This is a genomic window from Rheinheimera nanhaiensis E407-8, assembly GCF_000296695.1.
In the GTDB taxonomy this organism is placed as follows: domain Bacteria; phylum Pseudomonadota; class Gammaproteobacteria; order Enterobacterales; family Alteromonadaceae; genus Alishewanella; species Alishewanella nanhaiensis.
In genome coordinates this window covers 57373-113115 of sequence record NZ_BAFK01000008.1, presented here as the reverse complement: position 1 = coordinate 113115, position 55743 = coordinate 57373, and the positions used below count along the sequence as shown (strand labels likewise).

Genomic DNA, 55743 nt, shown 5'->3' with positions numbered 1-55743 from the left:
ATGGTAAGTTTTTGGAAAAGCCGGCCAAGTGGACCGGTAATGGTTCACGCGCTGCCCAGCCCGCCTTTGATGACTGGTATGAAACGGTAAAAATAAATTACGGCGTGCGGCCAGACGGCAGTTATGATTTTGACCGCCTGCCCGGTGACTATGCCGAAAAAGACTGGCCGGCGCATTATGCCTTCTGGCAAGGCAAGGACGTGCCGGACTCCTGGCTAAAATTCCGCGATATTACCCAGTACTGGCTGGCCAAAGGTGTGGATGGCTTTCGTTACGATATGGCCGAGATGGTGCCGGTCGAGTTTTGGAGCTACTTAAACTCACATATTAAACACACTAACCCCAATGCCTTTTTACTGGCCGAGGTGTATCAGCCGCAGTTGTACCGCGACTATCTTAAGCTTGGCAAAATGGACTACCTGTACGACAAGGTAGAGTTTTACGACAGCTTAAAACTGGTGATGCAGGGCAAGGGGCCAACCTCAGCGCTGGTAGAAACCCAGCAGCGGATGGCCGATATTGAACACCATATGCTGCACTTTTTAGAAAACCATGACGAGCAGCGCATTGCTGCGCCACAGTTTGCCGGCGCGGCGAAAAAAGGCCTGCCGGCCATGGTAGTGTCGACCACCATCAGCACCTCGCCTACCATGCTGTATTTTGGCCAGCATGTTGGTGAGCCAGGCGCAGGGGATGCCGGCTTTGGTAAAGCCAGCCGCACCACTATCTTTGATTACTGGGGGGTGCCAGAGCATCAAAAATGGATGAACGGCGGCAAGTTTGATGGCGGCGCGCTAAGCGCTGAGGCCAAAGCGCTGCACGCTTATTACCAAAAGCTGCTCAGCTTTAGCGCCAGCGCGCCGGCGCTGCTCGGTGCTTACACTGAGCTGCACAGCGCTAATCTGGCAGCCGGCACGGCCTACAGCGAGCAGCAGCTGGCGTTTGCCCGCTACAACGATGCGCAAAAGCTGCTGATTGTCAGCCACTTTAATAGCGAAACCGCGGTCAGTTTTAACCTCACCGTACCCGCCACCCTTATCAGCCAATGGCAGCTGGCTGATGGCCAATACCGGCTAAGCGACAAACTAAACGGCGGTGAAAATACCTTAACGGTAACCAAAGGTGAAGGTAGCGTGGCGCTGACACTGGCGCCGCTGGCCTCGGTGATTCTGGAGCTGCAACCATGAAGTTAGTGTTTGCTTTCGTTACCCTCTGCTGTGCCTTTTTCAGTGCGGCGGCGCAATACCAGGCGCATCAGCTGGATGGCAATACGCTGCATATTGACACCGATGCCGGCCAAGTCAGCCTGACGTTTTACCGCAACGATGTGGTCGAAGCCTTTTATCAGCCCACCGGTGTAAAGCAGCTGCCGTCTTTTAGCATTAGCCAGCAGCCGCAACCGCTGACACTGCAAGTCGCTGAAAACAACGATAGCTTACGTATTAGCAGCGCCAGCCTGAGCGTGGCCATTAATAAGTCGCCGTTGCAGCTCAGCTATTATCGCGGCGATAAACTGCTGCTGGCCGAACAGCCAGGCTACTTTAATCAAGACGGCAACCACGGCTTTCGCTTTGCGCTAACCGCTGGCGAAAAGCTGCTGGGCGGTGGCCAGCGCGTGCTGGGTATGGACAGGCGCGGCCATAAATTCCCGCTGTATAACAAAGCGCACTATGGCTACAGCACAGCATCGAGCCAGATGTACTTTAGCCTGCCGGCCGTGCTGTCGAGCAATAACTATTTACTGCTGTTTGATAACAGCGCCAAGGGTGAAGCCGATTTAGGCGCGACCAACGCCGATGTGATGCAATTTAGCGCCGAAGGCGGCCGCAGCAGCTATGTGCTGGTAGCCGGCAACAACTACCCGGCCATTATCGACAACTACACCAGCTTAACCGGCAAACCGCCGCTACCGGCGCGCTGGACGTTGGGTAACTACGCCTCGCGCTTTGGCTATCGCAATGAGGCACAAGTGCGTGATGTGGTAAAACGCTTTGCCGACTTGCAGCTGCCGCTGGATGCTTTAGTGATCGATCTGTACTGGTTTGGCCCGGACATTCAGGGCCATATGGGCAACCTGGCCTGGGACAGCAACGCCTTCCCGCAGCCAGAGAAAATGCTGGCCGATCTTAAAGCCGATGGCATCAATACCATTTTAGTCACCGAGCCCTTTGTACTGACCAGCTCCAAACGCTGGCAGGAAGCGGTAGAGGCCGGCGCCATCGCGCCAGGGCTGGACGGTAAGCCAAAAACCTTCGATTTTTATTTTGGTAATACCGGCCTGATTGACGTATTTAACCTTAAGGCGCGCGACTGGTTCTGGCAAATCTATAAAGGCTTAGCCGAGCAGGGCGTGGCTGGTGTCTGGGGCGATTTAGGCGAGCCGGAAGTACACCCGGACGATACCGTGCATGCTATAGGTATGGCCAACGAAGTGCATAATGCCTTTGGCCATCAGTGGGCCGACATGGTGTACAGCGGTATGCGGCGCGATTTTCCTGAGCAGCGGCCCTTTATTATGATGCGGGCAGGCGCCCCCGGTAGCCAGCGCTTTGGTATGGTGCCCTGGACCGGTGATGTTGACCGCAGCTGGGGCGGCCTGAAACCACAGGTTGAACTGGCACTCAGTATGGGCCTGTTTGGTTTTGGCTATATTCACTCTGATCTGGGCGGCTTTGCCGGCGGTGAAAAGTTTGATAAAGAGCTGTATATCCGCTGGCTACAATATGGCGTGTTTCAGCCGGTATACCGGCCTCATGCGCAGGAGCATATCGCACCGGAAGTGGTGTTTCACGATCATGACACCATTGACACCCTGCGCCCCTGGCTAAACCTGCGCTATCAGCTACTGCCATACAATTACAGCCTGGCCTATCAGCACAGCCAAAGCGGCCTGCCGTTAATGCGACCGCTGTTTCTGCTGGATCAGCAAAACCCGGCCCTGATGGATGAAAACAACAGCTACCTGTGGGGCGACGCCTTTTTGGTAGCACCGGTTACCGAGCCAGGTGTTAAGAGCTGGCCGGTGCAGCTGCCGGGCGGCGTCTGGTTTGATTATTTCAGCGGCAAACGTTATGCCGGCAGCGGCAAAGTCGAGGTGCCGGTAACCCTTGATACCATACCGGTGCTGGTAAAAGCCGGCAGCTTTGTGCCAATGGTGGCGCCGATGGCCAATACCCGCGATTACAGCAGCCGTGAGCTGACACTGCATTTCTATGCCGACAGCAGTGTAGACTGCGCCAAAGGTGAAATGTTTGAGGACGATGGTAAAACACCGGACACCATCGCTAAAGGCCAGTTTGAACTGTTGAATTTCTACTATTTAAATCAGGATAACCAGCAGAAATTTGAACTGCGCCGCAGCGGCAGTTATCAAGGTATGCCGGCCAGCCGTGAGCTGACCCTGGTGGTACATAACCAGAACGCTAAACGTTCACATATCAGCGTCGATGGCCGTTATATCCAGCTGGTGCCGCAGCAAGCGCGGTTTAACCGCATGCAAAATGTCGCCTGGTACGATAAAGCCAGCCGTCAGCTAAAGGTGAAGCTGGATTGGCAGGCGGATAAGACACAGCTAACGATTAAATAGATAAAAATTGTCGTGGGTAAATTGGACATCCGATGTTAGGTGCCGACCGGTTTACCCACGCCAACACGCCGTAAATACGTCCTTGTAGGCTCGATTCGGCCATCCTGGCCTGCAACGGTTGGCTTAGAGTAAACCAATCTGCACCTGTTGCCGTTCCTTTGCTGCAATTTCTTAAGCGTAGTTTTTCTATTACAATGACTAAGTTATCTGACCAAGGATGCCATAAGTGTACACAGCCGATTTTAACCATAAGCGCAAATTTATCGTCAAGCTGGGCAAGATGCTGCACAAGTACGGCACACCAGCGTACCGGCTGGAAGCGCACTTAGCCGAGCTGACCACCCATTTGGGCTTAAAAGGCTCCTTTATTATCTCGCCTACCTCAATGACCTTTGTGCTGTGGACTGAAGGCCACGAGCAGGAATATACCCATGCCTCGCGGGTAAACCCCGGCGATCTGGATTTAGGCGCGCTGTCACGCACCGACGAACTGGTTGATCAGGTATTGCAGGGCAAGGTTAGCATTAACGAAGCCGATGCGCTGCTGGACGCCATAGATACCCGCCCCAGCTCTTACGGCAAACTGGCGACCGCTGTTGCTATGATGGCCTCGGGCGGCGCTTTTGCCATGCTAATGGCCACCAGCTGGAACGATGTGCTGTGGTCATCGCTGCTCTCGTTAGTGGTATACCTGTTTATGCTATGGGCCGCTTACTCGCCGCGTATCGCCAATATGCTCGAGCCGTTAGTGGCACTGGCCGCCGGCATTGTTGCTTGTGCCATCAGTGCTTACATTGACCCTGGCATTAATATCCGTTTAGCGGTGCTGTCGGCCATTATTGCCTTTATTCCCGGTTTAGCACTGACCATCGGCTTTGCCGAGCTGGCGGCCCGGCACCTGGTGTCAGGCAATGCCCGCATTATGGATGCGTTAATGCTGCTGTTTAAGCTGTACTTTGGTGCGCTGTTAGGCATTGAAATCGGCTTTGCCCTGTTTGGCGTGGTCGACTTTGTCAAACCGCCACCTATTTCCCACCACTTTGCCTGGCTGGCCGTCGGTATACTGGTTAGTGCGCTGATTGTGCTGTTTAAAAGCCGCGGTAAATACACGCTATGGTCGCTGGCCGCCGGCTTTATTGCCTACGGCGTCAGCTTTAGCGGCGCCACCTTATTTGATGCCACTATCGGCGCCTTTTTAGGCGCCTTTGCCGTTGGCCTGTACAGCAACCTGTTTACCCGGCTGGCTAACGCGCCGGCCGTTATCGTCGCCATGCACGGCCTGATCGTGCTGGTACCGGGCAGCAAAACCTATATCGGGCTAAACTCGCTGATCTCCGGTCAGGATTTTGTCGTGTCAGACCGGGTGGGCCAGCAAACCTTTTTAATTTTAATGGCATTAGTGGCGGGGCTTATTTTTGCCAATGTGGCCTTACCGCCGAAAAAGAGTTTGTAAAAAAAATACTGCGGCCTGTCGAATTGGCTGCTGCTGATGCGACTAACTATGCTTATTCAACCAACAGGAGCATAGTGATGAGCAATAACAGCAAAGCCGGACAACAAATTCATGATCTGATAAACCAATATGTCAGCGCCGTCCGCAAAAAAGATCTGACGCGGATTGCGTCGCTGTACAGCGAAGATGTGCGCGCTTTTGATGCTATTCTGGCACTGCAGTTTAACGGCAAAGCCGCTTATATGGCGCATTGGCAACACTGCATGCAATTTGCCCCCGGCGATATGCACTTTGAGGTGCATCAGTTGCAAGTTGAAGCCACTGAGCAGTTAGCCTTTAGCCACAGTGTGAACCTGTGCGGCTGCACCGATGACCACGGCAAACAGCAAAGCAGCTGGATGCGGTCAACCCAATGTTGGCGCCGCGATACCGATGGCTGGAAAATTGTGCATGAGCATTTTTCTGCGCCGTTCGATATAGAAAGCAATCAGGCGATGTTTAACCTGCAACCTTAAGGAGCCGCAGCATGAAATATCTGTGTCTGGTGTACAGCGACGAAAACAGCCTGCATAACCTGCCCGACAGCCCGCATGACAGCGAGTGCCAGGCCTATGCCGAAAAAGTACAGGGCAGTGGCCGGATGCTGGCGGCCGAAGCGCTGCAGCCGGTGAGCACCGCCACTACTATCCGGGTGCGCAGCGGCAAAGTCAGCATTACCGATGGCCCTTTTGCTGAAACCAAAGAGCAACTGGCCGGCTTTTATCTGGTAGAAGCACACGACTTAAATGAAGCCATCCAAATTGCCAGCGGCATACCAGCAGCGCGGGTGGGCTCGGTTGAAGTGCGGCCGGTACGTCAGTTGGCTGTTTGAGCCAGGCGTTTAAACACCAATGCCGGTTAATCCCGCCCACCACAGCCAGTTACAGGCCCGGCTTAGCAGCTTATATAAGCAAGAGTCGCGTAAGGTATTGGCCACGCTGATCCGCCTGCTGGGTGATTTTGATTTAGCCGAAGAAGCGCTGCATGAGGCCTTTCATGCCGCGCTGCAACAATGGCCAAAAGATGGCATGCCGGCCAACCCAACTGCCTGGCTGGTGTCGGCCGGGCGCTTTAAAGCCATCGATCAGCTGCGTAAAACCGCCCGTTTACGCCAATTGCCGGATGAGCTGTTAGCGCAGCTAAGCGCGGAGCAGGCGCCGGACACTGAGCCGATAAGCGATGACCAGCTAAGACTAATCTTTACCTGCTGTCACCCCGGGTTAGCCGCCGATGCGCAGCTGGCATTAACCCTGCGCGAGGTGTGCGGCCTGACTACCGAGCAAATTGCCAGTGCCTTTTTAACCAGCCCGACTACAGTAGCGCAGCGCATAGTGCGCGCCAAAGGTAAAATCCGCGACGCGCGCATTCCGTACGAAGTACCGCCGCTTGGCGAGCTGCCGCAGCGGCTGGATAACGTGTTACAGGTGATCTATCTGCTGTTTAATGAAGGTTATTCGGCATCGACGGGCGAGCAGCTGCTGGATATCAGCCTCAGTGATGAAGCAATACGGCTGGGCCGGCTAATGCTGCAACTGCTGCCCGATGCGGAAACGGCCGGCTTGCTGGCGCTGATGTTGCTGCAGCATGCCCGCCGCGCCGCCCGCATTTCCGCCCAAGGCGAGCTGGTATTGCTGCCACAACAGGATCGCAGCTTATGGCAGCAGGATGAAATCCGCGAAGGCAGTGCATTAGTGCAATGGGCGCTACGCACCCGCCGTATCGGCCCTTATACCTTGCAGGCTGCGATAGCGGCCATCCATAGTGAAGCGGTGTCGGCAGACGACACCGACTGGCATGAAATCAGCGGCTTATACACTTTATTGCAGCAGGCAGCCCCGTCGCCGGTGGTGGCGCTAAATCGCGCGGTAGCCATAGCCATGCGTGACGGCCCGGCCGCCGGTTTGGCGCTGATTCGTGAGCTGGAACAACAAGGCGAGTTGAGCCAATATCATTTTCTGTACGCCGTCAAAGCGGATTTACTGCGCCAGCTTGGCCGTAACAGCGAGGCGCTTCAAGCTTATCAATATGCACTAAGCCTGTGCAAACAGGCGCCGGAACAGCGCTTTTTACAGCAGCAAATTGCCGCGCTGCAAAGCTGATTCAGGCCGGCACTGCACTGGTCAGGTCAGTGGCTGAATACGTATGCAATAACCGCCTATACCTTGCTGCAAACTGCTGCAATGCTCTAGGGTAAAGCTTTGTCATTGTACCGGAAATACTAATGCGCCTGTTTTATACTCTGTGCCCATTGTTCGCCGTTATCACCTCGTTATCACTGTCGGCTGCCACGCTTAGCGTGACATCACCCGATGGTAATATTGCGCTAACCCTGGATGACAGCAACCTAACCTATCAGGTGCAGTTTCATGGCCAGCCGGTTATTGCGCCTTCAAAACTCGGCTTTCGTTTTCTGCAGCTACCTGCAATAGCCAGCGGCTATAAAATTACTCAGCATAGCCGCAGCAGCGTAAACCAAAGCTGGCAGCAGCCGTGGGGCGAGCGCGAAACCGTGGTCGATCAGCATAACGAGCTCACCGTAACGCTTAAACACCCACAGCGCAAAGCGCCTTTTACGCTGCGCTTTAAGCTATTTAATGACGGCCTCGGCTTTCGTTACGAAGTACCACAGCAGGGCGTGGCGAAGCTGGATATTATTGACGAGCTGACTGAGTTTCGCCTCAGCGACAGCAAGCAAACTACCGCCTGGTGGATCCCGGGCCGCGGCTGGAACCGCTATGAAATGCTGTACCGCACTACAGCATTAAACGAAGTTGACCGCGCCCATACGCCTTTTACCTTTAAACTGCCAAGCGGCGTGCATTTAAGTATTCATGAAGCGGCACTGGTCGATTTCGCCGCTATGGTGCTGGATCAGCAGCGCGATGGCGTATTAAAAAGTGACTTAACGCCCTGGTCAGACGGCATTAGGGTGAAAACCAACGGCAGCTTTACCACGCCATGGCGCACTATCCAAATTGCCGACAGTGCGGTTGGCCTGTTAAATTCCGATTTAATTTTAAACCTGAACGAGCCCAATAAACTTGGCGATGTGTCCTGGGTAAAGCCGGGCAAATACGCCGGTATCTGGTGGGGCATGCATCTGGGCAGCCAAACCTGGGGCAGCGGGCCTAAGCACGGCGCCACTACGGCAAATACCAAAGCCTATATCGACTTTGCCGCCCAAAATGGCTTTGATGGCGTCTTGGTAGAAGGCTGGAATACCGGCTGGGACGGTGAATGGTTTTTAAATGGCGAAGTATTTAACTTTACCACACCCTACCCGGACTTTGATTTAGCTGCCGTTACCGCTTACGGTGCCACCAAAGGCGTCAAACTCGTCGGCCACCATGAAACCTCCGGCCATATTAGCAATTACGAAGCGCAAATGGCCGCTGCGTACGATTTATATGCCAAACATGGCGTCAGCCAGATTAAAACCGGTTATGTCGCCGACGGCGGCCAGGCTACCCGCATTGATGAAAACGGTATAGAACGCAAAGAGTGGCACGACGGCCAGCTGATGGTAAACCACTATCTGTATTCGGTAACAGAAGCGGCGAAACGGCAGATCAGCATTAATACCCATGAGCCAATTAAAGACACCGGCCTGCGCCGTACTTACCCGAACTGGATCAGCCGCGAAGGTGCCCGTGGCCAGGAATACAACGCCTGGGGCTCGCCACCCAACCCGCCGGAGCATACGGCGATGCTGCCGTTTACCCGCATGTTATCCGGCCCGATGGACTATACCCCCGGCATCTTTAATCTGGCCTATAACGGGCTGGATGCGGAAAACCGCGTGCAAACCACCCTGGCCAAAGAGCTGGCGTTATATGTGGTGCTGTACAGCCCAATCCAGATGGTGGCCGATTTACCCGAGCATTACGACGCCCACCCCAAAGCCTTTCAGTTTATTAAAGATGTACCGACCGACTGGGCACAAAGCCAGGCGCTGCAAGGCGAAGTCGGCGATTTTGTCGTGTTTGCCCGCCAGGATAAGCACAGCAATGACTGGTACTTAGGCGCGCTAACCGACGAGCAAGCGCGCACGCTAACGGTGAAACTGGACTTTTTGCCGGCCGGTAAACGCTTTACTGCACAAATTTATCGCGATGGTAAAAACGCCGACTGGCGCACTCAGCCGTATGACATCATCATTGAACAGCAAAGCGTCACCGCCAATGACAGCTTAACGTTGCCGCTGGCCAGCAGTGGCGGTACCGCCATTCGTTTTAAGGCACTATAAACTATGTACGCTAAAACCTTACTGGCGCTTGGCGCCGCCGGCGCCCTGCTCAGCAGCAATGCTGTGGCACAAAGTTTCCAAATAGAACGGTTAGAGCCGGCTAACTGGTGGGCCGGCATGCAGCACCCGCAGCTGCAATTGATGCTATACGGCGATAAGCTGGCCGATTGCCGCGTTAGCCTTAACTATCCCGGCGCGGTGCTTAGCGGCACCAACACCACCGCTAACCCGAATTACCTGTTTATCAACCTGACGCTGGCTGCGGATATTGCCCCCGGCGAACTGCCTATTACACTGACATGCGGCGCTGACACGCAAACCCTGGCGTATCCGCTGTTAGCACGGCGCCCCGGCTCAGCGCAGCGCCAAGGCTTTCAACCCTCTGATGTGATTTACCTGCTAACACCTGACCGCTTTGCCAACGGCGACCCGACAAACGACACCCTGCCCGGGATGCTGGAGCGCGCTAATCGTGCTGATGACAGCGGCCGCCACGGCGGCGATTTAGCCGGTATGGCACAGGCGCTGCCCTATTTGGCGGAGATGGGTTTTACTGCTATGTGGCCCACACCGCTGACCGAAAACAACCAAAGTGCCTATTCCTACCACGGCTATGCCGCGACCGACTTATACAAAGTAGATGCGCGCTTTGGCAGCAATGCGCAGTACCGCGAGCTGGTGGCCAGCGCCAATCAGCTGGGTATTAAGGTGATCCAGGATATTATTGTGAACCATATTGGCCATCAGCACTGGTGGCTAAGCGACCTGCCAGACACCAACTGGCTGAATAACCAAGCCTTTTTAACCGGCGGCGCCTTTGTCGGCACTAACCATAACCGCAGTACTATTCAGGATCCATACGCCAGTAAAGTCGATACCGCGCAGTTTACCGATGGCTGGTTTGTCGACACCATGCCGGATTTAAACCAGCGCCATCCGCTTTTGGCAACCTATCTGATTCAAAACAGTATCTGGTGGGTGGAGTACGCTAATTTATCCGGCATCCGCGAAGATACCTACAGCTATGCCGACAAAGCCTTTTTAACCGAGTGGGCTCGCCGGCTGATGCTGGAGTACCCCAATTTTAATATTGTCGGCGAAGAGTGGAGCCCCAACCCGCTTATCGTATCGTACTGGCAGCGCGGCAAGCAAAATAAAGATGGCTATGTGTCGCACACGCCCAGCATGCTGGATTTTCCGCTGTACGACGCCCTGCTAAAAGCCTTAACTACAGAGGAGAGCTGGAACGGCGGCTGGATTGGCTTATATGAGATGCTCAGCAACGACCATGTCTATGCCGACCCGTTTAACCTGGTGATTTTTGAAGGTAACCACGACACCGCGCGCATTTTCTCCTTATTAAATGAAGATATGGATTTATACCGCATGGCCATCAGCTACCTGGCCACCATGCGCGGTATACCACAGCTGTTTTACGGCACTGAAATTGCCATGCAAAGCCCCAAAGTGCGCGACGACGGCAAAGTACGCGCCGATTTCCCCGGCGGCTGGGCTGGCGATAAGGTAAACGCCTTTACCGGCCAGGGCTTAAACGCCACCCAGCAAAGCGCCCAGCAACTGGTAAAAACCCTGCTGAACTGGCGCAAAAGCGCCAGCGCCATTCACAGCGGTAAGCTAATGCACTTCGCCCCCGATAACGGCACCTACACCTACTTTCGTTACAATAACCAGCAAACGGTGATGGTGGTAATGAATAAACAACCCCAGCCGGTAACGCTGAATTTGGCGCGTTTTAACGAGGTGCTACCACAAGGTAAAACCGCCACTGAGGTGATTAGCGGTAAAACAATAAAGCTGGATAAGCAGCTTACCGTACCAGCCCGCGGCACCTTAGTGCTGGATATTCGTTAGCCCCCACGAAACGCAGCGGCGCAAGCCGCTGGTGTTTTTTTTACTCGCCCCCCTTTCACCCACGCACGCTGGCCCAGCACAGAACATGTAGTTGATTTAGGGCTAAATGTTGGCTAGTTTAGCGGAATGTAAATGCTAGATAGAAAGGATCGCACGCAGCATGAAAGCGTGCACGTCCCAAACTACTAAGCGTTAGGGCCCCGAGTATTAAAAACTAAACAAGCTGGAGAGTAGTTTGATTCAAGAAAAAAGAGAGCAGATTAAAGAGATATTGTCTCAATGTGTTAAAGGCGCAATTGATAGAACCAAAAAGAAAATTGAGGCTGAAAAGTCACATAAACCGTTTCACCAAGCCCTTTTGACGGAGGATATTGTTCGTATTTCTTCGTTCGAGAGATCATTTTCTACATCCTTTGGTCAAGGGCCAATTGAGAAAATTTCCGAATTGGTTGCTATTGAAAATGGGTTTGAGGCGAAAAGGCAAAAAGAAACGCTTCTTAATTTATACAAAGGCGCTGTAGATGAGGTGGAAAGAATTTCATCTGCGCTACGGGCTGGCAACCAGAGGCCAAATTGGTCAAAGGAAATTCAAACCTTGTCGGCCTTTAACAAAGGTGATACGGTTATTAGAAGAGTAATTTCTGATCTTTGGCTAAAGAAAGGAGATAAAGAGTACTTCTTTTCTATTAAAACCGTTACACCTAATTTGGATCAGTCAGAAATAGCCAAAAAAGATATGCTACTTCTTAAAGCTGAGAATACTAACTACAATACCTTTTTTGCGCTTTACTATAATCCCAACGGAAAAAATAGAGCAGACTATAATCATTCCTTCCCCATGAAGATGTTTGATATGCACCAAGATGAGTGTGTGCTTATTGGCGAAGATTATTGGAACTTCATCGGTGGAGAAGGTGCTTATGAAGATCTGCTAGACATTTTTTCAGAGGTTGGAGAGCAAACAAAAAAAACGCTTCTAAATTTTTAAAAAAGGCTTTATAAAGCCTTTCTTTTATTTGAGTTCGAAGATTTTCTGGAGTTTGAAAGGTTTTGTGAAAATTCCGCTCTCCACGCGATATCATCTGTATTCTTGTAGCGTGAGTATTTAAAGTTTACTGGCTGTATCACTTGAATGCCTCTTAAAAGCCGAAATATTAAGCTGCCAACGGCGTAGCCAAGGCCTACAGGCACTGCATTACCAATTTGTTTGTATTGTTGGATTAATGGCCCGGCTAGTTGCCATTTGTCTGGGAATTCTTGAATTCGTTTGTATTCTTGCACTGAAAGTGGCCTATCTTCTTCAGGGTGAGCTAAATCTGTTGCAGGCATAGCAGGGTGAGTTACTAAAGTAGGCGATGGCTTATTCCATGCTAATCGACGAAGAAAACCTGTTTTACCACCACCAGAATAAAAAGATTTACCCATAGCCTCCTTTTGCAAATCTATTGGTAGACTTTTCCAATTTTCACCTGCTTTGAGCAATTTGTAGTACTTAAGTCTTTTTTCTGGAAAATTCAAATGGTCATGCTTATCCAGCTTAGAAATACAGCGTTTCACAGTGTTCCATTTTGGTAACCCATGCTCACCATGCTCAGAATGAGTAGGAACAAGATATGGAGGTCTTTTTCTATCTCGCGAACATATGATAATCACACGCTCCCTAATCTGAGGGGTGCCAAAGTTAGCAGCGTTATATAGATTAAACGAGAACCCATATCCCGAGCTTTCCAGTCGCTTTAATATGAAATTTAGAGCACCACCCTTCAGCTCATCTTCGTCTAGTTCAGTATACCCTTCACCTCTTTTATAATGTGGCCTATGCTCCAATGGACAAGAAAGAAGGCCGCGAACATTTTCTATCACAAAATATTTAGGTTTAAGTTGCAAGCAGAGATCTAAAAATTTAAGAAAAACGTTTCCTCTATCGTCATTAAAACCCTTCCGTTTGCCAGCGGTACTGAAAGCCTGACAGGGAGGACCTCCAACGATCAAATCAATATCGTCTTTTTCAGTTAAACCTGCCGCTTGACGAATGTCGCCTGCGTCGTAGTGATTAATATCACTAAGCAATGCGGCGTTTGGTTTATTGAGTGCGATTGTTTGTCTACAATATTTATCAATTTCACATGCTAAGCGTATTTCAAAACCTGCTTTTTCAATGCCAAGATCAAGGCCCATTGCGCCAGAGAAGAAACTAAGGGCGATAGGCTTCTGCTTGTTTACATTATAGGCGGGGTGATCCTCGGCAATTTTATGAGCAGTTTTCAAGCCATATGAGTTTAAGCTATCCTTATCAATAATCCATGAATTTCCCACTTTACGAGCATCTAGTTCAGATGTTCGGCATAGTGTGCGAACTCGTTGAACGCTAATATTTAATTGTTTTGCGGCATCTTTGATGGTGATTTCGGTACTCATTACTAGTTTCCTTTGCGAAACCTTAAACACGTACCATGATAGCTGTACATATATACATGTCAAGCCCTAACAAACGCATTTTGTCGGACTGGGTTTCCGCTGCGATCCAAACCCGCCGCAAATGCAAGCGTTAACTGTATCGAGATCGGTATCGTGGAATCAAATATTGTCTACGCTGAATTCAGCTATTTGAGAGGCTTTGGAAGGCCAAGTGTGGGTAATACCTAAAGGTAGCAAAATTCCGGGTGATCTAGTGTTTAACAAGAAAAAGGGGTCGAGAAAAAGGGGGCGTAGCTAATTAACGTTGATAAAGCTAAGCCACTGCTGCACATCAGCTTCGTTAAAGTTACCAATTAAGCGGTAAACGTTGTTGCTACCATCAATGATAATAAAAACTGTATTGTCAGCAGCGCCTTCGTTTACCCGCACATAAGCTGTCACATTGCCATTGGTAAACTGCATTAGCTGGGTTTCAGTCTCGATACCAAACACCTGCAGTAAGGCTTGCTGTTGAGGCGTCAGATTTGAACTGTCACGCCAGTAAAACAAAGCATCTAATGCCTGGCGGGCATTTTCGGCTTCTAAGCGCGCTGGCAAACCAGACAATGCTTTTTCCGCTGACTCATAACTTAGCGCATCAAAGCGCTTATCGCCTTGTTCAAACACGATGGTTGGGGTTGCGCCCGCCAGCACTTCAACCTTGCTGTAAGTTGCGGCGCTGGTACAAATACGCAGCTCCACAAAAGTGATAACCACAGCATTACTGTTGCAGTTAAATGCAGGCCAGGCTGTAACTGTTGGCTGCGCGTGTGAATTACAGGCAGACAGGGTAAACAACGAAAGCAATCGCAGTTGCTTAGTCCAACCAGTGTTACTCCACCTCAACAAATTCATCTGGCTTAAAGTTATCTTTGTTGGCTTCGTACTGAGCTTTAAAAGCCGCATCTGCTTTTTGATCTGATACCGGCCAGTTGATATCCAGATTTTTCAGAAAATCATCAAACGCTATCCAGCCAACCACGCGGACTGACGCATCTAACTGCCACTGCTCGCCATCCCATGCGATAACTTCATAAGCGCCAAAGCCGGTTTGATAGCGCACAGCAGCGAAATACGTGCCTTGCTGTACAGGCTGTTTATCTTCAATCCAATTAACGGCAAGTTTAGTTTTTTGCATCACATCTTATTCCTGAAAGCTTCGGCGGTATTGATAAGCCAGCTCATGTACTCTGCCTTGTTGGCTTCGGCATGGGCACCGGACGGGATAAAGTCTATCAGATAATAGGTATTGATGCTGGTAGCACCTTCGGTGTATATCAACGCAGCATCACTGGTGTTGCCAGCACCAAACCTTACTACTTTCACCCGGTCCAAAATATGAACATGCCGTAAACCGGCATTTTCAGCATAGGGCCTGGGCTCATGATACGGCACATCTTTACCAAAATAATTTACCCGCTCACCCTCTTTGTAGCGTTTAAAATCCCGGATCAGTAGGTCAAGATCCTGATTGTGCTTTCGCTCATTATTCAGTACATCACGTACAAAGACGCGCACTTTCTTCGGAGTAATCACTGAGCAGCCCCCTACTTAACTTCAACAAAAACCGGTGCTTTGTCATTCGGAGTCTGTTTAACACGCTCGAAGCTGTCTTTAACTCTCTTTTCAGACACCGGACTGGGAATAAATTTGCGGCTTGCAGCAGGCTTTTGTTTTGCGGATTTTGTGCTCATAAGGACTTTCCTGTCGTTTAAAGCACCAAATAATACACTTATTTTAAACATTAAATAAACAAAATAATGCTAAGCTTTAAGGCTGGCAACTTATATAACCCGTTGCATCGGAGCTGAGCATTCATCAGCAATGCGGAGTTATCGATTGCCGGAATAGATTTAATGAACTAGATTAACCGCTTAACACATGTATAAGCACGCTGGCGACTGAGTAACTATGGAAAATTTAGTACGAATATTTGAAGTTCTGGCGTGGCCAATCACAACCATCGTTATAGTGATTATGTTGCGATCTCCTGTACTGGAACTGATATCCACGCTGAAAAAGCTCAAATATAAAGACTTAGAGTTAGAATTTGAAAAGGAAGCGCAGAATATCTTAGCCGCAGCGGAACGAGATTTGCCTGATCCAATAAAATCAGAGCAGACTGAAATTGAAGACACCGATATACGCTTCTCTCATACTCGTTTACGCTTAGACCCATCGGCCGAAATACTTGGGTCTTGGCGTGATTTAGAGTTAAAGCTGCGAGAACTGTCAAGTGGGCAGCGAGGCAACCTCAGCACGGGACACATCGTAAGAGAACTTGCTAAATCAGGAAAAATATCGTCAGAAATAGCAAACGTTATTTTGGAGCTATCATATTTAAGAAACAAAATAGCTCATTCTGATGAAGAGCTGATATCTCACAATACCTCGTCCTCATTTATGGAATCAGTTGCTCGTGTCTTACCACTGTTGGAAGACGTTGACAGGACTCACGGCCAAAATGTTATGCGCCACTCCAACACATGAAAATCTTAAGAGATCCTCTGTAAAGCTGCTCTGGAAATATTAGCTTACGCAGCAAAACCAAGCTACAAACCCAATGGCAGTTGTATTGTCTAGTGCATAATTTGGAGAAGGTAAGCCGGTAAGGCCAAGTACGCTAAAGCGAGGTGGAGAGCCTGTTAAACTTGTTAATAGCTCGACTATATAAGCAAATTAACATCAGAATGAATCCTGTCTTGAAATTCCCAGCAGAAACCTGCAGAGTTGATAACAAATAATACACAGAATGGCCCGGGGTAGAAATGCAGTGTGCTCAGCAGGTTTTTCTACAGGCTCGTTATAGCGTATAAGGCATCAGCATGAGTGAGTTCTGGAAGTGTGTTGCATGCGGTGCCTCAAACACCGCTGATAAGTTAGAGTGTCAGAAATGTGGTGTTGCTGGTGAAAGATTATCGGCGAAACAGCAGGCTGAAAGAGCATTAAGCATGTCTGAAAAATCAGAATTCAAATTTGAATGCATGAAGTGTAATTGTCATGATTTTGAGGTGGGTCAGTTTCGTGGCAAAGGAGGCCTTTTCTCAGCCTTATTTAACTTCAACAACACTCGGTTTTATTACATAAGCTGTAAGTCATGTGGATTTACCGAGTTTTACAAGAGAGATCTCAGTGACGGCCAAAAAGCACTGGATTTGTTTACGGGGTGATATGCTATAACAAGCGCAGTCACAATCGGCCACTGCGTGGCCTCACAAGTTCGCGCGCATGCGAGGGGCGTTAGCTGCTAAATGAACACAAGAGAGCCTTAAGTTTGGAAAACATTGACTACTCAAAATATTCATTGAATGAATTGTACCAAGTTAGAGATGATGTCAATAAGGATGCTTATCCTGAACGGTTTGAAGCGATCTGTCGTGAAATCGACATTAAAGAATCAAACCTGCCTAGCGAAGCTGACATCGACAATCTTCCAGACGATACTGTTGCAGCCATAAATAAGTGGTTTGTTCGGTTTATATCAGTAGTGACGATAGGCGGGGCATTTACTGGTATAACCTTGTTCACTTCAAATTTTCAATCCATATCTGGCATTATTAACCATCTCATATATATAGCTTTTATTTGCGTTTATATTTGGGGGATTTGTACTTCCGTTAGACTTTTTGAAAATAAAACAGTAGGTACGCTCAGAGAAAACCTTCTCTTCTGGCAAATCCAGATTCCTATTTTTATGTCGCCGCTTTTAGGCTACCAATTTGCTAATGGTCTATTTCTAAATGTCTGGGTTTCGAGCAATTCAGGCTTCGAATATGCTGCTACTATAGGAAGTGTTTTTAATTTTGTAGTTTTTCAATATCACCAACCATGGGCAATTGGCGTTAATCTATTCGCTGTTGCTATATCGATTGCTATTTACAGACACATTAAAAACTGTGTTAAGTAAGCAGCTAACAAACGCGGGCTGCAGATACGCCTTTCGCGACTGCGTTAAGCGATAGCAGGTATCATGGAAACTTTAGTTCAGCTTGCAGTGCTGGTTTCTTTGCCAATTTATTTTGGTATAAGACATTACTGTGAGTATGAATCTTTTGATAGCGCCAAATGGGGACTGCCTGAAAAGCTTGCCGCTTTGTTCTTTATTCTTTATATCGGTTTTTTTCTGCTAGTTGGTAGGGAACATTTGTATTCTTTGCAAGAGTTTGGCGCGGATAATAGAAAATTCGGCTCCTTTTTTGTATTCCCCTCGATCGCTTTTGCAGTAGCGCTGTTTCCCAAAATAGCTGCAGAATATTCTGAGCACTACGCCGGGCTGGCAGCTACAGGTATGCAAAGGATAGTTGGCATTTTTGGATGGGCTTACTTGCTTGTTCTGTTTTTAACGTTGGTTTGTTAATTGTGTTTATGGTGTTTTAGATGCATAAATTAATTATCTTGATATTAATTTTCGTAGCGAATGACGCTTTAGCATGTAGCTGTATAAAAGCTGAACCTTCCGAGTACTTTGCTCAAGCTACTAACATAAATTATGGCCGGGTTATTGGGTTAGAAATACTTGTTGATGACAAAGGCAATGAGTTACAGCAAGTACTAATAGCTAATTCAGAAACATTAAAAGGGAGCAATACATCTCTGGTCTTTTCTCAATTAGATGATGGAACATGCAAAGGTAATAGCTTTATGCTTGGCTATCACTATGTGATCTTCACCACCAAAGATAATTGGACAACGGGTGTATGTGGTGGGACAGAAGTTATATTGCCAAAAGCGAACTTTTCCCAAGATTATTTAAATACATTACGTGAAATCAGCCTTAACGAGGCAATAAGCTCGGGTTCGTAGTAATTTGGCCAGTTTCTCGCAAAGCCCCGGAGGTATAAATGACCACTCGTATTTTAAACTACATTCTCGCGTTCATTTTCTTCGCCTCCGGCGCGGCGAAATTGCTATCGTTGCCATTTGAACTTGAAGCCTTTGCCCGTTGGGGCTACCCCATTGAATTTATGTATTTTATTGGCGTAGCTGAGTGCCTTGGCGCTATCGGGCTACTTATCCCTCGCTTGTCGTCCTGCGCGGCTTTATGCCTAACCGCGCTTATGCTTGGCGCTGTCGCAACGCACCTTATGCATAAAGAATGGCCAATGCTCACTGTTGCGTCGGCGATAACGCTGGCGACATGCTGGCGCGCCTGGGCTGGCCGCAGCGAGATACGTCAGTTATTAACAGCGCTCCTTGCCAAAAACTAGCCTAAACAAGCCGTTAAGAAGAACGGCTAACACTTTGTCTTCCCAGAACCTTTCAGCGAGCTATTCTCAATACCCCAAACTAGCGCTGGCTTAAATTGCTTTGCCCACAAAGTGACACTATAGTATCACTTACTGTTTAATCTAAGGTGAGCCTATGAAAGTTGAGCTAGTGACTAACCTAAAACGTCAGGCGACCAAAATTCTGGCCGATTTGCACGTGTCAAAAGAGCCGGTGCTTATTACAGAGCATGGCCAGCCGTCGGCCTACCTGGTTGACGTGCAGGACTATGAATTTATGCAGCGTCGCCTGGTGCTGCTTGAAGGGCTTGCCCGTGGCGAGCGTGCGGTACTTGAAGCCAAAACCTACAGCCAAACTGAAGCGCAAGAGAAAATGCGTAAATGGCTGAAGTAATCTGGACGGAGCCGGCGCTGCAACAACTGGACGCCATTGCGGAATACATTGCTTTGGATAATGCCGCTGCCGCACGTGATCTGGTGCAAGACGTTTTCAACAAGATAGAGCGTTTGGAATCTTTCCCTGCCTCGGGCCGCATACCGCCCGAGCTGCCTGATTCAGTATATCGGGAAGTAGTGGTGCCGCCCTGTCGCATTTTTTATCGTCAGGAAGCCCAGCAGGTGTTTGTGCTATTTGTTATGCGGGAGGAGCGCCAGCTTCGTAGCTTCATGCTGGAAAACCGCTAGCAACCTACCGAATGAAAAGATAAAGGAACAGCCATGATCGACTTTGATAACAAGACCGTGTTTAAGCTAAAACAAAACCCAGACTATGCCGACAAAGTGGCGGCGCTGTTACTGCCAAACGAGCAGGTTATCGACAGTTACAGCTCGCTACGTGATGGCGTGGTGTTTACCAGTAAGCGCATTATTGCACTGAACGTGCAAGGGCTGACCGGCAGCAAAAAAGACTTCACCTCTATGCCGTATAAAAACATTGTCGCTTACTCGGTAGAAACCTCCGGCACCTTTGATCTCGACTCAGAGCTGGAGCTGTACTTTTCATCACTGGGCAAAGTGCGCTTTGAGTTCAGCGGTAAAACCGCCATTGTGGAGATTTCCAGGCATATCTCGCAGCACGCGCTTAATTGATCGGTTTACCCTTTGTCACAGTAAACAGGCTACTGCCATGGCACACTTGCAGCCTGGACCTGACTAAATAAAGGGGAACTTATGTCTGTGTTACGCCCACTTGCACTTGTCGCTGTTTGTAGCCTGCCGCTGATAAGCACCGCGGCGAATGCTGAACAAAACCGCAGTCACCAGCCATCGCAAGGCTTTTTATATGGCATTGGCGTTGGGGTAAACCAGGAGATTTACCGCGGCTATAAACGCCGGGTGATCCCGCTGCCACTGGTAGGGTATCGCGGCGACAAGCTGTCGGTATACGGCCCTTTTGTTAGCTACGAGCTGGCCAAAGCGAATGACGTTAGCCTAAGCGCCAAATTAGCCCCGCGTTTTGCCGGTTATGACGACGGCGACAGTGATGTGTTTGTCGGTATGAAGCGCAAAAGCTCGCTGGATGCCGGCCTTGGCCTGCAATACCGCATCGATAACTGGACACTGGATACCGAAGTGCTAAGCGATGTGCTGGGTAACTCTAACGGCCAGGAGGCCAAGCTTAAATTCAGCTACGGCCTGCGCTTTGGCCCCTTGCAGGTTAGCCCGGAAGTGGGCGTAAGTTACTCATCCAGCAAGCTGGTAGATTATTATTACGGCGTGCGCCAGAGCGAGGCTACGGCTGACAGACCGGCTTATCGCGCCGGTGCTGCGGTGAACTACCACACCGGCGTAGCGCTTAGCACACCGGTATTTTTTGGTGGCTTGACCCGGCTGGGTATTGAGTATCATTGGTATGACACCAGTATTGCCAACAGCCCGCTGACTGACCGTGACAGCGGCGTTTCCGCCTTTTTAGCCTGGTCGAAGTTTTTCTAAGTAACTCTCCCACCTGATAGCAGCGGAAAAAGAGGTCGTAGCTAATTAATTTATTACGCTACACTCGAACCAGCCAAAACTTTGCATGTGAGTCTCAAATGAACCCAACACTGTGGCAATGCCCGAAGTGCCAGCGCTAGTTTAGCCGCAAAAATCAGCGCCATGCTTGTGGCACGGGTAATAGTGCCGATGTGCTGCGCGACAGGCCGCCAGCGGTTATTGAGGTTTACCGCGCTATCGAAAGCTTTATTAATAACCTTGGCAAGGTAGAAACCGTAGCCCGCGACCGCTATGTGCTGTTTCGCAGCCGCCGCATTTTTGTTGATTTGTCTATTATGCAAGACGCGGTGCGGCTGGTGATACATCTTGGCCGCAGAGTGGATAACCCGGCGTTTATTAAAATTGTTGCCGACAGCAAGCAGGTTAGCCATGTGGTGAAAATTACCAGCCTGGCTGAAGTTAAACAATTTGAACCGCTGCTGACAGAAGCCTATACATTTTCGCTGGGGTAGTCGCCTATGCAACCAGAACAAACCGCCCTGGCGATTGTGTTTTTAGCAGCGCTATTTCTGCTTGGCCTTGCCGGTATGGCTGCCTTCAGGCCACGGCTGGCGGTGCGCTTTTTAAATGGCTTTGCCAGCTCTGCCCTGGCCCACTATAGCGAGATAAGCCTGCGGCTTATTGTTGGCACGGCTATGGTAATAGCTGCGCCAGATATGCGGTTTTCAAACCTGTTTATACTGTTTGGTTGGCTGATTGTTGCCACCAGTATCATTTTGCTGCTAGTGCCGTGGCGTTGGCACCAGCGCTTTGCGCAAGCAGTGCTGCCGCCACTTACCAAACGGGTGTGGCTGTTTGCAGTGCTGGCACTGCCGCTGAGTGTTACGTTGTTGTACGCTACTCTAGTGTAGAAATGGCTGAATAACCGTCGCAACTATCCTGGTCACAACTACCCTGGAAGGACAACCTCCATGACCGAACACCGCATTTTCAGCATGCCTTTTGCCAAAGTTTACCCGCTGTATCTGCAAAAGGCTGAGCGCAAAAACCGCACTAAAGACGAAGTGGATCAGATTATCTGCTGGCTTACCGGTTACAGCCAGGCGGAACTGCAGCAACAAATTGAGCAACAACATGACTTTGCTACCTTTTTTTCGCAGGCCCCGGCCATGCACCCGAACTGTGTGCTAATTAAAGGCGTCGTTTGCGGTGTGCGGGTAGAAAACGTTACCGACCCGCTAATGCAAAAAATACGCTATTTAGACAAGCTGATAGACGAGCTGGCTAAAGGCAAAGCGCTGGCAAAGATACTGCGGCAGTAACAGCACACTGTTTGTCAGCGCGGTTTAAGCCCGGTAGTCACTGCTCGGTAAATTGCTTTAATGCCTGTAGCCGCTGGTCCCACTGCGCTTCAAGACGGGCGATAAAAGCCCGGCCCTGCGCCAGCGCAGTAGCATCAAGCTGCACTTTTACTTCACGCCCGGCCGGGTGCAGCTGTACTATGTTAGCCGACACCAGTGCCTGAATTTGCTTACGCGCGCCCTGGCGGCTGATGCCCAGATCTTTAGACAGCTCGCCAAGACAGAGCGCCGCACCATGCGATAAACGCTGCACGATCTGCAGCCGCAGCGGATCGCCCAGTGCTTTAAACAGCTGTGCTGCAGCAGTCTGGTTCATCAGGCCTCCGCATTAAAATATTGCTGCAGCCGGCCCAGCATAAAATCCCAGCCGTTGCTGTTTTGTTGCAAGCTGCTGGCGGCAATTTCCGCCGGTAAGTCAGCAAAGCCGGTCTCGGTTAAGCTGACCCGACACCGGCCAGGCTCAAGCTCGGTAATACGAAATTCCACCAGAGTGTTAGGCACACTTAGCACGTCGCCGGTGAAATTATTGCCGCCCGGCACCCAGCGGTAGGCAAAATAATGGTGCGGCCTGGCGGCTTCAATATAGACACTGCTTTGATGTTCGCTACCAAAGCTGAATAGCGCTTGCGCGCCCTGGCGATAGTCGCCGCTGACGGTATCAGGAAACCACTTTACCACCTGCTCCGGCGCGGCGATGGCATTGTATATGCGCTCTGCGCTGGCATTAATCGTCAGTTCGCGCTGAATAATATTTTGCATAAGTTGCTCCGTGCTTGAGTTTATCTTCACCACAGTTTAATAAAAGCACAGCACAACCAAATATGCAACCATATGGTTGCATATTTGGTGTCGGCACTATTTACTGCCAATGTTGTATTGCTATGTCGAATACTTGAACTGTGATACGACTAAACTGTGATATGACTAAGCTAACACTCAGCTAACAGGAGATACTTATGAGCACAGCACCAACCGTTACAGGCCCGGCGTCTTATTTCCCGTCAATTGAACAGAAATACGGCCAGAGCATACAACACTGGCTAACCTTGCTGGATAACGTGCAGGAGCAGCCACATATGGCTCAGGTGGCGTTTTTAAAAACGCAACATGGCATCGGCCATGGCCACGCCAATGCGCTGGTGGCTTACTACAGGGCTAAGTCCTGACGCCCTTGTTATACTTATTCTCCATATCAGGCCTGTGAGCAGCGCGTTGTGTTTAGTATTATCCAGATACACATGTGCCGAACTCAGGCCACTGTAAGTGAAGGAGAAAACCATGACAGAGATAACTGCCGCGGAACAAAGCCAATGGCGTAATCTGGAACAAAGCAGTGGCAAAAGCCAGGCAGAGTGGCTGGAACTGGCGGCGAAGCAAAACTTTGCCAAACACAGTGAGCTGGTAAACTGGCTAAAAAGCGACTTCGGGCTTGGCCACGGCAATGCCAACCTGATTGCCCACCGCGCCAAACAGGTCGCCGCCGGCGGCGAGCCGACAGCGGAAGATTTAGTCAGCGCGCAATATAGCGGCGCGAAAGCTGGGTTAAAGCCGTTGTACGACGTGCTGATAAGCTATATCCAAAGCCTTGGCAGCGACATAGAACTGAGCCCGAAAAAAGCTTATGTCAGTGTGCGGCGTAATAAGCAATTTGCGCTGTTGCAGCCGTCAACTGCAACGCGCTTGGATCTTGGTCTGAATTTAAAAGGCGTAGAGCCAACAGGAAAACTGGAAGCCTCCGGCAGCTTTAACGCCATGTGCAGCCATCGTATCCGCATTACCAGCGCCGCTGATATCGATGACAGCGTAAAGCACTATCTGGCAGAAGCTTATAACCGCGGTTAGAACAGCACAAAAGCATTTAAAACGACAAGGAAAATTGAGTGACGAAGAAAATTCTGTTGCTAGCCGTTTTGGTTATAGCGGGTCTGTTGCTGTTGGTAGTTTCTGTAAAAAATAATAACAAAACTGGCGTACAACCGCCGTCAGAAACAGCAGAGGAAAGCCCGCACACCGCTGACTCTTCACAAGCAATTTTGCAGAAAAAAACATCACAGAAACCATCTACTGAGCAGCAGGCTGATGAAAATCAATGTAGTGACAATCTGCAATCTTTCAGCCGGGAAGTAAATGATATTCACCAGATACTGATCTCCGCACTTCAGCAGGAGTTAAAACAGGGTAAAACTACACGGGAACTGCTGTCATACTCAGCTCAGTACAAAACCTTTTACAGCAGCTATGAGGACTTATTGTGGCAGGCACAAATCAACAATGAGATGGTTAAATATAAGATAACCAGCTCTGCCGCTATATTAATGCAATGGCAAGGCGTGTCTGTTATTGAAGGGTTGTCTGAGGCAGTACTGCCTATCCTGGTTGAAAGCCTGACAAATATTGAAGGGCAGCTGTCAGGGCTGAATATGGAGCTAAGCCTCAGCAAACACATTGATAAAGCTCAGGTATATCAGCTACTCGACAATGATGAAACCTTTAATACTTACTTTCAATCTCCTTTATCCATAGCAGGCAGTCCTGTTATTTCGCCGTCTATTTTGTTTGTATTGACAGCAAAAAATTTGAACATTGAAGAGTTTGCTCAGGCTGTATCCAGACAGTCTTTTACTGTTAATGACGTTGCAGTGGCGATTAGCAATGACCTGCCGCCGGAATATCTGCAATTACTGTTGCAACATACAACTGCCCCCGGCGATATGCCGGTATTTGCGTTTGACCGGCACGATGCATACGCTAACCTGGCTGATGTTGCTGTGGCTAAACACAACGTCGCTGCGCTTGATATGCTTGAAAAATATGGTGTCAGGCCAACAAATGAACCCGGCATTCTTACAGGCTTGGACATAGCGATTATGCACCTGCCAAGAGATGCTGAAAGTTATCAGGTGGCAGATAAGTTTCCGCAGAAGTACTTAAACACCCTGCAATATTTAAAAGCCAAAGGCTACAAAGCTCACGGTATCAGTGATCCTCATTCTGACGACGGTGATTTGATATTTAACGCTCCTAACCGCAGGTATTTTGCCTCTGCCCAAGTTGCCCTGCCACAGCTGAAAACCTTCCTGCATAATATTGAACTACTCAATAGTAGGCACTATGAACGAATTGCGCCGCCTGAAAACGTAGTGATGGCCGAAGCACTCAACCTGGTTCAAAACAGAAAAGAAGAGCTTGAGAACAGATCGGCAAATTGTCAGCAACAAAAAGCGCAGAAACTGGCTGAAGAGAGTTTCTTAAACCAGCAGAATATTCGTCAGCTGATAGATGAGGTCAAACAGAGAGGTGGCGATATACCTCAGCAGTTACATCAGATTGATCCGGCATTAGTGAATATTTGGCAGGAGTACGAGCTGGCATTAACCGCAAGCACTGCAGATGTGGGCAGCGCTTTTATTGAGCTGTTACAAAACGACGAATATCAACAAGCTATTGATTTCGTTATATCAACCCCACTTAGTCAGGCCGAAACAGATTTTCTTTTCACACATTTGCCAGAATTTACTGAAGAGTTATTACCTTTGTGGCAAGCCCGGCTATCACCCTTGCCGCCTTCAAGCCTGATGATGTTTACTTATCTCAGTCTGGAAAAATGGCAACAACTTTACAGTGCTACATTTGACTTTTCAGTACAAGACCGGTTTGGCAATGATATGTTTACAGCTGCGGTACGCCATTCAGATGACGCAGTTAAATTTTTACTGGCAAATGGCTACACCACAGAGACAGAAAAATTGGGGCTTGATGTGCTTGACTTGCTTTTAGACGACAGTTATCAGCATAAGCGGTTACACCCCAGAATAAAGGATATTCTGCCTATGGTAACTACTCTCGAACCTAATCACTTTAGCCGTATCGTGAGATTGCAGAAGTTCCGGCCGCAGGTTTATCAGCAACTGATATCTCTCGATCAAAGGCTGATACCTCCCCCAGGGGCAAAAATAAACAAAATTCGTTTTTTACATTAGGAAGCTTCTGCCTATGTAACCAGAGCAGGTCTGCCAGCAGATAATCAGATTATTTGCTGGCTAAAGGCAAAACACTATCTGGCAGAAGCTTATAACCGCGGCTAGACTTGGCTAAAAAATCACTAAGGATACGGTTATGCAACTAGGCGCTTTTTCGGTCAGTTTGGCGGTAAAAGATATTGCCGCCTCAAAAGCCTTTTATGAAAAACTTGGCTTTACTACCATGGGTGGCGAGCAAAGCCAGGGCTGGCTGATGTTAAAAAACGGCGACACCGTAATTGGCTTGTTTCAAGGCATGTTCGAGAAGAATATCCTGACCTTTAATCCGGGCTGGGATCAAAACGCGCAAAACCTGGCCGAATTTACCGATGTCCGCGCGATTCAGCAGCATTTACTGGCGCAGGGCATTACCCTGCTACAAAGCGCCGATGCAAGCTCCACCGGGCCGGCACATATTGTACTGCAAGACCCGGACGGCAATCAGATTATGCTGGATCAGCATCGCTGAGCGCTTACTCGGTTTAGTCTGGCAGCCAGACAACCTGAAGTTCGGCATGATATTCAGTAAAGTTATCAGACAAGGGGATAACATTGCCCTGCCGCTGCAGCTCAAGACAGCTACCACGCATAATATGTGCTAGTCTGGCACTGTTCTCTGCCCCCAACTGCGCATCTGCTACCAGCAGCTTTTGCTGCAGCGCCAGATATTTAGCCGCGCTATACAAACGCCAGTGCTTAGCATCGATATCAGGTGTCAGGACAAACACATCGTGCTTTAACATCGCCTCGCAGCAATAAAGCTGCTGATTTTCACACTTTAACGCCACCATATTTCCGCCTTAATCCGCTTTTTTCCACTATAACCGCAGCTACGACGCAATATGTCGCACAGCGCTACTAGAGTGTGGCTATACACCCGCGAAATTGAGACAGCACTATGTGTGGCTACTGCACCGAGCGCATTGACATCTTTACCCTGTGGCAACATGGCCGTTTTGCCCCTCAGGCTGAAGCAGAGCCCAGCTCTGTTTATAGCATCAGTCTGGAATGCCCCGGCTTTAACCAACTGCTTGCTATGCAGCAAAATCAGCAGCCGCTGGCCGCAGACATAGTGCTAATCAGATTAGCCTGCTATACCCTGACGCAGCCGCTAGATAGCACTGCGCAGCAACTGTGTCAGGCCATGCTCAACCAGCTGACAACAGAGCAAAACTTAACCCCAGAGCCAAGCCAGTGGCACTGGCTGGACAACGCCCTGCAGCATATCTATTTGCATGGCTGCTTGCCTTACCATGATATCAATGCCCTGCCAGCCGAATTTTACCAGCAGCTAGAGCAAGCACTGCTATGGACAGCAGAGCATATATACCCAGCATCGGCAGACAGTGACACTGATGACAATGCGGCATGGGACGAAGCCCAGCATCAGCACATGCTTACCGAAAGCCGTACTCTGGCCAAAACGCTATATAGCCAGTTCAGGCAAATCTTGTTGGCAGTGCTATTAATACAGCAATTACAGCCACAACACCCGGCATTACAGCAAATTGCCCTGAAGCCAAATGCCAGCTTCACCCTGATGCCAGCCCTGGAACTGGCACTGCGCCGCCAGCTGCAATACCACTGCGTCTGCCACTACGGTAAAGACTGGCTGTGGCAGCATCTGCACCAGCTGGAACTGCAACATATCTTCTACCTCGCCGCCCGCAGCCGCCTGGAGCCCGGCGAGATCACCGAATTACAGATCAAGCTGGAAGATGAATATGCCGGCCTGGATTATTTTATGACCCGCAAAGATTGTATCGCCGCATTAACCATGCTGAGTTTGGCGGTGGAATTTGGGTTTGAGGACGCAGCTGGCTCAGAAGCCAGTTGTTGAATTACCCAATAATGAAAATTGCTTAAGTCAGACTACTGAGATAGAGTTTTATCGACGCTTGGAGTTACACAACTACTGCATTTTTAGCGTGACGTTCAAAAATAAAAAAGGATAAAGATATGACTATCAGTGTTAGGGTGTTTGACACTATTCTCGACGATAGAAAACTAAAAGATACTGTATCCCGGAACTCCGCAGACTTTTGGAAACCATTTTGCAAATCGGCAGGTTGGCCGTTTTCTCATGAACGGATTCACTCTTATGCAGATCTTAACTTCTTAATGTCCAGAAAAATTAAGGAGGATGTCATTATTTTTTCTGGGCATGGCAACGAAAGCGGCTTTTTTCTTTCTAACGGTGACTGCCTTGACGGCATATGTGGAGATGGTTTAAACGAAATACATCCCAAGAACCATAGTAAATACATTATTTTCTCAAGCTGTTTGATTGGAAAAGCTTCAAAAACCAGTGACCAACTCAAAGATTATTTTCAGGCAAAACGTTTATTTTCTTATCAACATCTGATGGCCGACAGATACTGCTTCTTATACGAATCCATACTTTTGAGTTCAATAGAAAAAGCTCTGTATAAAAAAGATAACTTTACAGAAAGCGACTTTGAAGCATTCAAGGAAAATACCATGTTCATGAAGAACATGAATGAGAGTCATGTTAAAAAGCACCCCATGTTGATGTTTTAACATGCCCTACCAGCCGCCGTTTAACCTCACCCACCCTATGCTATCGCTGGTTGCCGATATTGCTGAGCTTATCGGCATTTGGAACACTGCGCAGGGTGGTGAGCTGGTGCCGCAATTACGCCGTGGTAACCGGATTAAAACCATACAGGCATCATTAGCCATAGAGCAAAATACCCTGACTCTGGAACAGGTAACGGCAGTGCTGGACGGCAAAACCGTACTTGGCCCACCCAAAGACGTGCAGGAAGTTAAAAACGCCTTTGCTGCTTATGATGCGATGCCAGGCTGGCAGCCACATAAGCAGGCCGATTTACTCGCAGCGCATAATATACTGCTGCACGGTTTGGCAGACGATGCTGGTCGTATTCGCTCTTCGGATGTAGGTGTTTATCAGGGTAAACGTCTGGTGCATATGGCGCCACCTGCCGGCAGAGTACCGCTACTGCTCACACAATTACTCGATTGGCTGAAAAACAGCGATGCCCATCCGCTTATCGCCTCTTGTGCATTCCATTATGAGTTTGAGTTTATTCACCCCTTTAGCGATGGCAACGGCCGCATGGGCCGCTTATGGCAAACGCTGATCTTAAGTAAATGGCAACCCGCACTGGCCTATTTGCCGGTAGAAAGCTTAATTAAACATCAGCAGGCCGATTATTACCGTTTGCTAAACCAGGCAGATAAGACCGCAGATTGCTCTGAATTTATTGTGTTTTTGCTGGAAAGCATCAAAACCGCGCTGTTACAGGCGATTCAAACAGAACAAAGTACCCTTAGCAAAACGCTGGTAAAAACGCAGGCAAAAACGCCGGTAAAAATACTAGAGCTTCTCTCAGCACAGCCTGAGCTAACGCTGGCGGAAATTGCCATCCATATTGGTAAGTCTGTCAGTGCGGTAGAGCGCGCTGCCGCAAAACTGCAACGCGAGGGCAAGCTTAAATTTATCGGCCCGCGCAAAGGCGGCCATTGGCAGGTGCTGTAACTTTATCACCCATTTCAATTATATTGGTAAGTTACCTCGTAAATTGCCGCTGTTACCGACTTACCATCAGGAGTATCTAAATTGAACACTCTGGATTTATCAACGGTAATATTGTCTAAACATCCAGTTTCAGAGCTCTTGGCAAATAGCACTTTACCTCGTTCTGCAACTACAGTTGAGCTGCGTCTTGTAATCGCAACAAAATAATTGGTTTCTAGTCGAGCACCAACCTTTGAGTAACGGCAAATATTGGCTAATCGTTTGATATCTGAGAGCATACTATCAGTCTTAACGCCTCTCTTAATTTCAATCACATGCGCCGGCTTCCCATAACGCTTAGTCAGCAACACTAAGTCAAAACGACCATTTTCCCTATCAGATTTATCGCCAGCGGATTCAATCCCCGCTTGCGCCATCAGCTGTTTAACACTCATCTCAAAGCGAACACTAAAATTGTCAAACTCCTGAATCATGCGTTTGCCAATTTCTACGCCAAGGAAATATTCCGGCATTTTGTTTAGCGGCACTCCACAATGCTCTAAAGCGTATGCATGCGCGTCCTTTATAGCTTGCTCAATGACGTTCAATCTGTTTTTCTTTGATGACTTCATAATTTTCTTCCTTTTTTAATAAGTAAGATTTAGTACTTCGCCAACGCGTCTGCCAACCGCTGCTTGATACTTTCCCGCATCTCTTGCGGTGCCAGTACGGTTAAATAACTACTTTGCGACATCAGCCATAAATTCAGCTGCCAGCCTTTATGCACAGTGGCGCTGATGTGATAGTCGCCGTTATCTAATTTATCGCAGGTCATATCAACCGATAACGGCGTTTCCAGCAGCAGGTTGGCTAACACCGGCTTGGCAAGAAACTCCAGCTTGATTGTGTCGCCTTCGCTAAACTCCATCGCGCCACTGGCTAAGTAACGCTGCAGGTTAAAACCGGGCGGCGTCACTACGGCGCTGTCGGTTATCTCTACTTGCACAAAGCGGTGAATGGCAAAGCGTAGTGGGTCGGTGTAAGGCTCGGCACTGGCAATCAGATAACTTATCTGGCCGCGCTGCACCAGCGCTAACGGATTTAAGCGGTATTGTTTCACGGCATCTTGATGTAAGGCGTGGTAACTCACCTCAAGCTGCTTATCGTCCAGCAGGGCTTGTTGAACCTGCTGCAGTATTTCGCTGTCTATTTTCGGTGCCAGCAGGTGCATATCAGCCGTTACACTGGCCACTTTGTCTGGCCAGCGCGCACTGGCATTACTGCTTTGTAGTGACTGCAAGGTATTGCTGGGTTAATAGCTTTGCCTCTGAGCCCGGCGGACGTGTCGGGATAAGTTTTAGCAATTGCCACTGACGGGCGATAGTGTTTTGGCTGGACGCGGCGGCCATTATTGATCCTGTTTTTATGCCAATGGTTTTGTTATACACAATGCAACTTAACGCTACAATCGGGTCTGACTTAACACCTCCACTAAAGATGCTGTCAGCTTAACCCACACTGCGACAAAATAAGACGCAGCGGTTTTGGCAGTAACAACAATGCATCAGAAACAACAAAGGCGCCCTATGGCGCCTTTGTCTTGTAGCCGTTGGTTTACTCAGTAGCGGTGACTTCCTGCTCTTTTACCAGCCATACCGACAGTGCGCCCAGCACCATGGCGCCGCCGGCCAGCATCACGATATACACCGCCTGATTGTCAAACACGCTGCCTAAAATCCAGCCGGCAATTAAACCGGAGATAATCTGCGGTGCGGCGATGGTAAAGTTAAAAATACCCATATAGACACCGGTTTTCTCCGGCGGCAAAGCCCCCGCCAGTATGGCATAAGGCATGGCCAAGATCGCTGCCCAGGCGATACCGACACCTATCATCGGGATCATCAGCCCCAGTGCCCCTTGAGGAATTTCCACCTGGGTAATTAGCAAATTAACGTGCGTCATGGTGGGATCAGTAAACAGCACAAAGCTTAAATAACCCAAACCGCCAGCCAGTAGCGAGAACGAATATACCAACTTGCGGCCAAACAGGTTAGCCAGCTTCGCCATTACCAGCGAGAACAGCACCGCAAACAGCGAGTAGCCGGCATAGAGAATACCGACCCAGTCACCCGCGGCGCCCTTAGCGGCAGCAATATGTGCCGGTACGCCGCCCATTTGGGCAATGTAGCTGCCGTTATACCATTCTACGCCGACCCCCCAGGTGTTTTGCGCAATGGCGGCTGGAAAATAAGTCCACATAATAAACAGCGCGAACCAGCTAAAAAACTGCACCAGTGCCAGCTGTTTCATAATCTTTGGCATACCCAGCATGGTTTGCCAGAAGTCGCTTAGCTTCTCAGCCAGGCTACGCGATTTGCGCACCTGCTCGGCCAGTGTCTGCGCTTCGCTATCCAGGCCTTTGTAGGCATAGTATTGCTCTGGTGCATATTCCTTGGTGCGAAACACTGTCCACAGCACGCTGCCCAGCAATACGGTAGCGCCGATATAAAACGCCCACACTACAGATGGCGCCACTTCACCGGCTTTAGAAGCGTTATCCAGCCCAACGACGTTGGTCAGCACGAATGGCAGTATAGAGCCAAACACTGCACCAATATTGATCAGCAGGGTTTGTACCGAATAGCCCAGGTTACGCTGCTCGGGCGGTACCATGTCCGACACTAAGGAGCGAAACGGCTGAAAAGTAACGTTAAAGGCGGCATCTTTAATGGCGAAAATTAATAAGCCAAACAGCATGGGCGGGATAATGGCCACCACCATCGACGAGTTGGGCAGCAGCACCATAGCCGCAGCGGCAACAATGGCACCGCCGAGCATAAAGGGTAAGCGGCGGCCCAGTTTATTCCAGGTACGGTCTGATGCCGCGCCGACAATCGGCTGTACTAACAGGCCCATAATAGGCGCCGCCAGCCAGAACAACGACAGTGATGATAAGTCAGCGCCCAAATCTGACAAAATACGGCTGACGTTGCCGTTTTGTAAGGCAAAGCCAATTTGTACCCCTAAAAAGCCAAAGCTGAGGTTCCAAATCTGCCAGAAAGATAACTTAGGTTGTTTCATACCCGCTCCCCGGATGTTTTATTATTCTGTGTAAGCGCAACAGATCGGTCTAAGCTACACGAAGCCAGCCATTTTGCGCAAAATTGTGCATACGTATTCATCTTGTTGTTGCACTATTTTGGCGTTATTACCAAGGCTTATTCAGCATAGCAGTGCATCGGCGCTTTAAGCTGGTGCAACAGAAAAAACGTACGGGGATACCATGAAACGCTTTAGCCTAAGCGCACTGGCGCTGTCAGTTTTATTAGCCGGCTGTCAACCACAAACCAGTCAGCCGCAAACAAGCACCACAGTAGAAGAAGCGCCAGCCCTAAGCGTGGCACAAGCTGCAACCCCCTGGTGGCAGGATGCGGTGTTCTACCAGATTTGGCCACGCAGTTTTTACGACACCAACGCCGATGGCCATGGCGACTTTAACGGCATGACCGCCAAACTGCCCTATTTGCAGGAGCTTGGTGTCACGGCACTGTGGCTAACGCCAATGTTTGAAGCACCGTCTTACCACGGCTATGACTTTACCGAGTTTTATCAGGTAGAAAGCGATTACGGCAGCATGGCCGAGTTTGAAGCCTTTATTAAAGCCGCTGAGGCCAAAGGCATGAAAGTGATCCTGGATTTGGTGATTAACCATATCTCCAGTGAGCACGACTGGTTTAAACGCTCCGCCGCCGGTGAGGCGCCGTACAAAGATTACTTTATCTGGCGTGACGATATGCCAGAGGCCGGCAGCGGCTGGGGCCATGCCTGGAGCGATAACGATAAACCCGATGCCGTGTGGCATTACAATGAAACCCGCAATGCTTATTACTATGCCGCCTTTGGTGCCAGCCAGCCAGACGTTAACCTGCGCCACCCCGATGTGGTGGCCGAAATGAAAAAGATGGCCAAATTCTGGCTGGATAAAGGCGTGGCCGGTTTTCGTTTAGATGCGGTGCGCTTTGCCATGGAAGATGGCCCGCAAGGCCAGGCAGACACTGAGGAAACCATCGCCTACTGGCAAGACTTTAACCAGTACGTGAAAAGCGTTAACCCGGAGGCCTATTTAGTCGGCGAAGCCTGGGTAGATATTCCTATTGCGGCGCGCTATTTCGGCGAGGGTAAAGGCCTGGACCAGGGCTTTGACTTTGAAGTGGGCTATAACATTCTGGGCCTGTTAAAGCCCGATGCCAGTGGCGAAGCCCAGTTTGGCACTATGCAGTCCAACGCCAATAAGGTGGCGGATGCCGCTGTGCTACAACAAAACGTGCGCCAGCGCGCCGATTCGGTGGCGCCGCTAAGCTTTTTTGCGCCCTTTTTAACTAACCACGATCAGGAGCGTATCGCTTATCAACTGGCAGAGCATGATGCCAAAGCCAAACTGGCCGCTGCCATGCTATTTAGCTCACCCGGCACACCGTACATTTACTATGGCGAAGAAATTGGCTTAACCCAGGGTGGCACCGGCCACGATGTGTACAAGCGCGCCCCTATGTTGTGGGATAACAGCCCGCAGGCCGGCTTTAGCCAAAGTGCGACCAGTTGGGTAGAACAGCTGGAACTGTTTGGCGCTAACTTCCCCAACTGGTATCCGGATTTTCTCAGTGCACAGCTAAATGCAGCCGATCGGAGTGTGGCGGCGCAGCAAGCCCAGCCAGATTCTATCTGGCAGCTGTATAAGCTACTTATCGCACAGAAAAAACAGCGGCCCGAGCTGGGTACTGCCGGCAGCTATAGCGTGACACAGCTGGAGAATGGCGTAGTACAAATAACCCGCGAGCTAAACGGCAGTAAAACGCTGTTTGTACTGAACCTTAGCGACAGCGCACAGGATATCAGCGCGATTAAGACCGACGGCTTAAGCAGCAGCTGGGCCTTTGATCTGGATGGCAATATGCTGGCACCATACGGCCTGTTATTACTGCACAGCGCTCACTGAGATTTAAACGTTCTCCCTGAAACCGCCGGCTGGCTTAGCGGCGGTTTTTTCTTGCTTACACCTGCTTGTTAATTTATTGTGCCTATTAATTTAACAAGGAGCGTATATGAAACCTTTTCTGATGTTACTTAGCAGTTTACTACTCATCACGGCTGTGCAGGCTGAGCCGGCAAAAGCCAAAACCGGCCCGGAATTATTACCGGCGTTTTCTACCGCCAGTTCACTAAAAGAAAATTTCAGTTGCTATGGTGGCCCGTTTGCGAACTATGACAGCTGGTTAGCCTTGCTTAGCAAGAAACCCAAATTTAATGCCGCTGCATTTGAAGCTAAATTCCCCAGAGCAGACATTGAACGACGCCAGCGACAGATTGACTGTCGGATATTTGTTTATGAATCTGATGGCGTTTTGGTTGAAGGGGTAATGTTACAACCCAAACATGCGGTTAATGGCGTAAGTAAGCTACCCGTCGTGATATACAACAGAGGCGGTAATGCTAAAGGCGGCACTTTAGTGTATGGCGCAATACAACATAGTTTGATGCCACTGGCGGAGCTCGGCTATATCGTGATTGCCAGCCAATACCGCGGGGCTAAAGCCTTTCCAACATCGGTAACCGGCGACATCCGGCTTGACCAATTTGGTGGTAATGACGTTAACGATATTAAAAACCTGCTGCCAATTATCAACGGCATGGCCGACGCTGACAGCGCACGTATTGCGATGTTAGGCGCCAGTCGCGGCGGTATGATGAGCTATCTGGCCGCTCGTGATATGCCGCAACTTAAAGCGCTGATTGTTGAAGCCGGCGTGGCCGACTTGGAGGCTAGTCTGGCAGTGCGCCAAGCAATGGAAAACATTTACAGCCGTTTTATCCCAAGTTATGCCACGGAAAAAGCCACGCAGTTACAAGCCCGCTCGGTGCTGCACTGGCTGGACGAATTACCGCCTCAGCTACCGATATTGCTGCTGCATGGCGATAAAGATTGGCGGGTCGATGTAAGCCAGTCACAAAATCTGGCCAAAGCACTGGCTGAAAAGGGCCAGCCGCATAAATTAGTGGTATATCCGGGTGCCGATCATGGCTTGAACCCCAACCGCGCTGAGGCCGATGCCGAAACCGCAGCCTGGTTAAAACAATACCTATAGCCTGTCATGCTGCTGCAGCGCTAACCTGCAGCAGCACAAAAACAGTTATTTGTCAGACTAATAGCTTATACCTGCCTGTTTAACCTTTTGCTAAACTAACACCACCTGTTCTGCTGTAGCGGAGTTGTGGTGTCTGACCGTTCCCATCTGTTTTCCCTACGTATAGGCCATGCGCTGCGTGAAGTGCTGGCCGAAGGCTACAATCTTAATAAACTGGGCAAAGATCTGCTGGCCGGTATTACCGTCGGCATTATCGCGATACCGCTGGCGATGGCGCTGGCGATTGCTTCGGGCGTAGCGCCGCAATACGGCTTATACACTGCCATTATCGCCGGCTTTGTGATTGCCCTCACCGGTGGCTCACGTTTTAGCATCAGCGGCCCCACTGCCGCCTTTGTCGTTATTCTGTATCCGGTGGCGCTAAAATACGGTTTAAGCGGCTTGCTTATCGCTACGGTGCTGTCCGGCTTTTTGCTGCTGCTAATGGCCATGCTTCGGCTGGGACGCCTGATTGAGTATATCCCCGAGTCGGTGACCTTAGGCTTTACCGCTGGCATTGCCGTTGTAATCGCTACCTTGCAAATTAAAGACTTTTTCGGCTTGAGTATAAGCGACATGCCAGAGCACTTTGCCGAAAAAATCACCGTGCTGCTGCAGCATTTACCGCAGTTGTCCTGGCCCAGCCTGGTTGTCGCCGCCAGCACGCTGGCGGTGATGTTACTGTGGCCCAAATTAAAAACTGTGATACCGGCGTATTTGCCGGCACTGCTGGTGGGCACTCTGCTGGCATTGCTGTTACTCAGCTTTGGCTTTGAGCTCGATACCATCGGCTCGCGCTTTAGTTACACTGCTGCTGATGGCAGCAGTGGCAGCGGCATTCCACCCTATTTACCCTATTTTGACTGGCCCTGGCTCAGGCCCGGGCCAGACGGTGAAATGCTGAGCTTTAGCTGGCAACTGGCGAAAGATTTACTGGCCGCCGCCTTTGCCATGGCCATGTTAGGCGCTATTGAATCCCTATTGTGTGCGGTGGTGCTGGACGGTATGTCCGGCCGGCGCCACAGCGCCAACAGCGAGTTATTCGGCCAGGGCTTGGGTAACCTTATTACGCCGTTTTTTGGTGGCATTACCGCCACCGCCGCGCTGGCGCGCTCGTCGGCTAACTTTAAAGCCGGTGCACAGTCGCCGCTGGCAGCCATGGTGCACGCCGTGGTGGTACTGCTGGGCTTAGTCTTGTTAGCACAGCTGCTGTCTTATGTACCGATGGCAGCGCTGGCCGCCTTGCTGCTGATGGTGGCCTGGAATATGAGTGAAGCGCATAAAGCACTGCACTTGCTCAAAACAGCACCGCGCAGCGATATCTGGGTGTTTATCACCTGTTTTAGCCTTACCGTGCTGTTTGATATGGTGATTGCCATTACCGCCGGCATCTTGCTGGCGGCACTGCTGTTTGTCAAAGAAATTGCTGAGATGAGCAAAGTGACCGATATCAGCAGCAACCGCAAACAGGTAGAACAGCCGGTGCCCGACGGCTGGCAGGTGTTGAAAATCAGCGGGCCGCTGTTTTTTGCCGCTGCCGATCGGATTTTTGCCGATATTGCCCGGCTAACCGACCACAGCAAAGGCATAGTGTTGTATATGGATGGCGTACCGCTACTGGATGCCGGCGGCCTGGCGGCGCTGAATAAGCTGATCAGCAAATGCCAGAAAAATAACACTGAGCTGATGATTGCCGATTTGCAGTTTCAGCCGCTAAAAACGCTGGCCCGCGCCGGTGTTAAGCCGATAACCGGCGTGCTGAGTTTTTACCCCACGCTGCGTGAGGCGTTAGAGCAGCTTTATCCGCGCGCGCCACAAGACTGACGGATAATCAGCTTGGGCTCAATCTGGCTGATGCTAATAGGCTGGTTATTAATCAGCTGCAGCAGGTTATTCACCAGCAACTCACCGGCCTGGGTGGTATCTTGCTGAATGGTACTGAGTGCCGGCGTGGCAAAGGACGCTACCGGAATATCATCAAAACCCATAACGGCAATGTCTTCCGGCACGCGCAGGTTGTGGCGTTTCAGACAGCGCATGACACCAATGGCAATTAAATCACTGGCACAGAAAATGGCATCAACCTGATGGCCGGCAGCCAGTAACTGCTCGGTGGCGGCGTCACCGGCGCTCTCGGTAGAGATGGCATCAAAATGCGGCACCTGGTTCTCACCGATACCGGCTTTTGACAGTGCCTCAATAAAACCGCGGTAACGGGCGCTAAACTCCGGGCTGCCCTCAGAAGCATTACCAACAAAGGCGAATTTTTTATGGCCGGTAGCCAGTAAATGCTCGCCGGCTAAGCGGCCACCTTCAAAATTGTTACTGCGCAGGGTAAATTCAGGATGGCCCAGCACTTCAGCGCCCCAGCAAACAAAATGGGTTTCCTGTGCCAGTAGTTTGGCCAGCTTTTCTTCGTAGTCTTTGTAATCGCCATAGCCCAGCAGAATAATGCCATCGGCTTTATTGCTGTCTTCGTAATCGGCGTGCCAGTCATCACTTAGCTGCTGAAACGACACCAGCAAGTCCTGGCCGCGTTTGGCACAGGCACGGGTAATGCTGCCGAGCATCGACAGGAAAAACGGGTTAATCAGCGACTCATCCGTGGTGGGGTCTTCAAACAGCAGCAAGGCCAGCGTGCTGCTGCGCTGCTGGCGCAGATTGCTGGCGTTTTTATCCACCTTGTAATTTAGCTGCCGCGCAATGGCCTGCACTTTCTCCCGCGTGGCTTTATTTACCTGCGGGCTGTTACGCAATGCCCGCGACACAGTAGACTGTGACACACCGGCCATGTAAGCAATATCGAATGAAGTTGCTTTGTCTTTCATCTGAGCGCTCTGCTGTGGCAGCGAAATAACTGCGTTGTTTGCTACCTGTCGCTAAAGTACGACGGGAACTTATTGTTATAGTGCGCTTATCATAGAGGGATTTAACAGGGGTTTCAATTTAGTTCTGTGCCACCCCGGCCGCGCGCTGCCCGCCGCCCGCCAGCGGCAATTTGTGAAACATTGTTATACCATCTTATGCCCCACGGCACATCTTGCTACACTGGCAAGGTTAAAGATGTTTTTTTATGTAGGTGACATTTGCGTTATTGCATATTACTGCTGGCGCTGTTATTTAGCAGCGCCAGGGCTGAAACAACGGCTGCCTGTGAGCCGGCGCAAAGCTGTGCCACCGAGCAAACACTGCACCTGAGCTGGGCGCTGGGCTATGGCCAGCGCAGTAACCCGCTGTATGGCGGCGAAGAACTGCCGCTGGTGATCCTGCCGGACATTTATTACTACGCCGAGCACTGGTTTTTTGATAACGGCAAACTGGGCAGCAGCTGGGCCCTGAACGAGCAGTGGCAACTTAGCCTGGTGGCGCAGTTTAATCAGGAAAAAGGCCATTTTCAAAAGTGGTTTGGTGGCAATGCCTTTCAGTTTAGCAGTACCAACTTTTCCAGCCCGTCGATCAGCATTGACAGAGTAGGCCCACTACAAGCTTCGGTACGGGAAATCCGCAAAAGACCTACCGCCTTTGATGCCGGCCTGCAGCTGGATGGTTTAGTGGGTCAGTGGCTGGTGCAGGCAGTGTTGTGGCAGGATGTCAGCAATACCTATCAGGGCCAGCATGCCAGTGTTGGTGTAAGCCTGCCCTGGCAGCAAGACAGCAACCAGTGGCAGTTAAGTGGGCGCCTGTATTGGAAAAGCGCTAAATTAATTGATACTTACTACGGCATTGACAATAATGAGCCGTTTTATTTACCGCGCTATAACGGCAAGCCCAGCTGGCAGCCACAGCTAAGCCTCAGTTGGCAGCGGCCGGTGTCTGAGCGCGTGTCGCTGCTGGCCTTTGTACGTTACCTACATCTGGATGATGCCATGACTGACAGCCCGCTGGTGCGGACCGATAACGTAACGACCTGGTTCTTGGGCATTAGCTACCGGATGTATTAATGCAGGGAGCCTGGTTGTTACTGGTACTGAACGGACTCAGCCCCGCCAGCACAGCGCCGGCAGACTGTGCGGCCAGCCTGTGTTGGCAGGTTAGCCCGCAAATTTGTGTCACCGAACAGCCAGGCCAGCTTTGTCAGGCAGCGTTACAGCTTAACTGGCAAAGCCAAACGCTGATCAGCCCCTGCCTGTACCTGGCAGAGCAAAAGTTGTACTGCTGGGAAAATAGCTATGGTGGCCAATGGCAACAGCAGCTTAGCTGGCAAAATGCTAATCTCAGCTTACGCAGCGCCGATGACAGTGTGCTGTTGCAAACCCCGTTGCAGGTACAAAGCCGTAAACCGGCGCGCCGCCGTTTAAACAGCCCGTGGAGCCTATTCTGATGGCAAAAATTTTATTGGTAGAAGACGATCTGCGTCTGGCCACTTTGGTGCAGAGCTTTTTAGTGCAACACGGCTTTGTGGTAGAGCTACAAAGCCAGGGTGATGCGGTTGCCGAGCATTGCCGCCAGTTTCAACCCGATCTGATCGTACTGGATTTAATGCTGCCCGGCCTGGATGGTTTTGGCGTTTGCCGCCAGATCCGCCCCTGGTACAAGGGCCCGGTATTAATGCTTACCGCCAAACAAAGCGACATTGACCAGGTACTGGGGCTGGAGCTGGGCGCCGACGATTATGTGATTAAACCGGTCGAGCCACGGGTGTTAGTGGCCCGCATTAACGCCTTACTGCGCCGCAGCCAAAGCAACCAGAAGCAAGAGCAGCAGGAGCTGCAATTCGGCCATTTGCAATTAAAGCAGCGGGCCCGCGAAGCCTGGTACCACAACGAGCGGGTTGAACTGACCAGCTATGAATTTGACCTGCTGTGGATGCTGGCCAAACACGCCGGCCAAACGGTAAAACGCGAAGCCATTCATCAGCAAATTATCGGCCGCGAATACGATGGCCTGGACCGTACGGTAGACGTACGTATTTCGCACTTGCGCCGCAAGCTGGGCGACAATGCTGAAACGCCGTTTAAAATAAAAACGGTGTGGGGCAAAGGTTATCTGTTTGTCGCCGATGCCTGGCATTAACGGTTTAACCCCCGATGCAGCGCCTGTTCTGGCATTTTTATCTGTTTATCTTTCTGGTGCTGTTGGCACTGGGCTGGACGGTAGAACAGCTATGGCAACAGTGGCAACCGGCCGCTGAGCCACCCTGGCTGGCCAGTTATCAGACCTTATTGCAACAACAGTTACAAGGGCCACCGTCTGGCTGGCCGGCGCTCAGTCAGCTTGAGGTCACCGCACTTAACGCCAATAGCATCAGTTGGTTAGCGACTGAGCAAGCCCAATTGGAGCAAGGCCAGTTAGTCAGTTTATTTGATGATGCCAAAGTGTACTTTTATGCACTGCGTGAAGGCCAACTATGGCAGTTAGGCCCCTTACCGCTGCAACAGCAGGACGGCGCAGCCTGGTTTAGCCTGCTGTTTTTTGTGTTGCTGGCCGTCGCGGTGGCGCTGTGGCTATACCCGGTTACCCGCGATATCCGCACGCTGGAGCGCAGCCTGCAGCAGCCGCTGACCACAACCGCACTGCCGGCGCATTCTTTTATTGCCCCTATTGCCGAGCGCTTTTTACAGATGAGCCAGCAGATCCGCAGTTTGCTGAACCTGCAGCGGGAAATGACGCACGCCGTGTCACATGAACTGCGCACGCCGATAGCACGCTTAAGTTTTGCGCTGGAAATGGCCAGCCAGTTGCCCGAGCAGGAAAAGCAGCTGATGCTACAGGATGTGCGCGAACTGCAACAACTGGTCGATGAAATACTCGACTACGCCAGGCTGGAAGCCGGCCAGCTGCCACTGCAATGGCAACAGGTAGATTTAGCTGAACTGCTGCTGAGCCTGCAGGAAAAATTATCGCCGCTGCCCGGCGCGCCGATACAACTGCAACTGCCGCCAACTGTCCAGCTGTACGGCGATGGCCATTATCTGGAGCGGGCACTGCAAAACCTGCTGGTTAACGCAAAAAAGTATGCTAAACAGCACATTATCGTCAGCATAACGCAACAACAGCAGTATTGGCAGCTTAAAGTAGAAGACGATGGCCCGGGTGTGGCACCTGCGCTGCGTGAAGATATTATGAAGCCCTTTTTCCGGGTAGAAGCCAGCCGCAATAAAGACTCCGGTGGCTTTGGCTTAGGCCTGGCGATCGTGCAGCGCGTGGCACACTGGCATCAGGGCAGCATCAGTGTTGGCGCCTCGACGCTGGGCGGCGCCTGCTTTGAGCTGCGCCTGCCGCTGCGTCAGGGCTGATACGGTTTACAGCCCGAGGTTTTTCAAAAAGTCGTCGTCTACTTCAACCTCGGCACTGACGGTGTTTTCCGGCGTGTATTGCTGAGCATTGGCCAGAATATCGTCAGGGTGCTCTTGCTCGGCTTTATCAAACTCGTGCAGCTGAATAAATTCGGTTTTATCCATCGCCAGTTCCAGATAAAAAATATTGTGCTCTGGCGTGCTAAAGGTTACCCGGCGCGCTTGCGGCTGGTCCAGTTGGGTGTTAATTAAAATTTGTACCTGTTTGTTTATCGCCATCATCTTCGGCTGGCTTTGATTAATCGAGGTATGCAGGTCGTAGCGCACCGTATTGGTAAAATCACCGACGATCTGGTTCATCAGCTCGCCCATCACATTACCCACCTCATCTGAGGTATGAAACTGCGCCAGCTCTTCTTCCGGCATGCCCATGCTCATCAGGTATTTTTTGTATATTTCCATCGCTGCCTGGGCAGTAAAGTTAATGATCACCAGGCCGGAAAAGCCGCCGTCGAACAGCACAAAACAGCCTAAATCGGGCCGCAGACAGGTTTTCTGAATTTTTTGTACCATCGGCGAGTAGGCAACATTATGGTTACCGGCGCCGGCCAATACCTTAGTGACCGACTGGCATAGCGTCAGTAAAATCTCATCAGTGGTAATTATTTTGGTCTTTTTCATCAGTGTTATCCAAGCGGTCAGGTTAAGTCAGTATAAGCCTAAGCCAGCCATTAAGGCTATGTTGGGTTGTTGTCCGGTGGTGCATTAAAACGCTGTATAATTTGCTGGTATTCGCCGCTTTGCTGCAGTTGCAGCAACCCCTGGTTAATCATATCGCGCAGCGCTGGCTGCCAGCAGGCCGCCGGGTAGGCTCGCTCGGCAAATAAATAGTGGGTAGTCAGCTGATACTGTGGCGCCAGCATCGCTGCCAGATACCACAACACCCGCCGCTCGCCAATCACCAGATCAACCCGGTCACTGAACAACAGCTCCAGCTGCAACTCACGCTCGGCCAGCTCAAGGTAACTGGCGTTGCTGATAGCACGGCTAAACTCTGGCCCCAGCACTTGCTGTGCCTGCTGATAGGCAACAATACGTTTATCGCTCAGCGCCGCCAGGCCATCCAGTTGCAGCTGCCGGTGCTGCAGGCTAACGGCAACATCCTGAAACGGCAAATAATCCTGGCTGTAACTGGCACCGGCCACGTCAATGGCGACCGGCGAAGCGCAATCAAGTTTTTTATCACTAAACTGCTTTAACAGCCGGCTGTAGCTATGTAGTTCGTATTCTACACTCAGCCCGGCGCGGCGGAAAATCCTCGACAGCAGCTGATACTCAATACCATCCAGCTCGCCATCGGCATTGTAAAACGACCAGGGGGCCGACAAATGCAGTCCAATACGCAGCGGCTGAGCCTGTGCAGTGGTCACCGCATGATCAGCCTGCACTGGCAAATACAGCATCAGGCTTAACAACACTAAACACGATCGAACCAGGTTTGACATAAAGTTACGCTTTGACGGCAATAGCGTCATTACAAAGCTTTCTTGCCACAAAAGCAATGCGATGTCTGTCACCGACATATTTGCTAACGTATTTTTACACCAGGCCATTAGCTGCCGGGCGCGAAACCACGTATCATAGCCGGCTATTCTTGCAAGAGCGTCAGGTTATGTCTGTTAAACCCGCAGGCTGGATCATTCTGTTGCTGGCCGCTGTGGTGGCCACCACACCGCTGGCTATCGATATGTATCTACCGGCGATGCCGATTATGGCGCAGCAGCTGGATACCTCTATTGGTATGGTGCAGCAGTCGTTAAGTATCTTTCTGGCCTTTTTTGGCATCAGTATGCTGATCTGCGGCCCGCTGGCAGACCACTTCGGCCGCCGCCCGCTGGCGCTGCTTGGTTTAAGCGGCTTTGTGATGGCCAGCATAGCGTTAAGTTTGGTCAGCAGTATCGAGTGGTTTTTGTTTTGGCGCGCGCTGCAGGCGCTGTGCGGCGCAGCCGCCACTGTGGTGGTGCCTGGGATAGTGCGGCACCTGTACCAGGAACATACCGCTAAGGGCATGTCTTATGTGTCGATGATAATGATGCTGGCGCCGCTGTTAGCGCCGGCCATTGGCAGCGGTGTGCTGTGGCTGGCCAACTGGCAGATGATTTTTATCACCCTGGCCGGCTATGCTGCGGTGGTGTTGCTGCTATGCTGGCGGGCGCTGCCGGAAATCAGCCGCCCGGCGGTCTCGCAGCCATTGCACTTTTTCAGTGGCTACAAGGTGGTGTTTGCCCAGCGCTCTGCCCGCGCTGATATTGCCACTTCGATGTTTGCCTCGTTCTCGTTTTTCTGCTTTTTAACTGCCGTGCCCTTTGTCTACATTCAGTATTTTGGTGTTGACGAGCAAGAGTTCAGCCTGCTGTTTGGCTTTAATGTACTTATGCTGATGCTGGCCAATTTTATTAACAGCCGTTTGGTTACCCGGCAAGGGCCACAGCGTATGCTGCGAGCCGGCCTGGCACTGGCTATTGTCAGCGCCAGCCTGCTGGCGTTGTTTAATTTCTGGCAGTTTGGTTTGCTGTACACTGTGCTGAGCATAGCGCCGCTAATGGCCAGCCTTAGCCTGATAGCCACCAACGCCGATGCGATGATTTTAATGAAATTTCCCGATAACAGCGGCACCGCCACTGCCGTTATTGGCACGCTGCGTTTTGGTATTGGTGGCCTGGCCGGGCCCTTACTGGCCTGGTTTTATAACGGTACACCGCTGCCGTTTTCGCTGCTGATGTTACTGGGGGTGCTATGTATTGCCATCAGCCAGCTGTGGCACACCCCGGCGGCTGCAGCGGCGCAGCCCGATTAAATTTTGCAGGCGCCGCCGCTACATTCGTCGTCATCATCGCCAAATTGTGGCTCGGCTGCGCGCTGCAGCTCAGCTTGTTGTTGCTGTTCAATGTTTTGCTCGGCCTGAGCAAAATCCAGGTGGTCCAGGTCAAAGTCTAAATCTGACATTATCGTCTCTCCGCATCGGTTAACAGTTGGCAGTGTAGCAAAGCGCTGCGCCAGCCTGAAGTAAAAACGCCGGCAAATTTAGCCGGTGCGGTTGGGCGGTGAAATTGCTAGAATAGCCGGCAGTTTTCGCCTAAGCCGCAGGAGCCTTGCATGACAACCCTCACTATTCAAACCCCGGATGACTGGCATTTGCATTTTCGTGACGGCGATATGCTGCGCGAAACTGTACCGGCCACAGCGCGCCAGTTTGCCCGCGCTATTGTCATGCCTAACCTGGTGCCGCCGGTTACCACTGCCGCCATGGCCGTGGCTTATCGTGAGCGCATTTTAGCCGCGCGCCCGGCAGGCAGTACCTTTGAGCCTTTGGTTACCCTATACCTGACCGATAAAACCCGCACCCAGGATATTATTGACGCCAAAGCCGCCGGTGTGGTGGCCGCGAAGCTATACCCGGCCGGTGCCACCACCAACTCCAGCCACGGTGTCGGCGCGTTAGATGCGCTGTACCCGGTATTTGAAGTGATGGCCGAGCAAGGCATGCTGCTGCTGATTCACGGCGAAGTCACCGACCACGACATTGACATTTTTGACCGGGAAAAAGTGTTTATCGACCGCTATTTGCAGCATATCGTCGCCCGTATCCCCAGCTTAAAGGTGGTGTTTGAGCATATCACCACGGCTGATGCCGCCAGCTTTGTTGCAGAGGCGTCAAACAATGTCGCAGCGACTATTACGCCACAGCATTTATTGTTAAACCGTAACGATTTGCTGGTGGGTGGTGTGCGGCCGCACAACTACTGCTTACCGGTATTAAAGCGTCGCACCCATCAGGAAGCGCTGCGCGCGGCAGTGGCCACCGGCTCAGCCAAGTTCTTTTTGGGCACCGACTCAGCACCGCATGAAAAACACCGTAAAGAGTCAGCCTGTGGCTGCGCCGGCTGTTACAGCGCCCACAGCGCCATAGAGCTATATGCACAAATCTTCGATGACTTAGGTTGCCTGGAGAAACTGGAAGGCTTTGCCAGCCATTATGGCGCCGACTTCTACGGCCTGCCACGCAACAGCGGCACGGTAACCTTAGTGAAGCAGCAATGGCAGGTGCCGGCAGAAATCATTCTGCCCAACGGCAACCCGATAGTACCGTTCTACGCCGGTGAAACCTTAAACTGGAAGCTGGTGTAATCATACATGCTCAGCGGCGGTTTAGTGCTGCTGAGCGCTTTCGTATTCCTGACAAAACTGGTCAAATTCTTTCACCGACATTTTCAGCACTACATCTGCTCCGGTAAAATACAGTTCACCCAGGTTCTCAAAATAGATTGGCTGGCCATAACTCTTCGGTGATACCGTGCGCTCGGTTCTGGTATCACGTAATAATCCTTCATCACGAATCCACATTGCGGTGTCCTTAAAATCCGTTTTAGTTCCCACAACCGGCATTTTACCTATTAACGCCACATTGTAAACAACTAGTTTAAAATACGTAATTAATTGACGGATTTTCCTGCACCGTAATCTACAAAGCGCGTGCAACTAGTTCTTCAGATAACTGAGTAAGCGCTCTAAAGCGCGGTAGCTAAGTGCTTCCATTAAATGGGCACGGCTAATGTGGGCTTGCTGCTGCAAATCGGCAATGCTGCGCGCCACCTTAATAATTTTATGGTAAGTGCGCGCCGACAGCTTAAAGCGGTGAATGGTATCTTCCAGAAACTGCGCATCAGCGCGCTGCAGCGGGCAAAAATCGGCAATTTCGCTGCCCGTTAGCCGGGCATTCGCCTTACCCTGGCGTGCCAGTTGCAACTGCCTGGCCGCCAATACCCGCTCGCGCACACTGGCGCTGCTTTCTTCCTGTGTCTGCTGGCTTAGCATGCCCTTGGGCAGCAGCGGCACTTCTATTTGCAGCTCAATACGGTCGATAAAGGGGCCGGACAAGCGGTTTAAATAGCGCATTACCTGCTCGGGTGTCGCACGGCCATCCTGATGATGGCCGGTCGGGCTGGGGTTTAATGCCGCCACCAGCTGAAACTGCGCCGGAAACTCGGCCTGGCGTGCGGCGCGGCTAATGTGCACCACGCCGGTTTCCAGCGGTTCGCGCAGTACATCCAGCACCTTGCGCGGAAACTCCGGCAGCTCATCTAAAAACAAAATGCCATGATGCGACAGCGAAATCTCGCCCGGCCGGGGCACCGAGCCACCGCCCACCAGCGCCACCGCTGAACTGGTGTGGTGCGGGCTGCGAAACGGCCGCTGTTGCCAGTCGGTTAAATTACGCTTTAGCCCGGCAATGGAATAAATAGCTGCGGTGGCTAAGGCTTCGTTTTCGGTCAGCGGCGGCATAATGCCCGGCAGACGCTGTGCCAGCATCGACTTACCGGTGCCGGCCGGGCCCAGCATCAACAGGTTATGCTCGCCGGCAGCGCAGATCTCCAACACCCGTTTAGCATGTGCCTGGCCTTTTACATCGGCTAAATCGGGCAGGTGCTGCGCCTCACGCGCGGGTAAAGCGGGTATTGCCGGCAACGGCTGCTGTGCCAGTAAAAAGCTGTGTACCTGTAGCAAGTGCTCAGCTCCATGCACAGTCACCTTTGGCACCTGCTGCGCCTGCTGGGCATTGTGCATCGGCAGCACGACTTCACGGCCGGCATCACGACAAGCTATCGCCACCGGGATTTCGCCCACTATGCTTCTGATCTCGCCCGATAACGCCAGCTCGCCACAAAACTCATAGCCGTGCAGGCTTTTTTCACTCAGCTGGCCTGAAGCGACGATAATGCCGAGCGCTATCGGCAAATCAAAGCGGCCGCCCTCTTTGGGTAAATCGGCCGGGGCTAAGTTGACGGTGATCTTGCGATCGGGAAAGGCAAAGCCACTATTGACCATGGCACTGCGTACCCGGTCGCGTGACTCTTTTACCGAAGTTTCCGGTAAGCCCACCAGCTGAAACGCCGGCAAGCCATTGCTGATATGCACTTCAACGGTTACCAAGGGGGCATCTAAGCCATGCCGGGCACGGCTGAACACAACGGCCAGTGACATCCCTGTCTCCTGTACGCAAAACGAAAGATAATTAATACTTGCCTAATTGTTAAATTTAAGCAAGAAATTAGCTTAACTTTTGTTTACATTTCAATCTGGCCCGGACGGTGGCGTTTCCAGGATCAGCTTCAGGTTTTCCAGCCCTTGCTGTAAATCTTCGGCAATCATGCCCTCGACATCAACAAACAGCAGCATCAGATTAACCGGGTACGGCAGCTGGCTGGTAAAGCTCCAGCGCACCCGGGTTTGCCCGGCGCTGAGTGCTTCTGTGGTCATATAAGCATGGGAGACTGACGCAAAGGGTTGATGAAAGGTCAGTTGCAGATCGATACGCTCGCCTTCAGCAATGGCAGTAATTTGCTGCTCGCCACTGCCAACATCCGGGTTTTCACTGTGCCAGCGGCTAATGTAGCCAACAGTGCCATCTATCCCGTCACTGGATTTTTGCATATTGGGGTCCAGTGCCGCCCACACACTAAAGTTGTCCTGATTACTGACAAAGCGAATATAGTCAAACACCAGCAGCTGGGGCTGGTTGATTACCACCTCGGCCTGCACCTGATACTGCTGCTTGACCAGCAAAGCCACCAGCAGCGGTATCGCCAGCAGCAGCGCTAGCGTAATGATAAGTTTTTTTAGCATAAGGCATTTCCTGATTAAGCCTGAACGGCACAACTGCTTTTAACCATAGCCGGTTTTTGTTAACACTCCAGTGGCCTGCTGCGCTACTTCAGGCGGTTAACCACAGCAAAACACGCTAAATTTTCGCCAGCGCATTTGGCTTCGGCCAAAACTGCGGTAGCATTACGCCTTTGTGTTTATTGCTTAGGCGTTATGGTTACTGATCCTGCATTTGTGTTAAGCCAGCCACAGCTGGAGCGTTGGTTTGATACGGTGACTTTTCATCGCGCCCAGGCCTACCTGCAGGCCGGTAAAGTGGTGAAACTGGAATACAACAGCGATTTATCCGAAATCAGCGCCCAGGTGTGGGGCGCCGCCTTTACACCGTACCGCCAGTTTATTCAGTTAAAGCGCTCTGGCGACGGCGTGCAGCTGCAAAACCGCTGTACCTGCCCGGTGGGCGCCAACTGTAAGCACGTGCTGGCGGTGTTGCTGCGGCTGCAGCGTGATTATCAGCAACAAAAACTGCAATTAGAACAGCAGCCGCTGCGCCAGTTAAACCAATGGTTTAGCCAGGCCGAGCAAGCCTTAAGCCCCCAGCCGGAAGAAAAAGACGTCGTGCTATATCTGCTGTCTTACGGCCAGGCCGGCCTGCAGCTTAGCCCGCGCCGGGTGAAAGCCAGTAAAAAAGGCGGTTATACCAAAGGTGTGGCTATTGGTAAGTATGATTTAGTCAGCCCGGTAATGCCGCACTGGATTGATGAGCAGGATTACCGGCTTTTAAGTTATTTCCGCGCGCAAAGCCTGCGCGATTTGCCGCTGCTGGAAGGCGACTGGGGTTATCAGTTATTACAACAGCTGCTGCAAAGCGGCCGCTGCTTTTTTTCCGAAGCCCGCCACCCGCTGTCTATGGGCCCGAAACGGTCACTGCAGTTTTACTGGCAAGACGGCGCCGCCGGCCAGCAACTATGCTGGCAACTGGATGACGCCGAGCGCGAATTTGAACTGGTATACACCGATCCGCCCTGTTACCTCGACACCAGCTATTACCAGTTGGGCGAGCTGGACACTACCCTGAGCAGCAGCCAGTTAAAACTGTTAAATACGATGCCGCCGGTGCCGGTGTCTAACCTGGCGGGTACCGTCAGCCGGCTACAGCAACTGTTTAGCCAGGCCAGCCTGCCGGTGCCTAAAGTGGCTGGCCTGAAGCAAGTTAACACCGCCGCCAAACCGGTGCTGCAGTTAAAAATGCTGCCGCATAAAGCCCGCGGCCGCAGCGAGCCCACCGCCCTGCTGCAGTTTCAGTACGGCAACTACCTGCTGCCATTAAACCTGATGCAGGCACAGGCCGAGCTTAACGACAACAACCAAAGCGTGTTTATTAAGCGCGACCGCCCGGCCGAAACCGCCGCGCTGGAACAACTGCTGGCGCTGGAGCTGGTGCAATTGCCGGCGTTACCGGCTCCCTATACCGAACACAGCGCCTTTGGCGTCGGCGAAGGCCCGGATAATCCACTTTTATGGCAACCGCTGCTGGATGCCCTGCCGATGCTGGCGCAGCAAGGCTGGCACATTGCCCGCGACGACGACTTTAAACTGGATATTTTAACCGGCGACCCGTATCTGCAGGTGCAGGATCAGAGCGCCGGTGGCTTTGCGCTGGCCATTCAGGTGGATATCGACGGCACCCAGGTGCCACTGCTGCCGCTGATAAGCCAGTGGCTGCGCCAGTATGGCCTGCCTGATGCCGGCAAACCGATTTGGTTATCACTGCCGCAGGGCAAGCTGGCGCTGTCACCGGCGCTGATCCAGCCCTTTATCGATACCATTATTGAGCTGTTAAACCCGAACAAGCCGCAATTCAGCCTGGAGTTGCCCGCGTTTAAAGCGGCGCTGCTGCCGGCCGAGGGCAGTAAAGATATCCGCTTTTTAAATGCCCAGCGGGTTACCCGGCTCAGCCGCTTGTTGCACAACTTTAACGGCATTAGCCCCTGCCCGGTGCCGGACGGCTTACAGGCGCAGCTACGCGATTATCAGCTGCAGGGCTTAAGCTGGCTGAGCTTTTTGCGCGAATTTGGCTTAGGCGGCATTCTGGCCGACGACATGGGGCTGGGCAAAACGCTGCAAACCTTGAGTTTACTGCTGACACTCAAACAACGCGGCGAGCTACGCCAGCCGGCGTTAATCGTTTGCCCCACCAGTTTACTCGGTAACTGGCTGGCCGAGGCCGCCCGCTTTACGCCACAGCTGCGCGTGCTGCAGGTGCATGGCAATAAACGTCAGGGGCTGTTTAACCAACTGGCCGATTACGACGTCATCGTCACCAGCTATCCGCTGGTGGTGCGTGACCACAAGTATTATCAGCAGCAGCCACTGGCGGCAGTGATTCTGGATGAAGCCCAGCATATTAAAAACGCCGGCAGCCTGGCGGCTAAAGCGGTACGCCTGCTAAAAGCCGATTTTAAGCTGGCACTATCGGGCACGCCACTGGAAAACCATTTAGGCGAGCTTAAATCGATTTTCGATTTTGTCCTGCCGGGCCTGTTAGGCAACGACGCCCACTTTAACCAGGTATACCGCAAACCTATTGAGAAACACGGCGATGCCGAGCGCGCCCATGCGTTAAAAGCCCGCATAGCGCCCTTTATGCTGCGCCGCACCAAAGCACAGGTGGCCAGCGAACTGCCGGAGAAAACCGAAATTGTGCAGCTGCTGGAGCTGGAAAGCGATCAGCGCAATTTGTATGAAAGCATCCGCCTGGTAATGGAGACCAAGGTACGCGAACTGTTTGTGCAAAAAGGTGTGGCCGCCAGCCAAATTCAGTTTTTAGATGCGCTGTTAAAACTGCGCCAGGCCTGCTGCGATGCGCGCTTAGTGCCGGTCGAACATGCCCGCTCGGTGCAAAGTAATGCCAAACTGCAGTGGCTGCGCGACACCCTGCCGGAGATGTTAGAAGAAGGCCGCAGCATTATTATTTTCAGCCAGTTTGCCAGCATGCTGACGCTGATTGCCGACGAGCTAAACGCACTGGGCATTGATTACAGCAAACTCACCGGCCAGACCAAGCAGCGCCAGACACAAATTGATGCCTTTCAAAACGGCGACACCCGGGTGTTTCTGATTAGCTTAAAAGCCGGCGGCACCGGCTTAAACCTGACCGCCGCTGATACGGTTATTCATTACGATCCCTGGTGGAACCCGGCAGCCGAAGCGCAAGCCACTGACCGCGCCCACCGTATTGGCCAGCAAAAAAAGGTGTTTGTTTACAAGCTGATTGCCAGCAATACGGTAGAGCAAAAAGTGCAACTGTTGCAGCAACATAAGCGCCAGCTGGCCGACCAGCTGTTTGCCGGTGGCAAGGGCCAGCCGTGGCAAGGCAGCAGTGACGATTTACTGGCGCTGTTTAGTGCTGATTAAGCAGCGCGGTTAGTCGGCATACCACATTCTGGCCTGCCGTGCCGGCAGGCTGAAGTTGTAGCTGCTGCCACTGATATACACCAGATTGCCACCGCTTAATACATCGCGGTAATTGCGGTACCAGTAGAAACGGCCGTTGGTATTAACATTAAAGCTTTGGGTGCTGCCACATTTGTTAATGCCTACTACACCTTCCTGACCGCGGCGGAACAAGATAGCGCAGTCATTCCAGGCCAGCATTTCCATGCCCTGGCCCTGCATGCGGTTATGGAAGTTCAGCATTTTACTGATGTGGCTGGCTTTGTAGGCGTTCACCCAGCGGCCATTGTCGGTGCCGGTGCTGTCGCTGAAAATCAGCGGCTTACCACCATCACGCCCCATCACATAGGCATAGGCCAGGTATTCGTCGGTCGGATCCATGATCAGGTAACGAAAGCCATCATTGGTCGGAATATCGTGGGTGACGGTAAAGGTGACCGCCCGGCTGTTTTGCAGCGCCTGGCCATAAGAGGCCGGGTTAACCAGCTGGCTTAAACTGCCGCCAAAGCCAAAGGCTGAACGGATACTGCTAAACAGCGGAAAATCATAGGCTTTATGATCGGTGTAGCTTAAATAGGGCGCTAAAAAGCTGTCGTATTCGTTATTACCGGCACCGCCGCTGGTAATAATTTCACCAAACACGTACATGCCGTCTTTAATGCTGCTGGTGAAGATTTCATTGATATGCCAGATGGTCATATGTTTGGCGGCATCTACCCGAAAGCCTTTAACCCCCAGTGCTTTTAACGCGCTTAAATAGGCACGCTGTTGCTGTACCACCCAACTGTTGGGGTTTAAATCAGGCAAACCGGTGTCACCGCTACCGCCGCACAGCCGGTAATTTTGTACCTGCCATACATCGTTGTAATTGCTGATACAGTTGGCCGGGTTAAAGTCCCACGGGCTGAAGAGGCCCTGGGTTAAATTGCCAAACAAGCGCTGGTTGTTCCAGTAGCTGCTGTTACTGCCATAGCTGTTAAGCGCCGCCTGGCCGGGAAAGTCGGTGGCGCCACTTCGCTCGTTCGCCATATGGTTCAGCACGATATCGGCGTAAACGTCTACCTTACGTGCCGGGTTGGCGTCATTTAACGCATTGATCATATTCACAAAAGACTGCTTGTTGCCTTTACAGTGGTCGATAACACGAATATCCTGCGGCTGGTAACGCTGCCACCAGGCGCAGTTACCGGCGTTTGATTTTAGCGGTGGCGCCACCAGCACAGCTTTATAACCAAGGTTTTTAATCTCACTGGCCTTGGCCGCCACTTCGTCATAGTGCCAGTCAAAGGCATGTAAAATGGCATCGGCACTGGCGGTACTGCTAAGCACTGCCGGGGTTAACACCAGCATCAGCTTAAGCAGCTGACGCCTGATTACGGTACTGATTACTTGCATTGGTCTATCCTTTATTGTGTTTGGTTTATGCAAGTCATCCGTGAGCGGGCAGCGGTGCGGCCATGCCGGCACCACTAAGTGTTAGTGACATCAAGCTCCGTTAACACCCCTTTACCCTACGCCTTGGCGTTGTATATTTATTGCTCATATACGCCAACTTTACAGTTTTGCTACAACAGGAACAAAGTGTCTCATTGACCACGCCAGACAGCGGCTTTAGGCTAAGCCTACTGTGGTTTTTGCCGGAGACGAAGCGATGAAAAACCTGACCGAACACCTAAGCCAATATGCCAAGTACCATCGTGATGAGCGCAATATCCTCACCCACTATGCCGGCATTCCACTGATTGTCATTGCCCTCTTTGGCTTGTTGTGGTGGCCGCTGTTCACTCTTGGTGGCGTAGCCATTACCCCGGCGCTGATATTGTTTGTTGCCTCTGCGCTGTTTTATTTTCGGCTCGACGTACGCTTTGGCCTGATAATGCTGCTGTTTAGCGGCAGCTGCTTTGCTATCGCCGGCTATCTGGCGACGCAGCCAACCGCCGTCTGGCTGGGCAGCGGCGTAGCCCTGTTTGTTGTAGGTTGGGTGCTACAGTTTATCGGCCATTACTACGAGGGTAAAAAGCCCGCCTTTGTTGATGATCTGATTGGTCTTTTTGTCGGGCCACTGTTTATTATCGCCGAGCTGGGCTTTAAACTTGGCCTGCGTAAACAGCTGCAGCAAGATATTGAGCACATTGCCGGTAAAACGCATTAAATCAGCTGTCGTTAAGCCAAATACAATAAGCTAAGCCGGAATAAGTCACTGAAGTAAGTGGTAGTGAATGCAGTATTTTTTTATTGTTGTTAGCAGCTTATTGCTGCTGTTATCCAGTGCCAGCCAGGCGGCGCCGACCAATTTTGACCAGGCAAAAAAGCTGGCGCAGCGTATTCACGCCCCTGAAGCGAAAAGCTTTTATTGCGACTGCGATATTCGCTGGCAAGGCAGTAAGGGCATACCGGATTTAGCCGGCTGTGGCTATCAGGTACGTAAAAACGGCCCGCGCGCCAGCCGTATCGAATGGGAGCATGTGATGCCAGCGCATCACTTTGGCCATCAGCGCCAGTGCTGGCAACAAGGCGGGCGCAAAAACTGCGTGAAAACCGACGAGGTGTTCCGCCTGATGGAAGCCGATTTATACAACCTGGTTCCCGCTATTGGCGAGGTAAATGGCGATCGCAGCAACTTCCGGTTTGGTGTATTACCGGCTACCGAAGCCAAACACGGTGCCTGCCCGGTGAAAGTCGATTTTAAGCAAAAGGTGTTCGAACCCGCGCCCAATGTGCGCGGTGATATCGCGCGCATTTACTTTTATATGGCCGACAAGTACAACCTTAACCTGTCGCGCGCCCAGCAGCAGTTGTTTATCGCCTGGCATAAGCAAGACCCGGCAACACCGCAAGAGCGCGAGTTAAACCAGCGCATTAACCAACATATGGGCCACGACAACCCTTTTGTTAGCGGCAAGCGCGAGTGGAATTTGGGCTATAAACCAACCGGGTATGGGTTGGTGGTAAGTCAGTAAATTACCTGGCGGAAGCTACTGCTGACCGCCGGCGCTAAAAATGGGGTTGGTTAATTTACAAAACGAGACTTTTCCGTTCTCTTCCAGCAAGTTTTACCGTCTTTATGCAGCATCGCCCTGTCAACTACTAAGCGGCCTTGCTCTGTGCTGATACCAGGCTGCTGTGCCGGAATAAAGGTAGCCCACAACTTTACCCATTCACCGCTACAAGGTGACATAGTCAAACTGCCCTCTTCGGTTTCCGTATCATCCAACACACTGATTGATAACAATGAAATCATATTTTCAGCATGCTCAGAACTTAAATACAGCCGGTCCTGGTGAAAACCAATAAACACTCCGTCTACTTCAATCTTCTTATTGAAGTAGCGCTCAGGTGTAGCGATAAGATTAACCACTGTAGTTACCGCATCGTAGGTGTACGCTTCTTTGGGTGTAGCGTGGCAGCCAAAAACGAAGGCTGACAGCAGCAAAGCAAATGAGTACTTATGAATTTTCATTACTACCTCTTAGCTTTAAGAGTCATATCGACACGTGTAAAAGTATTGCCA

General features: G+C 51.0%; 62 protein-coding genes (2 of these 62 cut by a window edge). 41 read left to right on the top strand and 21 right to left on the bottom strand.

Going from position 1 to position 55743, the window contains the following annotated elements:
- The 9 genes from RNAN_RS08640 to RNAN_RS08600 all read left to right on the top strand — a co-directional run.
- Nucleotides 1–1187, top strand: partial view of an alpha-amylase family protein gene (locus RNAN_RS08640; protein WP_008220827.1) — the 3' portion only. It extends 727 nt beyond the left edge of the window; the window shows 1187 of its 1914 coding nt (coding positions 728–1914); its start codon lies off the left edge, out of view; its stop codon occupies nucleotides 1185–1187.
- On the top strand, nucleotides 1184–3586 hold the full coding sequence (locus tag RNAN_RS08635; protein WP_008220825.1) for a glycoside hydrolase family 31 protein: 2403 nt from the start codon (nucleotides 1184–1186) through the stop codon (nucleotides 3584–3586). The genes RNAN_RS08640 and RNAN_RS08635 overlap by 4 nt, the downstream gene beginning before the upstream one ends.
- Nucleotides 3587–3812: 226 nt before the next feature.
- On the top strand, nucleotides 3813–5039 hold the full coding sequence (locus RNAN_RS08630) for a threonine/serine exporter family protein (protein WP_008220823.1): 1227 nt from the start codon (nucleotides 3813–3815) through the stop codon (nucleotides 5037–5039).
- Between the two features lie 77 nt (nucleotides 5040–5116).
- Nucleotides 5117–5554 carry a YybH family protein gene (locus tag RNAN_RS08625; protein ID WP_008220821.1) on the top strand — a complete coding sequence of 146 codons (438 nt, stop codon included), beginning with the start codon at nucleotides 5117–5119 and terminating at the stop codon, nucleotides 5552–5554.
- An 11-nt stretch (nucleotides 5555–5565) separates the two neighbouring features.
- A complete protein-coding gene (locus RNAN_RS08620; protein ID WP_008220817.1) occupies nucleotides 5566–5910 on the top strand; it encodes a YciI family protein in 345 nt (114 codons plus the stop codon).
- Nucleotides 5911–5929: 19 nt separating this feature from the next.
- A complete protein-coding gene (locus RNAN_RS08615) occupies nucleotides 5930–7177 on the top strand; it encodes an RNA polymerase sigma factor (protein ID WP_008220815.1) in 1248 nt (415 codons plus the stop codon).
- 122 nt (nucleotides 7178–7299) lie between these two features.
- Nucleotides 7300–9324: a glycoside hydrolase family 97 protein gene (locus RNAN_RS08610; RefSeq protein WP_008220813.1), complete on the top strand. Its 2025-nt coding sequence runs from the start codon at nucleotides 7300–7302 to the stop codon at nucleotides 9322–9324.
- A 3-nt stretch (nucleotides 9325–9327) separates the two neighbouring features.
- On the top strand, nucleotides 9328–11196 hold the full coding sequence (locus RNAN_RS08605; protein WP_008220811.1) for a glycoside hydrolase family 13 protein: 1869 nt from the start codon (nucleotides 9328–9330) through the stop codon (nucleotides 11194–11196).
- Between the two features lie 235 nt (nucleotides 11197–11431).
- Entirely contained in the window at nucleotides 11432–12184 is a 753-nt protein-coding gene (locus RNAN_RS08600) for a TdeIII family type II restriction endonuclease (protein WP_008220808.1), read from the top strand.
- 8 nt (nucleotides 12185–12192) lie between these two features.
- Here RNAN_RS08600 and RNAN_RS08595 read toward each other — a convergent pair whose 3' ends face one another.
- The 5 genes from RNAN_RS08595 to RNAN_RS19230 form a co-directional block, all read right to left on the bottom strand.
- Nucleotides 12193–13614, bottom strand: coding sequence for a DNA cytosine methyltransferase (locus tag RNAN_RS08595; RefSeq protein ID WP_008220802.1), 1422 nt, complete (start codon nucleotides 13612–13614; stop codon nucleotides 12193–12195).
- 294 nt (nucleotides 13615–13908) lie between these two features.
- Nucleotides 13909–14370, bottom strand: a complete 462-nt coding sequence (locus RNAN_RS08590; RefSeq protein WP_148275689.1) for a hypothetical protein — start codon at nucleotides 14368–14370, stop codon at nucleotides 13909–13911.
- 115 nt (nucleotides 14371–14485) lie between these two features.
- The gene (locus RNAN_RS18675; protein WP_008220795.1) at nucleotides 14486–14791 is read right to left on the bottom strand and encodes a hypothetical protein; all 306 of its coding nucleotides are present in this window, start codon (nucleotides 14789–14791) and stop codon (nucleotides 14486–14488) included.
- On the bottom strand, nucleotides 14791–15189 hold the full coding sequence (locus RNAN_RS08580; protein ID WP_008220793.1) for a type II toxin-antitoxin system YafO family toxin: 399 nt from the start codon (nucleotides 15187–15189) through the stop codon (nucleotides 14791–14793). Before RNAN_RS08580 ends, RNAN_RS18675 begins: the two co-directional genes overlap by 1 nt.
- An 11-nt stretch (nucleotides 15190–15200) precedes the next feature.
- Complete coding sequence (locus RNAN_RS19230) at nucleotides 15201–15347, bottom strand: hypothetical protein (protein ID WP_008220791.1); 147 nt, start codon at nucleotides 15345–15347, stop codon at nucleotides 15201–15203.
- 217 nt (nucleotides 15348–15564) lie between these two features.
- Here RNAN_RS19230 and RNAN_RS18670 point away from each other — a divergent pair, with 217 nt between their 5' ends.
- From RNAN_RS18670 to RNAN_RS08510, 13 genes are all read left to right on the top strand, one after another.
- Nucleotides 15565–16143, top strand: coding sequence for a hypothetical protein (locus RNAN_RS18670; protein WP_052027274.1), 579 nt, complete (start codon nucleotides 15565–15567; stop codon nucleotides 16141–16143).
- Between the two features lie 335 nt (nucleotides 16144–16478).
- The gene (locus tag RNAN_RS18665; RefSeq protein WP_052027273.1) at nucleotides 16479–16823 is read left to right on the top strand and encodes a zinc ribbon domain-containing protein; all 345 of its coding nucleotides are present in this window, start codon (nucleotides 16479–16481) and stop codon (nucleotides 16821–16823) included.
- A 104-nt stretch (nucleotides 16824–16927) separates the two neighbouring features.
- Nucleotides 16928–17560: a hypothetical protein gene (locus tag RNAN_RS08560; protein WP_040551905.1), complete on the top strand. Its 633-nt coding sequence runs from the start codon at nucleotides 16928–16930 to the stop codon at nucleotides 17558–17560.
- A gap of 63 nt (nucleotides 17561–17623) precedes the next feature.
- The gene (locus tag RNAN_RS08555) at nucleotides 17624–18010 is read left to right on the top strand and encodes a hypothetical protein (protein ID WP_040551904.1); all 387 of its coding nucleotides are present in this window, start codon (nucleotides 17624–17626) and stop codon (nucleotides 18008–18010) included.
- A 20-nt stretch (nucleotides 18011–18030) separates the two neighbouring features.
- Nucleotides 18031–18456: a hypothetical protein gene (locus tag RNAN_RS08550; protein WP_040551903.1), complete on the top strand. Its 426-nt coding sequence runs from the start codon at nucleotides 18031–18033 to the stop codon at nucleotides 18454–18456.
- A 38-nt stretch (nucleotides 18457–18494) separates the two neighbouring features.
- Entirely contained in the window at nucleotides 18495–18860 is a 366-nt protein-coding gene (locus RNAN_RS08545; protein WP_008220787.1) for a DoxX family protein, read from the top strand.
- A gap of 154 nt (nucleotides 18861–19014) precedes the next feature.
- On the top strand, nucleotides 19015–19272 hold the full coding sequence (locus tag RNAN_RS08540) for a type II toxin-antitoxin system Phd/YefM family antitoxin (protein WP_008220785.1): 258 nt from the start codon (nucleotides 19015–19017) through the stop codon (nucleotides 19270–19272).
- Nucleotides 19260–19562, top strand: coding sequence for a type II toxin-antitoxin system RelE/ParE family toxin (locus RNAN_RS08535; RefSeq protein ID WP_008220783.1), 303 nt, complete (start codon nucleotides 19260–19262; stop codon nucleotides 19560–19562). Before RNAN_RS08540 ends, RNAN_RS08535 begins: the two co-directional genes overlap by 13 nt.
- A gap of 33 nt (nucleotides 19563–19595) precedes the next feature.
- Entirely contained in the window at nucleotides 19596–19967 is a 372-nt protein-coding gene (locus RNAN_RS08530; protein WP_008220781.1) for a PH domain-containing protein, read from the top strand.
- Between the two features lie 81 nt (nucleotides 19968–20048).
- Complete coding sequence (locus RNAN_RS08525; RefSeq protein WP_008220779.1) at nucleotides 20049–20813, top strand: MipA/OmpV family protein; 765 nt, start codon at nucleotides 20049–20051, stop codon at nucleotides 20811–20813.
- A 191-nt stretch (nucleotides 20814–21004) separates the two neighbouring features.
- On the top strand, nucleotides 21005–21325 hold the full coding sequence (locus RNAN_RS08520; RefSeq protein WP_008220778.1) for a DUF5655 domain-containing protein: 321 nt from the start codon (nucleotides 21005–21007) through the stop codon (nucleotides 21323–21325).
- Nucleotides 21326–21331: 6 nt separating this feature from the next.
- Complete coding sequence (locus tag RNAN_RS08515; protein WP_008220775.1) at nucleotides 21332–21724, top strand: hypothetical protein; 393 nt, start codon at nucleotides 21332–21334, stop codon at nucleotides 21722–21724.
- 60 nt (nucleotides 21725–21784) lie between these two features.
- Nucleotides 21785–22135 carry a DUF2200 domain-containing protein gene (locus RNAN_RS08510; RefSeq protein ID WP_008220773.1) on the top strand — a complete coding sequence of 117 codons (351 nt, stop codon included), beginning with the start codon at nucleotides 21785–21787 and terminating at the stop codon, nucleotides 22133–22135.
- 37 nt (nucleotides 22136–22172) lie between these two features.
- Here RNAN_RS08510 and RNAN_RS08505 read toward each other — a convergent pair whose 3' ends face one another.
- Together RNAN_RS08505 and RNAN_RS08500 are read right to left on the bottom strand one after the other, a co-directional pair.
- Nucleotides 22173–22490, bottom strand: coding sequence for an ArsR/SmtB family transcription factor (locus RNAN_RS08505; RefSeq protein WP_008220770.1), 318 nt, complete (start codon nucleotides 22488–22490; stop codon nucleotides 22173–22175).
- Nucleotides 22490–22933 carry an SRPBCC family protein gene (locus RNAN_RS08500; protein ID WP_008220768.1) on the bottom strand — a complete coding sequence of 148 codons (444 nt, stop codon included), beginning with the start codon at nucleotides 22931–22933 and terminating at the stop codon, nucleotides 22490–22492. The genes RNAN_RS08505 and RNAN_RS08500 overlap by 1 nt, the downstream gene beginning before the upstream one ends.
- A gap of 197 nt (nucleotides 22934–23130) precedes the next feature.
- Between RNAN_RS08500 and RNAN_RS08495 the strand changes: the two genes are divergently transcribed.
- From RNAN_RS08495 to RNAN_RS08480, 4 genes are all read left to right on the top strand, one after another.
- Nucleotides 23131–23340: a DUF4287 domain-containing protein gene (locus tag RNAN_RS08495; RefSeq protein ID WP_008220766.1), complete on the top strand. Its 210-nt coding sequence runs from the start codon at nucleotides 23131–23133 to the stop codon at nucleotides 23338–23340.
- 112 nt (nucleotides 23341–23452) lie between these two features.
- Nucleotides 23453–24016 (top strand): DUF5655 domain-containing protein, encoded by a 564-nt coding sequence (locus tag RNAN_RS08490; protein ID WP_008220764.1) that lies wholly within the window; start codon nucleotides 23453–23455, stop codon nucleotides 24014–24016.
- 38 nt (nucleotides 24017–24054) lie between these two features.
- Nucleotides 24055–26154, top strand: coding sequence for a hypothetical protein (locus RNAN_RS08485; protein WP_008220762.1), 2100 nt, complete (start codon nucleotides 24055–24057; stop codon nucleotides 26152–26154).
- Nucleotides 26155–26290: 136 nt separating this feature from the next.
- Entirely contained in the window at nucleotides 26291–26662 is a 372-nt protein-coding gene (locus tag RNAN_RS08480) for a VOC family protein (protein WP_008220760.1), read from the top strand.
- A gap of 13 nt (nucleotides 26663–26675) precedes the next feature.
- Here RNAN_RS08480 and RNAN_RS08475 read toward each other — a convergent pair whose 3' ends face one another.
- Nucleotides 26676–26984: a hypothetical protein gene (locus RNAN_RS08475; protein ID WP_008220758.1), complete on the bottom strand. Its 309-nt coding sequence runs from the start codon at nucleotides 26982–26984 to the stop codon at nucleotides 26676–26678.
- 107 nt (nucleotides 26985–27091) lie between these two features.
- Between RNAN_RS08475 and RNAN_RS08470 the strand changes: the two genes are divergently transcribed.
- The 3 genes from RNAN_RS08470 to RNAN_RS08460 all read left to right on the top strand — a co-directional run bounded on the left by RNAN_RS08470 (nucleotide 27092) and on the right by RNAN_RS08460 (nucleotide 29716).
- Complete coding sequence (locus RNAN_RS08470) at nucleotides 27092–28033, top strand: hypothetical protein (protein ID WP_008220756.1); 942 nt, start codon at nucleotides 27092–27094, stop codon at nucleotides 28031–28033.
- A gap of 119 nt (nucleotides 28034–28152) precedes the next feature.
- Nucleotides 28153–28734 (top strand): hypothetical protein, encoded by a 582-nt coding sequence (locus RNAN_RS08465; RefSeq protein WP_040551902.1) that lies wholly within the window; start codon nucleotides 28153–28155, stop codon nucleotides 28732–28734.
- Nucleotide 28735: 1 nt separating this feature from the next.
- On the top strand, nucleotides 28736–29716 hold the full coding sequence (locus tag RNAN_RS08460) for a Fic family protein (RefSeq protein WP_008220752.1): 981 nt from the start codon (nucleotides 28736–28738) through the stop codon (nucleotides 29714–29716).
- 14 nt (nucleotides 29717–29730) lie between these two features.
- On the opposite strand, the gene RNAN_RS08455 is transcribed toward RNAN_RS08460, so the two are convergent.
- The 3 genes from RNAN_RS08455 to RNAN_RS08445 all read right to left on the bottom strand — a co-directional run bounded on the left by RNAN_RS08455 (nucleotide 29731) and on the right by RNAN_RS08445 (nucleotide 32776).
- Nucleotides 29731–30327: a hypothetical protein gene (locus RNAN_RS08455; RefSeq protein ID WP_040551901.1), complete on the bottom strand. Its 597-nt coding sequence runs from the start codon at nucleotides 30325–30327 to the stop codon at nucleotides 29731–29733.
- 29 nt (nucleotides 30328–30356) lie between these two features.
- Nucleotides 30357–30995 carry a helix-turn-helix transcriptional regulator gene (locus RNAN_RS08450; protein WP_008220748.1) on the bottom strand — a complete coding sequence of 213 codons (639 nt, stop codon included), beginning with the start codon at nucleotides 30993–30995 and terminating at the stop codon, nucleotides 30357–30359.
- 314 nt (nucleotides 30996–31309) lie between these two features.
- On the bottom strand, nucleotides 31310–32776 hold the full coding sequence (locus RNAN_RS08445) for an MFS transporter (protein WP_008220744.1): 1467 nt from the start codon (nucleotides 32774–32776) through the stop codon (nucleotides 31310–31312).
- A gap of 202 nt (nucleotides 32777–32978) precedes the next feature.
- Here RNAN_RS08445 and RNAN_RS08440 point away from each other — a divergent pair, with 202 nt between their 5' ends.
- From RNAN_RS08440 to dauA, 3 genes are all read left to right on the top strand, one after another.
- Nucleotides 32979–34691, top strand: a complete 1713-nt coding sequence (locus tag RNAN_RS08440; protein WP_008220743.1) for an alpha-amylase family glycosyl hydrolase — start codon at nucleotides 32979–32981, stop codon at nucleotides 34689–34691.
- 106 nt (nucleotides 34692–34797) lie between these two features.
- Nucleotides 34798–35838, top strand: a complete 1041-nt coding sequence (locus tag RNAN_RS08435) for an alpha/beta hydrolase family protein (RefSeq protein ID WP_008220742.1) — start codon at nucleotides 34798–34800, stop codon at nucleotides 35836–35838.
- A 129-nt stretch (nucleotides 35839–35967) separates the two neighbouring features.
- Entirely contained in the window at nucleotides 35968–37701 is a 1734-nt protein-coding gene (dauA, locus tag RNAN_RS08430; RefSeq protein ID WP_008220740.1) for a C4-dicarboxylic acid transporter DauA, read from the top strand.
- Here dauA and RNAN_RS08425 read toward each other — a convergent pair.
- Nucleotides 37677–38705 carry a LacI family DNA-binding transcriptional regulator gene (locus RNAN_RS08425; protein WP_008220739.1) on the bottom strand — a complete coding sequence of 343 codons (1029 nt, stop codon included), beginning with the start codon at nucleotides 38703–38705 and terminating at the stop codon, nucleotides 37677–37679. The genes dauA and RNAN_RS08425 overlap by 25 nt on opposite strands.
- A 258-nt stretch (nucleotides 38706–38963) precedes the next feature.
- Between RNAN_RS08425 and RNAN_RS08420 the strand changes: the two genes are divergently transcribed.
- From RNAN_RS08420 to RNAN_RS08405, 4 genes are read left to right on the top strand one after another with little or no spacing between them, the layout of a single operon-like run.
- A complete protein-coding gene (locus tag RNAN_RS08420; protein ID WP_008220738.1) occupies nucleotides 38964–39818 on the top strand; it encodes a MipA/OmpV family protein in 855 nt (284 codons plus the stop codon).
- Entirely contained in the window at nucleotides 39818–40198 is a 381-nt protein-coding gene (locus RNAN_RS18660; protein ID WP_008220737.1) for a DUF3019 domain-containing protein, read from the top strand. Before RNAN_RS08420 ends, RNAN_RS18660 begins: the two co-directional genes overlap by 1 nt.
- Nucleotides 40198–40890 carry a response regulator gene (locus RNAN_RS08410; RefSeq protein WP_008220736.1) on the top strand — a complete coding sequence of 231 codons (693 nt, stop codon included), beginning with the start codon at nucleotides 40198–40200 and terminating at the stop codon, nucleotides 40888–40890. Before RNAN_RS18660 ends, RNAN_RS08410 begins: the two co-directional genes overlap by 1 nt.
- A gap of 14 nt (nucleotides 40891–40904) precedes the next feature.
- Nucleotides 40905–42113 (top strand): ATP-binding protein, encoded by a 1209-nt coding sequence (locus RNAN_RS08405; protein ID WP_008220735.1) that lies wholly within the window; start codon nucleotides 40905–40907, stop codon nucleotides 42111–42113.
- Between the two features lie 6 nt (nucleotides 42114–42119).
- Here the strand turns inward: RNAN_RS08405 and RNAN_RS08400 are convergent, their stop codons facing one another.
- Both RNAN_RS08400 and RNAN_RS08395 read right to left on the bottom strand, forming a co-directional pair.
- Nucleotides 42120–42794, bottom strand: coding sequence for a DUF3334 family protein (locus RNAN_RS08400; RefSeq protein WP_008220734.1), 675 nt, complete (start codon nucleotides 42792–42794; stop codon nucleotides 42120–42122).
- Between the two features lie 56 nt (nucleotides 42795–42850).
- Nucleotides 42851–43618, bottom strand: a complete 768-nt coding sequence (locus RNAN_RS08395) for a substrate-binding periplasmic protein (protein WP_158467508.1) — start codon at nucleotides 43616–43618, stop codon at nucleotides 42851–42853.
- Nucleotides 43619–43785: 167 nt separating this feature from the next.
- Here RNAN_RS08395 and RNAN_RS08390 point away from each other — a divergent pair, with 167 nt between their 5' ends.
- Nucleotides 43786–44970 (top strand): multidrug effflux MFS transporter, encoded by a 1185-nt coding sequence (locus RNAN_RS08390; protein WP_040551923.1) that lies wholly within the window; start codon nucleotides 43786–43788, stop codon nucleotides 44968–44970.
- Here RNAN_RS08390 and RNAN_RS19320 read toward each other — a convergent pair.
- Nucleotides 44967–45119 carry a hypothetical protein gene (locus RNAN_RS19320; protein WP_008220729.1) on the bottom strand — a complete coding sequence of 51 codons (153 nt, stop codon included), beginning with the start codon at nucleotides 45117–45119 and terminating at the stop codon, nucleotides 44967–44969. The genes RNAN_RS08390 and RNAN_RS19320 overlap by 4 nt on opposite strands.
- A gap of 150 nt (nucleotides 45120–45269) precedes the next feature.
- On the opposite strand from RNAN_RS19320, the gene pyrC reads away from it, so the two are divergent.
- Nucleotides 45270–46301, top strand: a complete 1032-nt coding sequence (pyrC, locus tag RNAN_RS08385; RefSeq protein WP_008220728.1) for a dihydroorotase — start codon at nucleotides 45270–45272, stop codon at nucleotides 46299–46301.
- A 21-nt stretch (nucleotides 46302–46322) separates the two neighbouring features.
- On the opposite strand, the gene RNAN_RS08380 is transcribed toward pyrC, so the two are convergent.
- The 3 genes from RNAN_RS08380 to RNAN_RS08370 form a co-directional block, all read right to left on the bottom strand.
- On the bottom strand, nucleotides 46323–46517 hold the full coding sequence (locus RNAN_RS08380) for a hypothetical protein (protein WP_008220726.1): 195 nt from the start codon (nucleotides 46515–46517) through the stop codon (nucleotides 46323–46325).
- A 135-nt stretch (nucleotides 46518–46652) separates the two neighbouring features.
- Nucleotides 46653–48155, bottom strand: a complete 1503-nt coding sequence (locus tag RNAN_RS08375) for a YifB family Mg chelatase-like AAA ATPase (RefSeq protein WP_008220724.1) — start codon at nucleotides 48153–48155, stop codon at nucleotides 46653–46655.
- Nucleotides 48156–48245: 90 nt separating this feature from the next.
- Nucleotides 48246–48797, bottom strand: coding sequence for an SRPBCC family protein (locus RNAN_RS08370; RefSeq protein ID WP_008220722.1), 552 nt, complete (start codon nucleotides 48795–48797; stop codon nucleotides 48246–48248).
- 192 nt (nucleotides 48798–48989) lie between these two features.
- On the opposite strand from RNAN_RS08370, the gene RNAN_RS08365 reads away from it, so the two are divergent.
- Complete coding sequence (locus RNAN_RS08365; RefSeq protein ID WP_008220720.1) at nucleotides 48990–52193, top strand: DEAD/DEAH box helicase; 3204 nt, start codon at nucleotides 48990–48992, stop codon at nucleotides 52191–52193.
- Nucleotides 52194–52202: 9 nt separating this feature from the next.
- On the opposite strand, the gene RNAN_RS08360 is transcribed toward RNAN_RS08365, so the two are convergent.
- A complete protein-coding gene (locus RNAN_RS08360; protein ID WP_008220718.1) occupies nucleotides 52203–53627 on the bottom strand; it encodes an alpha-amylase family glycosyl hydrolase in 1425 nt (474 codons plus the stop codon).
- 256 nt (nucleotides 53628–53883) lie between these two features.
- On the opposite strand from RNAN_RS08360, the gene RNAN_RS08355 reads away from it, so the two are divergent.
- Complete coding sequence (locus RNAN_RS08355; RefSeq protein WP_008220716.1) at nucleotides 53884–54384, top strand: Mpo1 family 2-hydroxy fatty acid dioxygenase; 501 nt, start codon at nucleotides 53884–53886, stop codon at nucleotides 54382–54384.
- 67 nt (nucleotides 54385–54451) lie between these two features.
- The gene (locus RNAN_RS08350) at nucleotides 54452–55192 is read left to right on the top strand and encodes an endonuclease (RefSeq protein WP_008220714.1); all 741 of its coding nucleotides are present in this window, start codon (nucleotides 54452–54454) and stop codon (nucleotides 55190–55192) included.
- A 50-nt stretch (nucleotides 55193–55242) separates the two neighbouring features.
- On the opposite strand, the gene RNAN_RS08345 is transcribed toward RNAN_RS08350, so the two are convergent.
- Nucleotides 55243–55692, bottom strand: a complete 450-nt coding sequence (locus RNAN_RS08345; protein ID WP_008220712.1) for a hypothetical protein — start codon at nucleotides 55690–55692, stop codon at nucleotides 55243–55245.
- Nucleotides 55693–55694: 2 nt separating this feature from the next.
- Nucleotides 55695–55743, bottom strand: partial view of a hypothetical protein gene (locus tag RNAN_RS08340; RefSeq protein WP_040551900.1) — the end only. The gene runs 464 nt beyond the window's last position; the window shows 49 of its 513 coding nt (coding positions 465–513); its start codon lies beyond the right edge, outside the window — the gene reads right to left on this strand; it ends in the stop codon at nucleotides 55695–55697.

Excerpts from the sequence above, each read along its gene's own strand:
- RNAN_RS08615 (WP_008220815.1), top strand. The coding sequence starts at position 5,930 with ATGCCGGTTAATCCCGCCCACCACAGCCAGTTACAGGCCCGGCTTAGC.
- RNAN_RS08390 (WP_040551923.1), top strand. The coding sequence starts at position 43,786 with ATGTCTGTTAAACCCGCAGGCTGGATCATTCTGTTGCTGGCCGCTGTG.
- RNAN_RS08490 (WP_008220764.1), top strand. The coding sequence starts at position 23,453 with ATGACAGAGATAACTGCCGCGGAACAAAGCCAATGGCGTAATCTGGAA.
- RNAN_RS08635 (WP_008220825.1), top strand. The coding sequence starts at position 1,184 with ATGAAGTTAGTGTTTGCTTTCGTTACCCTCTGCTGTGCCTTTTTCAGT.
- RNAN_RS18665 (WP_052027273.1), top strand. The coding sequence starts at position 16,479 with ATGAGTGAGTTCTGGAAGTGTGTTGCATGCGGTGCCTCAAACACCGCT.
- RNAN_RS08470 (WP_008220756.1), top strand. The coding sequence starts at position 27,092 with ATGTGTGGCTACTGCACCGAGCGCATTGACATCTTTACCCTGTGGCAA.
- RNAN_RS08495 (WP_008220766.1), top strand. The coding sequence starts at position 23,131 with ATGAGCACAGCACCAACCGTTACAGGCCCGGCGTCTTATTTCCCGTCA.
- RNAN_RS08375 (WP_008220724.1), bottom strand. The coding sequence starts at position 48,155 with ATGTCACTGGCCGTTGTGTTCAGCCGTGCCCGGCATGGCTTAGATGCC.
- RNAN_RS08440 (WP_008220743.1), top strand. The coding sequence starts at position 32,979 with ATGAAACGCTTTAGCCTAAGCGCACTGGCGCTGTCAGTTTTATTAGCC.
- RNAN_RS08435 (WP_008220742.1), top strand. The coding sequence starts at position 34,798 with ATGAAACCTTTTCTGATGTTACTTAGCAGTTTACTACTCATCACGGCT.
- RNAN_RS08605 (WP_008220811.1), top strand. The coding sequence starts at position 9,328 with ATGTACGCTAAAACCTTACTGGCGCTTGGCGCCGCCGGCGCCCTGCTC.
- RNAN_RS08480 (WP_008220760.1), top strand. The coding sequence starts at position 26,291 with ATGCAACTAGGCGCTTTTTCGGTCAGTTTGGCGGTAAAAGATATTGCC.
- RNAN_RS08370 (WP_008220722.1), bottom strand. The coding sequence starts at position 48,797 with ATGCTAAAAAAACTTATCATTACGCTAGCGCTGCTGCTGGCGATACCG.
- RNAN_RS08530 (WP_008220781.1), top strand. The coding sequence starts at position 19,596 with ATGATCGACTTTGATAACAAGACCGTGTTTAAGCTAAAACAAAACCCA.
- RNAN_RS08555 (WP_040551904.1), top strand. The coding sequence starts at position 17,624 with ATGGAAACTTTAGTTCAGCTTGCAGTGCTGGTTTCTTTGCCAATTTAT.
- RNAN_RS08380 (WP_008220726.1), bottom strand. The coding sequence starts at position 46,517 with ATGTGGATTCGTGATGAAGGATTATTACGTGATACCAGAACCGAGCGC.
- RNAN_RS08360 (WP_008220718.1), bottom strand. The coding sequence starts at position 53,627 with ATGCAAGTAATCAGTACCGTAATCAGGCGTCAGCTGCTTAAGCTGATG.
- RNAN_RS08395 (WP_158467508.1), bottom strand. The coding sequence starts at position 43,618 with ATGTCAAACCTGGTTCGATCGTGTTTAGTGTTGTTAAGCCTGATGCTG.
- RNAN_RS18660 (WP_008220737.1), top strand. The coding sequence starts at position 39,818 with ATGCAGGGAGCCTGGTTGTTACTGGTACTGAACGGACTCAGCCCCGCC.
- RNAN_RS08610 (WP_008220813.1), top strand. The coding sequence starts at position 7,300 with ATGCGCCTGTTTTATACTCTGTGCCCATTGTTCGCCGTTATCACCTCG.
- RNAN_RS08355 (WP_008220716.1), top strand. The coding sequence starts at position 53,884 with ATGAAAAACCTGACCGAACACCTAAGCCAATATGCCAAGTACCATCGT.
- RNAN_RS08545 (WP_008220787.1), top strand. The coding sequence starts at position 18,495 with ATGACCACTCGTATTTTAAACTACATTCTCGCGTTCATTTTCTTCGCC.
- RNAN_RS08425 (WP_008220739.1), bottom strand. The coding sequence starts at position 38,705 with ATGAAAGACAAAGCAACTTCATTCGATATTGCTTACATGGCCGGTGTG.
- RNAN_RS08465 (WP_040551902.1), top strand. The coding sequence starts at position 28,153 with ATGACTATCAGTGTTAGGGTGTTTGACACTATTCTCGACGATAGAAAA.
- RNAN_RS08455 (WP_040551901.1), bottom strand. The coding sequence starts at position 30,327 with ATGAAGTCATCAAAGAAAAACAGATTGAACGTCATTGAGCAAGCTATA.
- RNAN_RS08460 (WP_008220752.1), top strand. The coding sequence starts at position 28,736 with ATGCCCTACCAGCCGCCGTTTAACCTCACCCACCCTATGCTATCGCTG.
- RNAN_RS08445 (WP_008220744.1), bottom strand. The coding sequence starts at position 32,776 with ATGAAACAACCTAAGTTATCTTTCTGGCAGATTTGGAACCTCAGCTTT.
- RNAN_RS08515 (WP_008220775.1), top strand. The coding sequence starts at position 21,332 with ATGCAACCAGAACAAACCGCCCTGGCGATTGTGTTTTTAGCAGCGCTA.
- RNAN_RS19230 (WP_008220791.1), bottom strand. The coding sequence starts at position 15,347 with ATGAGCACAAAATCCGCAAAACAAAAGCCTGCTGCAAGCCGCAAATTT.
- RNAN_RS08400 (WP_008220734.1), bottom strand. The coding sequence starts at position 42,794 with ATGAAAAAGACCAAAATAATTACCACTGATGAGATTTTACTGACGCTA.
- RNAN_RS08620 (WP_008220817.1), top strand. The coding sequence starts at position 5,566 with ATGAAATATCTGTGTCTGGTGTACAGCGACGAAAACAGCCTGCATAAC.
- RNAN_RS08525 (WP_008220779.1), top strand. The coding sequence starts at position 20,049 with ATGTCTGTGTTACGCCCACTTGCACTTGTCGCTGTTTGTAGCCTGCCG.
- RNAN_RS19320 (WP_008220729.1), bottom strand. The coding sequence starts at position 45,119 with ATGTCAGATTTAGACTTTGACCTGGACCACCTGGATTTTGCTCAGGCC.
- RNAN_RS08475 (WP_008220758.1), bottom strand. The coding sequence starts at position 26,984 with ATGGTGGCGTTAAAGTGTGAAAATCAGCAGCTTTATTGCTGCGAGGCG.
- RNAN_RS08625 (WP_008220821.1), top strand. The coding sequence starts at position 5,117 with ATGAGCAATAACAGCAAAGCCGGACAACAAATTCATGATCTGATAAAC.
- RNAN_RS08500 (WP_008220768.1), bottom strand. The coding sequence starts at position 22,933 with ATGCAAAATATTATTCAGCGCGAACTGACGATTAATGCCAGCGCAGAG.
- RNAN_RS18675 (WP_008220795.1), bottom strand. The coding sequence starts at position 14,791 with ATGCAAAAAACTAAACTTGCCGTTAATTGGATTGAAGATAAACAGCCT.
- RNAN_RS08410 (WP_008220736.1), top strand. The coding sequence starts at position 40,198 with ATGGCAAAAATTTTATTGGTAGAAGACGATCTGCGTCTGGCCACTTTG.
- RNAN_RS18670 (WP_052027274.1), top strand. The coding sequence starts at position 15,565 with ATGGAAAATTTAGTACGAATATTTGAAGTTCTGGCGTGGCCAATCACA.
- RNAN_RS08540 (WP_008220785.1), top strand. The coding sequence starts at position 19,015 with ATGAAAGTTGAGCTAGTGACTAACCTAAAACGTCAGGCGACCAAAATT.
- RNAN_RS08505 (WP_008220770.1), bottom strand. The coding sequence starts at position 22,490 with ATGAACCAGACTGCTGCAGCACAGCTGTTTAAAGCACTGGGCGATCCG.
- RNAN_RS08405 (WP_008220735.1), top strand. The coding sequence starts at position 40,905 with ATGCAGCGCCTGTTCTGGCATTTTTATCTGTTTATCTTTCTGGTGCTG.
- RNAN_RS08350 (WP_008220714.1), top strand. The coding sequence starts at position 54,452 with ATGCAGTATTTTTTTATTGTTGTTAGCAGCTTATTGCTGCTGTTATCC.
- RNAN_RS08550 (WP_040551903.1), top strand. The coding sequence starts at position 18,031 with ATGCATAAATTAATTATCTTGATATTAATTTTCGTAGCGAATGACGCT.
- pyrC (WP_008220728.1), top strand. The coding sequence starts at position 45,270 with ATGACAACCCTCACTATTCAAACCCCGGATGACTGGCATTTGCATTTT.
- RNAN_RS08510 (WP_008220773.1), top strand. The coding sequence starts at position 21,785 with ATGACCGAACACCGCATTTTCAGCATGCCTTTTGCCAAAGTTTACCCG.
- RNAN_RS08345 (WP_008220712.1), bottom strand. The coding sequence starts at position 55,692 with ATGAAAATTCATAAGTACTCATTTGCTTTGCTGCTGTCAGCCTTCGTT.
- RNAN_RS08595 (WP_008220802.1), bottom strand. The coding sequence starts at position 13,614 with ATGAGTACCGAAATCACCATCAAAGATGCCGCAAAACAATTAAATATT.
- RNAN_RS08365 (WP_008220720.1), top strand. The coding sequence starts at position 48,990 with ATGGTTACTGATCCTGCATTTGTGTTAAGCCAGCCACAGCTGGAGCGT.
- RNAN_RS08535 (WP_008220783.1), top strand. The coding sequence starts at position 19,260 with ATGGCTGAAGTAATCTGGACGGAGCCGGCGCTGCAACAACTGGACGCC.